At 69.7% G+C, this 56,012-nt stretch carries 49 protein-coding genes and 1 riboswitch (1 of these 50 running past the window's edge); of the genes, 32 read left to right on the forward strand and 17 right to left on the reverse strand.

Translation table 11 applies throughout. The features are described from left to right. The first annotated feature begins 177 nt into the window (after positions 1-177). Both JOY88_RS18715 and JOY88_RS18720 read left to right on the forward strand, forming a co-directional pair. Positions 178-2,193 (forward strand): M13 family metallopeptidase, encoded by a 2,016-nt coding sequence (locus tag JOY88_RS18715; protein ID WP_293504149.1) that lies wholly within the window; start codon positions 178-180, stop codon positions 2,191-2,193. A 178-nt stretch (positions 2,194-2,371) separates the two neighbouring features. Next, on the forward strand, positions 2,372-4,225 hold the full coding sequence (locus JOY88_RS18720) for a potassium transporter Kup (protein WP_293504206.1): 1,854 nt from the start codon (positions 2,372-2,374) through the stop codon (positions 4,223-4,225). On the opposite strand, the gene JOY88_RS18725 is transcribed toward JOY88_RS18720, so the two are convergent. After that, positions 4,226-4,993: a class II glutamine amidotransferase gene (locus tag JOY88_RS18725; protein ID WP_293504150.1), complete on the reverse strand. Its 768-nt coding sequence runs from the start codon at positions 4,991-4,993 to the stop codon at positions 4,226-4,228. 44 nt (positions 4,994-5,037) lie between these two features. On the opposite strand from JOY88_RS18725, the gene JOY88_RS18730 reads away from it, so the two are divergent. Genes JOY88_RS18730 through JOY88_RS18755 form a run of 6 tightly spaced genes read left to right on the forward strand, consistent with a single transcriptional unit; the run spans position 5,038 to position 14,621 of the window. Then, complete coding sequence (locus JOY88_RS18730) at positions 5,038-6,216, forward strand: benzoate/H(+) symporter BenE family transporter (protein WP_293504151.1); 1,179 nt, start codon at positions 5,038-5,040, stop codon at positions 6,214-6,216. 59 nt (positions 6,217-6,275) lie between these two features. Next, positions 6,276-7,223: a glutathione synthase gene (gene gshB, locus JOY88_RS18735; RefSeq protein WP_293504152.1), complete on the forward strand. Its 948-nt coding sequence runs from the start codon at positions 6,276-6,278 to the stop codon at positions 7,221-7,223. Continuing rightward, positions 7,220-8,908, forward strand: a complete 1,689-nt coding sequence (locus JOY88_RS18740; RefSeq protein WP_293504153.1) for a DUF885 domain-containing protein — start codon at positions 7,220-7,222, stop codon at positions 8,906-8,908. The genes gshB and JOY88_RS18740 overlap by 4 nt, the downstream gene beginning before the upstream one ends. A gap of 60 nt (positions 8,909-8,968) precedes the next feature. After that, entirely contained in the window at positions 8,969-11,377 is a 2,409-nt protein-coding gene (locus JOY88_RS18745; RefSeq protein ID WP_293504154.1) for a tetratricopeptide repeat protein, read from the forward strand. Then, positions 11,374-13,518 (forward strand): FUSC family protein, encoded by a 2,145-nt coding sequence (locus JOY88_RS18750; protein ID WP_293504155.1) that lies wholly within the window; start codon positions 11,374-11,376, stop codon positions 13,516-13,518. Before JOY88_RS18745 ends, JOY88_RS18750 begins: the two co-directional genes overlap by 4 nt. Before the next feature lie 2 nt (positions 13,519-13,520). Next, positions 13,521-14,621, forward strand: a complete 1,101-nt coding sequence (locus JOY88_RS18755; protein ID WP_293504207.1) for an S-(hydroxymethyl)glutathione dehydrogenase/class III alcohol dehydrogenase — start codon at positions 13,521-13,523, stop codon at positions 14,619-14,621. A 114-nt stretch (positions 14,622-14,735) separates the two neighbouring features. Here the strand turns inward: JOY88_RS18755 and JOY88_RS18760 are convergent, their stop codons facing one another. From JOY88_RS18760 to JOY88_RS18770, 3 genes are read right to left on the reverse strand one after another with little or no spacing between them, the layout of a single operon-like run. Next, positions 14,736-15,416, reverse strand: a complete 681-nt coding sequence (locus JOY88_RS18760) for a glutathione S-transferase family protein (protein ID WP_293504156.1) — start codon at positions 15,414-15,416, stop codon at positions 14,736-14,738. Positions 15,417-15,455: 39 nt separating this feature from the next. Next, positions 15,456-16,424 (reverse strand): complex I NDUFA9 subunit family protein, encoded by a 969-nt coding sequence (locus tag JOY88_RS18765; protein ID WP_293504157.1) that lies wholly within the window; start codon positions 16,422-16,424, stop codon positions 15,456-15,458. Beyond that, positions 16,421-18,451: a lytic transglycosylase domain-containing protein gene (locus JOY88_RS18770; RefSeq protein ID WP_293504158.1), complete on the reverse strand. Its 2,031-nt coding sequence runs from the start codon at positions 18,449-18,451 to the stop codon at positions 16,421-16,423. Before JOY88_RS18770 ends, JOY88_RS18765 begins: the two co-directional genes overlap by 4 nt. 104 nt (positions 18,452-18,555) lie before the next feature. On the opposite strand from JOY88_RS18770, the gene JOY88_RS18775 reads away from it, so the two are divergent. Both JOY88_RS18775 and JOY88_RS18780 read left to right on the forward strand, forming a co-directional pair. Continuing rightward, complete coding sequence (locus JOY88_RS18775) at positions 18,556-19,101, forward strand: 5-formyltetrahydrofolate cyclo-ligase (RefSeq protein ID WP_293504159.1); 546 nt, start codon at positions 18,556-18,558, stop codon at positions 19,099-19,101. A gap of 17 nt (positions 19,102-19,118) precedes the next feature. Continuing rightward, positions 19,119-20,780 carry a cation:proton antiporter gene (locus tag JOY88_RS18780; protein WP_293504160.1) on the forward strand — a complete coding sequence of 554 codons (1,662 nt, stop codon included), beginning with the start codon at positions 19,119-19,121 and terminating at the stop codon, positions 20,778-20,780. Positions 20,781-20,810: 30 nt separating this feature from the next. Here JOY88_RS18780 and JOY88_RS18785 read toward each other — a convergent pair whose 3' ends face one another. Then, on the reverse strand, positions 20,811-21,758 hold the full coding sequence (locus tag JOY88_RS18785) for a LysR substrate-binding domain-containing protein (protein WP_293504161.1): 948 nt from the start codon (positions 21,756-21,758) through the stop codon (positions 20,811-20,813). 90 nt (positions 21,759-21,848) lie between these two features. On the opposite strand from JOY88_RS18785, the gene JOY88_RS18790 reads away from it, so the two are divergent. Then, positions 21,849-22,145 carry a DUF2917 domain-containing protein gene (locus tag JOY88_RS18790; protein WP_293504162.1) on the forward strand — a complete coding sequence of 99 codons (297 nt, stop codon included), beginning with the start codon at positions 21,849-21,851 and terminating at the stop codon, positions 22,143-22,145. Here JOY88_RS18790 and JOY88_RS18795 read toward each other — a convergent pair. Continuing rightward, complete coding sequence (locus JOY88_RS18795; protein ID WP_293504163.1) at positions 22,095-22,517, reverse strand: TfoX/Sxy family protein; 423 nt, start codon at positions 22,515-22,517, stop codon at positions 22,095-22,097. The genes JOY88_RS18790 and JOY88_RS18795 overlap by 51 nt on opposite strands. Positions 22,518-22,542: 25 nt before the next feature. Between JOY88_RS18795 and JOY88_RS18800 the strand changes: the two genes are divergently transcribed. Genes JOY88_RS18800 through pepQ form a run of 3 tightly spaced genes read left to right on the forward strand, consistent with a single transcriptional unit; the run spans position 22,543 to position 24,739 of the window. Then, complete coding sequence (locus JOY88_RS18800) at positions 22,543-23,121, forward strand: 5-formyltetrahydrofolate cyclo-ligase (protein WP_293504164.1); 579 nt, start codon at positions 22,543-22,545, stop codon at positions 23,119-23,121. 51 nt (positions 23,122-23,172) lie between these two features. Next, entirely contained in the window at positions 23,173-23,409 is a 237-nt protein-coding gene (locus tag JOY88_RS18805) for a DUF1161 domain-containing protein (RefSeq protein ID WP_293504165.1), read from the forward strand. A gap of 10 nt (positions 23,410-23,419) precedes the next feature. Continuing rightward, positions 23,420-24,739 carry a Xaa-Pro dipeptidase gene (pepQ, locus tag JOY88_RS18810; RefSeq protein ID WP_293504166.1) on the forward strand — a complete coding sequence of 440 codons (1,320 nt, stop codon included), beginning with the start codon at positions 23,420-23,422 and terminating at the stop codon, positions 24,737-24,739. A gap of 354 nt (positions 24,740-25,093) precedes the next feature. Here pepQ and JOY88_RS18815 read toward each other — a convergent pair whose 3' ends face one another. From JOY88_RS18815 to JOY88_RS18845, 7 genes are all read right to left on the reverse strand, one after another. Continuing rightward, complete coding sequence (locus tag JOY88_RS18815; protein ID WP_293504167.1) at positions 25,094-25,558, reverse strand: low molecular weight protein-tyrosine-phosphatase; 465 nt, start codon at positions 25,556-25,558, stop codon at positions 25,094-25,096. A gap of 19 nt (positions 25,559-25,577) precedes the next feature. Next, on the reverse strand, positions 25,578-27,875 hold the full coding sequence (locus JOY88_RS18820) for a TonB-dependent receptor plug domain-containing protein (RefSeq protein ID WP_293504168.1): 2,298 nt from the start codon (positions 27,873-27,875) through the stop codon (positions 25,578-25,580). A 143-nt stretch (positions 27,876-28,018) separates the two neighbouring features. After that, entirely contained in the window at positions 28,019-28,627 is a 609-nt protein-coding gene (locus tag JOY88_RS18825; protein ID WP_293504169.1) for an OmpW/AlkL family protein, read from the reverse strand. A gap of 188 nt (positions 28,628-28,815) precedes the next feature. After that, the gene (gene metF / locus JOY88_RS18830) at positions 28,816-29,649 is read right to left on the reverse strand and encodes a methylenetetrahydrofolate reductase [NAD(P)H] (RefSeq protein WP_293504170.1); all 834 of its coding nucleotides are present in this window, start codon (positions 29,647-29,649) and stop codon (positions 28,816-28,818) included. After that, complete coding sequence (locus tag JOY88_RS18835) at positions 29,646-30,392, reverse strand: TlyA family RNA methyltransferase (protein WP_293504171.1); 747 nt, start codon at positions 30,390-30,392, stop codon at positions 29,646-29,648. Before JOY88_RS18835 ends, metF begins: the two co-directional genes overlap by 4 nt. Then, positions 30,392-31,804, reverse strand: a complete 1,413-nt coding sequence (gene ahcY, locus JOY88_RS18840; RefSeq protein ID WP_293504172.1) for an adenosylhomocysteinase — start codon at positions 31,802-31,804, stop codon at positions 30,392-30,394. The genes JOY88_RS18835 and ahcY overlap by 1 nt, the downstream gene beginning before the upstream one ends. Before the next feature lie 73 nt (positions 31,805-31,877). Continuing rightward, a riboswitch (S-adenosyl-L-homocysteine riboswitch) is annotated at positions 31,878-31,957 on the reverse strand. Between the two features lie 32 nt (positions 31,958-31,989). Beyond that, positions 31,990-33,081, reverse strand: a complete 1,092-nt coding sequence (locus JOY88_RS18845) for a DNA glycosylase AlkZ-like family protein (protein ID WP_293504173.1) — start codon at positions 33,079-33,081, stop codon at positions 31,990-31,992. A gap of 224 nt (positions 33,082-33,305) precedes the next feature. On the opposite strand from JOY88_RS18845, the gene yajC reads away from it, so the two are divergent. Genes yajC through JOY88_RS18865 form a run of 4 tightly spaced genes read left to right on the forward strand, consistent with a single transcriptional unit; the run spans position 33,306 to position 39,056 of the window. Beyond that, a complete protein-coding gene (gene yajC / locus JOY88_RS18850; protein WP_293504208.1) occupies positions 33,306-33,629 on the forward strand; it encodes a preprotein translocase subunit YajC in 324 nt (107 codons plus the stop codon). A 58-nt stretch (positions 33,630-33,687) separates the two neighbouring features. Beyond that, entirely contained in the window at positions 33,688-35,565 is a 1,878-nt protein-coding gene (gene secD / locus JOY88_RS18855) for a protein translocase subunit SecD (protein WP_293504174.1), read from the forward strand. 12 nt (positions 35,566-35,577) lie between these two features. Further along, positions 35,578-36,612 carry a protein translocase subunit SecF gene (gene secF, locus JOY88_RS18860; protein ID WP_293504175.1) on the forward strand — a complete coding sequence of 345 codons (1,035 nt, stop codon included), beginning with the start codon at positions 35,578-35,580 and terminating at the stop codon, positions 36,610-36,612. A 44-nt stretch (positions 36,613-36,656) separates the two neighbouring features. Continuing rightward, a complete protein-coding gene (locus JOY88_RS18865) occupies positions 36,657-39,056 on the forward strand; it encodes a DUF1631 family protein (protein WP_293504176.1) in 2,400 nt (799 codons plus the stop codon). Positions 39,057-39,083: 27 nt separating this feature from the next. Here the strand turns inward: JOY88_RS18865 and JOY88_RS18870 are convergent, their stop codons facing one another. The 3 genes from JOY88_RS18870 to JOY88_RS18880 all read right to left on the reverse strand — a co-directional run bounded on the left by JOY88_RS18870 (position 39,084) and on the right by JOY88_RS18880 (position 41,880). Beyond that, positions 39,084-39,536 carry a Smg family protein gene (locus JOY88_RS18870; protein WP_293504177.1) on the reverse strand — a complete coding sequence of 151 codons (453 nt, stop codon included), beginning with the start codon at positions 39,534-39,536 and terminating at the stop codon, positions 39,084-39,086. Between the two features lie 86 nt (positions 39,537-39,622). Continuing rightward, positions 39,623-40,717: a DNA-processing protein DprA gene (dprA, locus tag JOY88_RS18875; protein WP_293504178.1), complete on the reverse strand. Its 1,095-nt coding sequence runs from the start codon at positions 40,715-40,717 to the stop codon at positions 39,623-39,625. After that, positions 40,717-41,880 carry a LysM peptidoglycan-binding domain-containing protein gene (locus JOY88_RS18880; RefSeq protein ID WP_293504179.1) on the reverse strand — a complete coding sequence of 388 codons (1,164 nt, stop codon included), beginning with the start codon at positions 41,878-41,880 and terminating at the stop codon, positions 40,717-40,719. The genes dprA and JOY88_RS18880 overlap by 1 nt, the downstream gene beginning before the upstream one ends. A gap of 128 nt (positions 41,881-42,008) precedes the next feature. Here JOY88_RS18880 and def point away from each other — a divergent pair, with 128 nt between their 5' ends. The 10 genes from def (at position 42,009) to JOY88_RS18930 (ending at position 51,667) form a co-directional block, all read left to right on the forward strand. Next, entirely contained in the window at positions 42,009-42,545 is a 537-nt protein-coding gene (def, locus tag JOY88_RS18885) for a peptide deformylase (protein WP_293504180.1), read from the forward strand. Then, positions 42,545-43,477, forward strand: coding sequence for a methionyl-tRNA formyltransferase (gene fmt, locus JOY88_RS18890; RefSeq protein ID WP_293504181.1), 933 nt, complete (start codon positions 42,545-42,547; stop codon positions 43,475-43,477). The genes def and fmt overlap by 1 nt, the downstream gene beginning before the upstream one ends. Before the next feature lie 58 nt (positions 43,478-43,535). Continuing rightward, complete coding sequence (gene htpX, locus JOY88_RS18895; protein WP_293504182.1) at positions 43,536-44,381, forward strand: zinc metalloprotease HtpX; 846 nt, start codon at positions 43,536-43,538, stop codon at positions 44,379-44,381. A gap of 36 nt (positions 44,382-44,417) precedes the next feature. Next, positions 44,418-44,777 (forward strand): hypothetical protein, encoded by a 360-nt coding sequence (locus JOY88_RS18900; protein WP_293504183.1) that lies wholly within the window; start codon positions 44,418-44,420, stop codon positions 44,775-44,777. Positions 44,778-44,894: 117 nt separating this feature from the next. Further along, positions 44,895-45,653, forward strand: coding sequence for a head GIN domain-containing protein (locus JOY88_RS18905; RefSeq protein WP_293504184.1), 759 nt, complete (start codon positions 44,895-44,897; stop codon positions 45,651-45,653). A 25-nt stretch (positions 45,654-45,678) separates the two neighbouring features. Beyond that, positions 45,679-46,395 (forward strand): AzlC family ABC transporter permease, encoded by a 717-nt coding sequence (locus JOY88_RS18910; RefSeq protein WP_293504185.1) that lies wholly within the window; start codon positions 45,679-45,681, stop codon positions 46,393-46,395. Then, positions 46,392-46,721, forward strand: a complete 330-nt coding sequence (locus tag JOY88_RS18915) for a branched-chain amino acid transport AzlD family protein (RefSeq protein ID WP_293504186.1) — start codon at positions 46,392-46,394, stop codon at positions 46,719-46,721. The genes JOY88_RS18910 and JOY88_RS18915 overlap by 4 nt, the downstream gene beginning before the upstream one ends. A gap of 118 nt (positions 46,722-46,839) precedes the next feature. Then, complete coding sequence (locus JOY88_RS18920; protein ID WP_293504187.1) at positions 46,840-48,033, forward strand: phosphoglycerate kinase; 1,194 nt, start codon at positions 46,840-46,842, stop codon at positions 48,031-48,033. 4 nt (positions 48,034-48,037) lie between these two features. Next, positions 48,038-49,237: a hypothetical protein gene (locus JOY88_RS18925; RefSeq protein ID WP_293504188.1), complete on the forward strand. Its 1,200-nt coding sequence runs from the start codon at positions 48,038-48,040 to the stop codon at positions 49,235-49,237. Between the two features lie 90 nt (positions 49,238-49,327). Further along, positions 49,328-51,667, forward strand: a complete 2,340-nt coding sequence (locus JOY88_RS18930) for an NADP-dependent malic enzyme (RefSeq protein WP_293504189.1) — start codon at positions 49,328-49,330, stop codon at positions 51,665-51,667. On the opposite strand, the gene JOY88_RS18935 is transcribed toward JOY88_RS18930, so the two are convergent. Then, positions 51,609-52,541 carry a DMT family transporter gene (locus JOY88_RS18935; RefSeq protein ID WP_293504190.1) on the reverse strand — a complete coding sequence of 311 codons (933 nt, stop codon included), beginning with the start codon at positions 52,539-52,541 and terminating at the stop codon, positions 51,609-51,611. The two genes, JOY88_RS18930 and JOY88_RS18935, sit on opposite strands and share 59 nt — an antisense overlap. A gap of 18 nt (positions 52,542-52,559) precedes the next feature. Here JOY88_RS18935 and JOY88_RS18940 point away from each other — a divergent pair, with 18 nt between their 5' ends. The 4 genes from JOY88_RS18940 to JOY88_RS18955 all read left to right on the forward strand — a co-directional run. After that, positions 52,560-53,153 carry a helix-turn-helix domain-containing protein gene (locus tag JOY88_RS18940; RefSeq protein WP_293504191.1) on the forward strand — a complete coding sequence of 198 codons (594 nt, stop codon included), beginning with the start codon at positions 52,560-52,562 and terminating at the stop codon, positions 53,151-53,153. A 312-nt stretch (positions 53,154-53,465) separates the two neighbouring features. Further along, a complete protein-coding gene (gene pyk, locus JOY88_RS18945; protein WP_293504192.1) occupies positions 53,466-54,896 on the forward strand; it encodes a pyruvate kinase in 1,431 nt (476 codons plus the stop codon). Between the two features lie 81 nt (positions 54,897-54,977). Then, positions 54,978-55,934, forward strand: a complete 957-nt coding sequence (locus JOY88_RS18950) for a glycosyltransferase family 2 protein (RefSeq protein WP_293504193.1) — start codon at positions 54,978-54,980, stop codon at positions 55,932-55,934. Further along, positions 55,931-56,012: the 5' portion of a ChbG/HpnK family deacetylase gene (locus JOY88_RS18955; RefSeq protein WP_293504194.1), read on the forward strand. Its footprint extends 710 nt past the window's final position; the window shows 82 of its 792 coding nt (coding positions 1-82); it begins with the start codon at positions 55,931-55,933; the stop codon falls past the right edge of the window. The genes JOY88_RS18950 and JOY88_RS18955 overlap by 4 nt, the downstream gene beginning before the upstream one ends.

Genomic DNA, 56,012 nt, shown 5'->3' on the forward strand with positions numbered 1-56,012 from the left:
CGCAAGGAGCGCATCCAGAGGACCGAAACAGACAGCGCAACGATCAAATCGCGACGGCAATCAAACCAGCTCGCCGAAATGACCTCCGGCGACGATTGCCGGGGGCCTGTCGTTAGCGCAAAACTTCTGCCGCGCGGGCACCTAGGCTGTGGACCTTCTTCACGCCCTCATGCCGCGATGAACGTCTTCCGCCTTTCCACCCTGTCCTTGATGCTGCTGGGCGGCGCCGCGCTGGCTGCCGCGCCTCGTTCCGGCCTGGACCTGACCGGCTTCGACCGCGCAGTGCGTCCGCAGGACGACCTGTTCCGCGCCGCCAACGGCCACTGGCTGGCGACGACGGGGATCCCGGCCGACAAGCCCAACTACGGCAGCTTCATTGAGCTGGCCGACCTGTCCGACAAGCGGGTGCGCGAGGTCGTCGAGTCGCTGGCCGCGACCCCGCAGAAGGCCGGTTCGGCGGCGCAGAAGATCGTCGACTTCTACGCCGCCCACCTGGACATGGCGGCCATCGACCAGGCCGGCATGGCGCCGCTGAAGCCGCTGCTGGAGGGCGTTGACGCGATCGCCAGCCGCGAACAGTTCGCGGCCTGGCTGGGCGCCCGTGCCGGCCAGGTGGCCGGCCTGGTCGACCTCGATGTCGACGCCGACTTCAAGCAGCCGGGCATCAATCGCCTGCTGGTGCATCAGGCCGGCCTGGGCCTGCCCAACCGCGACTACTACCTGAAGACCGACGACGCGCGCATGGCCAAGGCCCGCGCCGCCTACCTGGCCTACCTCGAGACGCTGGCCCGCGAGGCCGGCCTGGCCGATCCGGCCGCCGCCGCCGGCCGCGTGATGGCGCTGGAGCGGCGCATCGCCGAACTGCACTGGGACCAGGTCGCCAACCGCGACCCCGTCAAGCTCTACAACCCCATGACGCCCGCCGAACTGGCCGCGAAGGCGCCAGGCCTGGACTGGCAGGGCTTGCTGAAGGCCGCTGGCATGCCCGCGCTGCAGCGGTTGTCGGTGTCACAGCCCAGCTTCTGCATCGGCCTGGCCCGGCTGGTGGGCGAGACCCCGCTGGACGAGCTGCGTCTGTACGCCAAGCTGCGCATGCTGGACAGCCTGGCCGGCGTGCTGCCCGGGCCCGTACGCGACGCCAGCTTCGCCTTCCACGGTACGGCGCTGAGCGGCGCCACCACCGAGCGGCCGCGCTGGCAGAAGGCCGTCGCCGGCGTCAACGGTGCGCTCGGCGAGGCGGTGGGCCAGGTCTATGTGCAGCGCTACTTCCCGGCCGCCGACAAGGCCCGCATGCTGACGCTGGTGGGCAACCTGATGTCGGCCTACAAGGACTCCATCGGCACGCTGACCTGGATGACGCCGGCAACCCAGGCCGCCGCCCAGGAGAAGCTGTCCAAGTACATGGTCAAGATCGGCTACCCCGAGACCTGGCGCAACTATTCGGGGCTCGAGGTGCGCGCCGGCGACGCACTGGGCAACACGCTGCGGGCCGGCCGCTTCGGCTGGCTGTACCAGGCCGCCAAGGCCGACCAGCCGGTGGACCGGCGCGAGTGGCTGATGACGCCGCAGACCGTCAATGCCTATTACAACCCGATGATGAACGAGATCGTTTTCCCGGCCGCCATCCTGCAGCCGCCGTTCTACAGCAGCCAGGCCGACGACGCCGTCAACTACGGTGCCATCGGCGCCATCATCGGCCACGAAATCAGCCACGGCTTCGACGACGAGGGCAGCCAGTTCGACGGGGACGGCGCTCTGCGCAACTGGTGGACCGAGGCCGACCGCAAGGCCTTCGACGCCATAGGCGCCAGGCTGGTTGCGCAGTACGACGCGTACGAGCCCATCCCCGGCAAGCATGTCAACGGCCAGCTGACGCTGGGGGAGAACATTGCCGACCTGTCCGGCCTGCAGATCGCCTATAAGGCCTATCTGCGCTCACTGGGCGGCAAGCCGGCGCCGGTCATCGACGGCTACAGCGGCGAGCAGCGCTTCTTCCTCGGCTGGTCGCAGGCCTGGCGCGAGAAGTCGCGCGAGCAGCGCCTGCTGCGGCTCCTGACGGCCGACCCGCATGCGCCGTCCGAGTTCCGCGCCAACGGCGCCGCCGTCAACCACGACGGTTTCCACGACACCTTCAAGACCCAGCCGGGCGACAAGATGTTCAAGCCGGCCGCGGAGCGCATCCGCATCTGGTGAGCCGATCCGCCGCCCGGGCCTACGCTCGCCGGCCGGCGGGCGTCAAGTCCGGGCGTTGTGGTTTTGCTGCGTCGCACAAGACGCGGAGGCCCGACGGAGAATCGCCGCTTTCGAACAAATGCCACCCGCAGCTGGTGGTGCTCGTGAAGTGAGTTCTTCCCAAGCGGCACGCAGCCCCATGGCGCTGGCGGGCCTGACCCTCGGCGCCCTCGGGGTGGTCTACGGCGACATCGGCACCAGCCCGCTGTATGCCCTCAAAGAAGTCTTCCATGGCGGCCATGTCGCCACGACGCCGGACAACATCCTCGGCGTGCTCTCCCTGCTGTTCTGGACGTTGACCATCGTCGTCTCGGTCAAGTACGTGCTGCTGATCCTGCGCGCGGACAACAACGGCGAGGGCGGCCTCATCGCCATGCTGGCGCTGGCCGCCAACGCGGTGAACGGCCGGCCGCGGTTGCGGCGCGGCCTGATGATGGTCGGGCTGTTCGGCACGGCTATCTTCTTCGGCGATGCGGTGATCACGCCGGCCATGACCGTACTCAGTGCAATTGAAGGCATCGAGGTCTACGCGCCGGACTACCACGATGCCGTGCTGCCGGTCTCGCTGCTGGTGCTGGCCGGCCTATTCTCGGTGCAGCGTTTCGGCACGGGCGGCATTGGCAAGGCCTTCGGTCCGGTCATGCTGGTCTGGTTCCTGAGCCTCGCGGCGCTGGGCCTGCCCCATGTATTCGACAACCCGCGCGTGCTGGCGGCCGTCAACCCGCTGTACGCGCTGCGCTTCTGCCTGGAGTACCGCTGGGTGGCCTTCGTCGCGCTGGGCGCGATCGTGCTGGTCGTGACCGGGGGCGAGGCGCTCTATGCCGACCTGGGCCATTTCGGCAAGAAGCCCATCCGCATCGCCTGGTACGGCGTCGTCATGCCGGCCCTCGTCATCAACTACTTTGGCCAGGGCGCCATGCTGCTGGACAACCCCGAGGGTGTGAAGAACCCCTTTTTCCTGCTCGCGCCGGCCTGGGCCGAGATCCCGCTCTTCCTGCTCGCCACGGCGGCAGCCGTCGTGGCGTCGCAGGCGCTGATCACGGCGGCCTTCTCGGTCACCAAGCAGGCCATCCAACTGGGTATCCTGCCGCGGCTGCGCATCCTGCACACCAGCGTGCGCGACACCGGCCAGATCTACGTGCCCTTCGTCAACTGGGGCCTGTTCGCGCTGGTGGTCGTCGCGGTGGTCTTCTTCGGCTCGTCGAGCAAGCTGGCCGGCGCCTACGGCGTGGCTGTCACCATAGACATGACGATCACGACGGTGATGACGTTCTTCGTCGTCCGTTTCGGCTGGCGCTATCCGCTGCTGCTGTGCCTCGCCGCCACCGGCCTGTTCTTCGTCATCGACGTGACCTTCCTGGCGTCCAACCTGCTGAAGCTGCTGCACGGCGGCTGGTTCCCTCTGCTGATCGGCATCGCGATGTTCACGCTGATGCTGACCTGGAAGCAGGGCCGAAAGCAGCTCTCCGACAAGCTGCGCGAGGACGCCATCGAGCTGGGTGCCTTCCTCGAGGCCGTCTTCATCAACCCGCCGCTGCGCGTGGCCGGCACGGCCGTCTTCTTGTCGGCGGAGAAGGGCAGCACGCCCAATGCGCTGTTGCACAACCTCAAGCACAACAAGGTGCTGCACGAGCAGAACATCTTCGTCACCGTCAAGCACCATGAGGTGCCGTGGATCGACCTGGAACAGCGCTGCGAGGCAGAGGCGCTGGGCCACAGCTGCTGGCAGGTGGCGCTGCACTTCGGCTTCAAGGACGAGCCCGATGTGCCCGAGGCGCTGGCGCTGCTGAAGAAGCAGGGTGTCCTGCTCGACGACATGGAGACCAGCTACTTCCTGAGCCGCGACATCGTCATCCCGACCATAGGCTCGGGCATGGCGCTGTGGCGCGAGAAGCTGTTCGCCAGCATGCACCGCAACGCCGCGGCGGCGGCGGACTTCCTGCACCTGCCGACCAACCGCATCGTCGAGCTGGGCAGCAAGGTCGAGATCTAACTAGCCCAGAGGGCGCCGCTCCAGGCGCCCGTCGTGCACATGCGCCACCTCGTTCCTGGCTAGCGGCTGCCAGGACTCGGCGTCATCGCCCAGCGGTTCCGACGCGATCGCCCAGCCGCCCGGCTGGGGCTTGAGGTAGAGGCTGGGCGGCCTGTCGTCGCTGGCCCAGCGCACCGCCCAGAGCCGCTCGCCGTCGGCCAGCGCGGCCGAGAATCGCAGCGGCGTATCGACGCCGCGCGCCGCCATCTCGGCGACCGTGTCGCATAGCACCTGGCGGATGGCGGCCTCGACCGCCTCGCCGTCCTGCACGCGCGCCATCATCAGCAGGAACAGCAGCTCCGAGTCGGTCGCGCCGCGGCGCATGTCGTAGAGCGCGTCCGGCAGCAAGGCCTCCAGGCGGCGGCGCAGGCGCGGGAAGTCTCCGACCTGGCCATTGTGGATGAAGAGATAGCGGCCGAGGTGGAAGGGGTGGCAGTTCTGCCTGGAGACTCCACCGCCGGTGGCCGCCCGCACGTGGGCCATGAAAAGACGCGAGCGCACGTTGGCGCACAGGGCCAGCAGGTTCTCGTCGCTCCACGCCGGCATGACCTCGCGGTAGATGCCCGGCGTGTCGCGCTCGCCATACCAGCCGATACCGAAGCCGTCGCCGTTCGTTGCCGTCTTCGCCTCAGAGGCCTGCAGGCTCTGGCGCACCAGCGAATGGCGTGGCTTGCAGACCAGCTCCTCCAGAAAAATCGCGTCGCCCGAATAGGCCAGGAAACGGCACATCCCTCATCCTCTTTGGTTGTCATTCGCGCGGCTATGCTGGCTGCATGCGCCGCTTGCTGCAAGACTTTTCGCCCTCCACCGTCGTTGCCGGCTTCGTCGCGGTGCTGGTGGGCTACACCAGCTCGGTGGCCATCATCTTCCAGGCCACGGTGGCGCTGGGTGCCACGCCGGCCCAGACTGCCTCCTGGCTGTGGGCGCTGGGCCTGGGCATGGGCCTCACCAGCCTGGTCCTGAGCCTGTGGACCCGCCAGCCCATACTGACGGCCTGGTCGACGCCCGGCGCGGCGCTGCTGGCCTCGACCTCGGGAGTGGAGATGCCTGAGGCCATAGGCGCATTCGTCGTCTGCGGCCTGCTCATCGCCTGGGCCGGCGCCAGCGGCTGGTTCGAGAAGCTGATGGACCGCATCCCGGTAGCCATCGCGTCGGCTCTGCTGGCTGGCGTGCTGACGCGTTTCGGCCTCGATGCGGTCAGCAGCGTGAGGACGGCGCCGGTCCTGGTGCTGGCGATGGCCGCGGCATTCCTGCTGGGGCGGCGCCTGTGGCCGCGCTATGCCGTGCCCGGCGTGCTCGTCGCCGGCATTGCCGTCGCGCTGGCGCAGGGGCGGCTCAGCCTGCTGGGCCTGGACACCTCGCAGGTCTTCGCGCTGCCGGTATGGACGGCGCCGCACTTCACCTGGCATGCCGCCGTCGGTGTGGCGCTGCCTCTCTTCATCGTCACGATGGCCTCGCAGAACCTGCCCGGCGTGGCGGCCCAGCGCGCCAGCGGCTATCAGACGCCAGTGTCCGCCAGCATCGCCGTGACGGGCGCCGCGACGACGCTGCTGGCGCCCTTCGGCGGCTATGCGCTCAACCTTGCCGCCATCACGGCGGCCATCTGCATGGGCCGCGAGGCGCATGAGGACCCGGCGCGGCGCTACACGGCCAGCGTGGCCGCAGGCCTGTTCTACGTGCTGCTGGGCCTGGGCGGCGGCGCCGTCGCGATGCTGCTGGCGGCCTTCCCGCGCGAGCTCGTCGCGGCCATCGCGGGCCTGGCGCTGCTGGGCACCATCGCCGGTGCGCTTGCCGCGGCACTGAAGGACGAGGCCCACCGCGACGCGGCCATCCTGACCTTCCTCGTCTGCCTGTCGGGCATCAGCGTCTTCGGCATCGGCGCGGCCTTCTGGGGCGTGGTGGCGGGTGGCGTCGCGACGCTGGTGGCTACGTTCAGGCGCTCTCAGCCCTAGGCCTGCGGGGCGCGCTGCCCTGTGCAACACTGGCCGGCGATGAATCCACAGGCCCGCCCATGAAGCTGCTATTCGTTGCCGATCCCCTCGACACCTTCAAGACCTACAAGGACTCCACCTTCGCAATGATGCGCGAGGCGGCCCGGCGCGGCCACGACATCCTCGCCTGCGAGGTCGGCCAGCTGGTCTGGCAGCGCGGCGGCCGGGTGACGGCGCGTGCTGCCCGCCACATCATGCTGACGGGCAACGCGCAGGACTGGTTCAAGGTCCAGTCGACCGGCGACGTCGCGCTGGCCGATGTCGGCGCGGTGCTGATGCGCAAGGATCCGCCGTTCGACAGCGAGTTCTTCTACGCCACCCATCTGCTCGGCCAGGCCGAGCGCGAGGGCGCCCGTGTCTTCAACAAGCCCAGCAGCCTGCGCGAGCATCCGGAGAAGCTCGCCATCATGGAGTTCCCCGAGTTCATCTCGCCCACGCTGGTCACGCGCGACCCGGCCGAGATCCGGGCCTTCCACGCCGAGCAGCGCGACATCATCCTCAAGCCGCTGGACGGCATGGGCGGCATGGGCATCTTCCGCGTCAAGGACGACGGCCTCAACCTCGGCAGCATCATCGAGACGCTGAACAAGGAAGGCACCCAGACGGTCATGGTGCAGCGCTTCATCCCGGCCATCGCCGAGGGCGACAAGCGCATCCTCATCATCGGCGGCAAGCCGGTGCCGCATTGCCTGGCGCGCATCCCGCAGGGCGGCGAGGTACGCGGCAACCTTGCGGCCGGGGGCAAGGGCGTGGCGCGGCCGCTGACCGCGCGCGACCGCGAGATCGCCGAGCAGCTGGGCCCCATCCTCGTGCGGCGCGGCCTGCTGCTGGTGGGCCTGGACGTCATCGGCGAGAACGTCACCGAGATCAACGTGACCAGCCCGACCTGCTTCCAGGAGATCACGGACCAGAGCGGCTTCGATGTCGCCAGGATGTTCATCGACGCCCTCGAGGAGGTCCTGGCATGAAGCGCCGCGACTTCACGTTCATGAGCCTCGCCGCCCTGGGCCTGCCGGTGCTGGCCGGGGGCGACTCCCTTGGCACGATGAGCGAGAGCTTTCTCGAAGCGTTCTGGAAGCTCGATCCCGACGCCGCCGTGATGTCCGGCCGCTTCGAGTTTGCCGGCCACGTGACGCTGCCCAGCGCCGCGCAGCGCCAGCGCACGCGTACCTTCGCAAAGGACTGGCTGGCGCGCTTCCAGCGCCTGTCCGACGCACAGCTCTCCACCACCGACCGCATGGACCGCGAATTGCTGGTCGGCAAGCTGCAGGGCGACCTGTGGCGCCTGGACAAGCTGCGCGAATGGTCCTGGAACCCCGCCGAGTACAACCCGGCCGGGCCGCTGGACCTGTTGCTCAACACCGACTACGCACCGCTGCCGGTGCGGCTCAAGGCGCTCAGGCCGCGTGTCGCGGCGATGCCGGCCTATTACCGTGCGGCACGGGCCAGCCTGGCCGGCGTCGCGCGCGAGCACACCGAGCTGGCCATCCAGCAGGCACCCGGCGTGCTGGGCGTGCTGGACGACATCGCTGCGCGTGCTGCCGAGGCCGGCCAGGCGGGCGCCTTCAAGGCGCCGCTGGCCCAGGCGCGGGCGGCGGTGAACGGCTATGTCGCGCATCTGCAAGCCCTCAAGCCGGTGCGCAGCTTCCGCCTCGGTGCCGAGCTGTACGAGCCCAAGTTCGTGCACGATATCCAGTCCGCCCGCACGGCACGCGAGACCTACGACCTGGCTCAGCAGCGCCGCGAGGAGGTGCTGGCCAGCATGCAGGTTCAGGCCGCTGCGCTGTGGCCTGCGGTCATCGGCAGCGAGCCGCCGCCCGCCGACCGTTTTGCGCTGATCGGCCGCGTCATCGACAAGCTCAGCGAGAGGCATGTCAGACGCGAGAATTTTGTCGACGAGATCCGCGCGCAGATCCCGCAGCTGGAGGCCTGGGTGCGCGACCATGACCTGCTGAGCCAGGACGCCAGCAAGCCGCTGGCCGTGCGCGAGACGCCCGTCTACCTGCGCGGCGTGGCCGGCGCCAGCATCGAGGCGCCGGGCCCCTACCGGCCCCAGGACAAGACCTATTACAACGTCACGCCGCTTGACGACCTGACGCCCGAGCAGGCCGAGAGTTCGCTGCGCGAGTACAACCACTGGATCCTGCAGATCCTCAACATCCACGAGGCCATTCCGGGCCATTACACCCAGCTGGTGCATGCCAACCGCGCGCCCAGCAAGGTCAAGGCCTTGTTCGGCAACGGCGCCATGGTGGAGGGCTGGGCCGTCTACGGCGAGCGCATGATGATGGAGAGCGGCTACGGCGCCTCGCCCGAGATGACGCTGATGTACGGCAAATGGCATCTGCGCTCGGTCACCAACACCGTGCTCGACTACGGCGTTCATGTGCTGGGCATGGGCGAAGCCGAGGCGCTGGACCTGCTGGTGCGCCAGGCCTTCCAGACCGAGCGTGAGGCCAGGGAAAAGTGGCGTCGCGTGCAGCTGACATCGGTGCAGCTGACCAGCTACTTCAGCGGCTATAGCGAGATCTTCGCGTTGCGTGAGCAGTTGAAGGCCAGGCCTGGCTTCAACCTCAAGGCCTTCCACGAGCAGTTCCTCGGCTATGGCAACGCACCGGTGCGACTGATCGCCGCCGAGATGCTCAAGGGCTGAGCGCGGCTTCGGGTGGTGTCGGGGCCGATTAGCATCGGCGCTCCACGGAGGAGCTACCGAATGCCCTGGCGCCCACTGGCCGTTTCGCTGGCCGTCTGTCTCAGCTTGAACACCGCCCATGCGGCCACCGATCCCGCGCAGCTGCGGGCACTGCTGACCGAGCAGCGTTACGCCGCCGCTCGCACTGACGTCGAGGCGCTGCTGCGCAAGCCCCGGCCCGACACGGCCGAGCGGGCCGTCGTCTACCAATGGCTGTTCGCCCGCGACGATGGCGCCGCCATAGACCGCCGCACGCTGGGCGTGCTGGCCGACGGCCGGGCCGAGGCCGTCGACCTGCTGGCCGCCGGCCGCCTGGCGCTGGACCGGCGCGATTTCGAGCGCGCCAAGACCTGCTTCGAACGCGCGCTGGAGCGCGCCAACCTGCCGCTGGAGCGCGCCGAGGCCTTGCGCGGCCTGGGCCAGCGCCACTACCAGCTGCGCGAGTTCGATGCGTCGCTGGCCCAGCTGGAGCAGGGCGTGGCGCAGGTGCGCACGGCGGACGGGCTGGCGGCGCTGGCCGACACGCTGATCCGCCTGGGCCGCACCGAGGATGCCATCGTCGCGGCCGAGGCCGCCGTCGCGCTGAATCGCCACCACGAGGCCGCCCATTACCTGCTCGGCAACGGCTATACGCGCGAGAACTACAGCCAGCTCGAGGCCCGCCTGGGCGAGGCCTTCGTGCCGCTGATGGCCGACGTGAAGCGCGCCTCCGAGGCCTTCGAGCAGGGTGACTTCGACGCTGCCCTGGGGCTGAGCCTGGACCTGCTGCGGCGTTGCCCCCAACTCGGCCGCGCCCACGCCATTGCGGCCAAGGCGCTGGAGTCGCAGCGCTTTCGCATCGACGTGCACCGCGCCGCCTACGAGCGCCGCTTTGCCGCCACACCCATGCCGAGCGTGCCTGGTATCGAGCGCTACGTGCTGAACTGGAAGGACTTGTCGCCGCGTCACCGGAAACGTGTCGCGCTGTCCGTTGCGCCGTGGAAGGCCTTCATCCCCGTGCTCGTCGAGGGCGGCGCCACCCATTTCATCAAGCCCATGTGGATGCGCCTGTCCGAGACGCCACAGGCCCACGCGCTGAAGGACGCCCGCATCGACTACGACTCGCGGCTGTGGGACGACGTGCGCGGCATGGGCGGCCACTTCACCGTCACCGGCATCGAGGACGTCGAGCGCAGCATCTTCGACAAGTACAACACCGTGCTGCACGAGCTGACCCACCAGGTCCATGGCGTGCTGACGGCCGACCAGTCGCGCGACATCGAGGCGCTCTACCAGCAGGCCAAGGCACGCGACGCGGCGACGCGCAACGGCTTCCTGTCGCGCTATGCCGGTGGCTCGGTGTGGGAGTACTTCGCCGAGGGCGCCAATGCCGAGGCCTCTCCACGCCGCGATGCCTACGACGGCCGCGAGATCGTGCGCGAGCGGCTGGTCCGGCTGGACCCGGCCCTGCGTACCGCCGTGAGAGGCTTCTTCGCCCAGCGCGATACGCGGGCCAGCCTGCCGGTGGCGCTGGTCAACGCGGGCAACCAGAAGCTGGAGGACGGCAAGCTGGTCGACGCCCAAGCGCTGTTCGCGCGCGCCCTCAGGCTGGCGCCCACCGACGAGCTCGCACTGGCGGCGCAGCTCAAGGTGCTGGCCATCGCGGGCGACGGCGACGCCGTCGGCGCGCTGGCCGCACGCGCACTGGCCGCCCATCCGAACAGCGGCGCGCTGCGCGTGGGTGCGGCCGACGCCCTCTGGCATGGTGGCCGCCCGCTGGCCACCGAGGTGCTGCCCGGCCTGGCGCGCGACGTGCAGGCGCTGAGCGGCGAGGACGCTTTCCGCGTCCAGCTGGCGCTGGCTGACCACCACCGCCGCCTCGGCGACACCGCCGCCGCGCTGGCCGCCTACCAGGCCGTGCTGGCCTACCAGGGCGACCAGCCCGAGGCACTGTGGGGCCGGGCCGCCGCGTTGGCGCTGGACGGTCGTTGGGATGACGCATTCGCCCAGTACCAGGCCGCGCTGCGACTGCGCACCGGACTCGTGCCGCTACGCCGCGACTATGCGCTGGATCTGCTGCGCGCCGGTCGCACCGAGGCGGCGCGCGCCCAGGTCAAGGAGGCGCTGATCCTGGACCCCGCCGACCCCGACACGCTGGCCCTGAAGGGCTGGCTGGCGCTGAGCGGCGGCGACGCCGCGGCAGCGCGCCGCGACGCCAGCGAGGCGCTGGCCCTCGGGCCGTGGAGCGACCTGGCCGTCATCGTGCAGGCCGCGGCGTTGCAGTCCCTGGGCCAAGCTGAGGCGGCGCAGACCGCCATCGCGCCGCTGCGGCAGCGCATCGCCAGCGGCGCATCGCCGCAGTACGTCTACCGGCCCGAGAAGTCGGGCTGGTTCTCGGTGCATGAGCTGCCGGCCGGTGAGCGCCGCGTGATGGAGCTGCTCGTCAAGTGAAGCCGCTGAAGCACCTGGACGCCGCCCACCTCAACGGCCTCAGCGTCGCCCTCGGGGTGGCGGCCACGCATGTCTTCGTCGGCGCGCTGTTCGGCGACACGGCCGGCCTCGCGGCGGTCGGCGGCGCCGTCTGCGCGAGCCTGCCCGACGTGCCCAACCCGCCGCAGCGCGTGCTGCCGCGGCTGCTGCCGGCCGCGGCCGTCGCGGCCATCGTGACGCTGCTGGTGGGCCTCACTGACGGCTCGCTGGCGCTGACCGTGGCGCTGGTCGCCGTCGTCACTTTCCTGTCGCTGATGGCCCTGGCCTGGGGCCTGCGCGCCGGGCCGCTGTCGTTCTCGCCGGTGTTGGCGATGGTCTTCGCGATGGCCTGGGACCGCACGGCCGGCAGCACCGCGCCCTGGGAGCATGCGCTGTGGGTGGGCGCGGGTGGCTGCGTCTACACCGGCTGGGCGCGGGCCAGCGCGGCGTTGCTGCGCCACCGGCTGCGCGAGCTGGCGTTGGCTCAGGCGCTGCGCGCGACCGAGCAGCGGCTGCGCTCGCGCGCGCAGCGCATCGCCGGCGCGGTGGGCGCCGCCGAGGCCAGCATCCGCGCTTCCATCGCCGACGACGTGCTACTGGCCGAGGCGCTGCAGGCTGCGCGCGACCAGGTCTTTGCCGCTCGCCGCTCGCCGCGCAGCCGCCGTCAGACCGACCTCGTGCTGGGCCTCATCGAGCTGCGCGACCTGCTGCTGGCCAGCCGGTTGGATACCGAGCTGCTGGGCCATGACTTCCCCGGCCGCCAATGGCGGGCCGCGCTGGCCGAGACGCTGCGCCACCTCGCCGACACGCTCGCCGCGCTGGCCGACACCGTGGCCTATGGCGCACCGCTGCCCGAGGTGTCGGCCGAGGCCTGGCGGGCGCAGCTGGCTGCGCGACTGGCCGACGTCAGCGCGCCGGCCGGCGATTCGCGCGCCCATCTGGTGTCGGCGCTGCAGTCGCGCGTGGGGCATATGCTGGACGACGTCGGCGCCATGGTTGCGCGTCAGGCTCAGGGCGACGAGGCCGACGATGCAGCCAGCCCCTGGACGCCCGAGCGCCTGGCGCCCTTCGTGTCGCCCGAGGGCTGGCCGCTGGCGGCGCTCAAGCCGCACCTGAACCTGCAATCCAGCGTCATGCGCCATGCGCTGCGCTCGGCGCTGGCGCTGGCGCTTGCCTATGCGCTGGGCGCGTTCCTGCCTTGGGCGGCGCATCCGTTCTGGCTGATGCTGAGCGTGGCCGTCGTGCTGCGCGGCAACCTGGAGCAGACGCTGTCGCGCCGCAATGAGCGCATCATCGGCACCGTGCAGGGCTGCCTGCTCGTGCTGCTGCTGGCCCATGTGGCCTGGGAGCCATTGCTGGCCCTGTGTTTCATAGCCGCCGTTGGCACGGCCCACGCCTATGTGAACCGCCGCTACCGCGTCGCCGCGACGGCCGCGACGCTGATGGCCTTGCTGCAGCCGTTGATGCTGGCGCCGGGCAGCGACCCTGCCGTCGTCGAGCGCCTTGCCGACACCGTCATCGGCGCGGGCCTGGCATGGCTGTTCAGTTTCGTGCTGCCGTCCTGGGAGCGCAACGCTGTGCCGCGCCTGGGTGCGCAGCTGCGCGGCGCGCTGGCCCGGCATGCGTCCAACATGCTTCGCTGGATTCCAAGCGCCGAGGAGCAACTGGCCCAGCGGCTGTCGCGCCAGCAGGCCTACGCGGCGCTGTCCGCGCTGGCCGCGGTGGCCCAGCGTACCCGCGTCGAGCCGCAGAGCGTGCGCCTGCCCGAGACCGACATCGAGTCGGCGCTGAGCCATGGCTATCGCCTGATGGCCCTGCTGGGCGCCGTGCAGCACCAGGTGCAGCGCCGCAGTGCCCGGCTGGACGCCGCCCGCGCAGAGACCGCGTTGCCGCTGGCCCGCCAGGCCTGCGTAGCCGTGCTGCAGGGCGAGCCGGGCGCCAGCGACAGTGGCACTGATCCCGCCGGCCTGCCCGACGCCGATGCCGGCGCCTGGCCCGAGCACCTGGGCCAGCAGGACCTGACACCATGGCTGCTGCGGCGCCTGCGGCTGTGCCGCCATGAAGCGCGCGAGTTCGCCTCGGCGCTGGACCGACTTCAACCCACTTCAGGAGGATCGCCATGAGCATCCAGACCCGAGCCGCCGTTGCCTGGAAGGCCGGCGCACCGCTGACCATCGAAACCCTGGACCTTGAGGGCCCGCGCGACGGCGAGGTGCTCGTCGAGATCAAGGCCACCGGCATCTGCCACACGGATGAGTACACGTTGTCGGGTGCCGATCCCGAGGGCTTGTTCCCGGCCGTGCTGGGTCACGAGGGCGCTGGCGTCGTGCTGGAGAGCAAGGTGCCCTGGCTGAAGGCCGGCGACCATGTCATCCCGCTCTACACGCCGGAATGTCGCGAGTGCAAGTTCTGCCTGAGCCGCAAGACCAACCTGTGCCAGGCCATACGCGCCACGCAGGGCAAGGGCTTGATGCCCAACGGCACGTCGCGTTTTTCGCTGAACGGCGAGCCCGTCTTCCACTACATGGGCACCAGTACCTTCGCAAACCACATCGTCGTGCCCGGCATCGCGCTGGCCAAGATCCGGCCCGACGCGCCGTTCGACAAGGTCTGCTACATCGGCTGTGGCGTGACGACGGGCGTGGGTGCCGTGCTGTTCACGGCCAAAGTCGAGGCGGGTGCGACGGTGGTCGTGTTCGGCCTGGGCGGCATCGGCCTGAACGTCATCCAGGGCGCCAGGATGGTGGGCGCCGGCCGCATCATCGGCGTGGACATCAACCCGGCGCGTGAGGCCATGGCGCGGCGCTTCGGCATGACGGACTTCGTGAACCCCAAGGACGTGGGCAACGTGGTGGACCACCTCGTGCAGATGACCGACGGTGGCGCTGATTACTCGTTCGAGTGTGTTGGCAATGTGCAGCTGATGCGCCAGGCGCTGGAGTGCACGCACAAGGGCTGGGGGCGCAGCATCATCATCGGCGTGGCGCCGGCCGGGGCGGAGATCGCGACGCGGCCGTTCCAGCTGGTGACGGGGCGCAAGTGGGAAGGGTCGGCGTTTGGCGGCGCGCGCGGCCGCACCGATGTGCCAAAGATCGTCGACTGGTACATGGAGGGCAAGGTTGCGATCGACGAGCTGATCACGCACAAGCTGAAGCTGGAGCAGATCAACGAGGGTTTCGAGTTGATGCGACGGGGGGAGTCGATCCGATCGGTGGTCGAGTTCTGATCTTGTTGGTTGCTCTTGCGGAGAGAGCCTTGGCGCCTGTCTGCACAGCCGCGGGAGTCCGCTCCGCCCGCCGGGCTCGGTGCACCGAGTCGAAAGGCTCCCCGCAGGAGCGGCCTACCGAGCCGTCCGATACGGCTCGTCCTCGGGCACGAAGTCCTGCTCCCGCATCGCGTCCGCGATCCAGTCCTCTACGGCCGGGTGGGCCAGCAGCGCGTCGCGGTAGGCCGCGGCGGCCTCGGACACCGGCAGGCCAAAGCGACTAAGCCGCACCGCCACTGGCGCGAAGTAGGCGTCCGCCGCGCCGAACGCGCCGAACAGGAAGGGCCCGCCGCTGGCCTTCAGCGCCTCGCTCCAGGCCGCGTCAAGGCGGGCCACGTCGGCGCGCAGCGCCTCGTCCCCGGCCCACAGTTTGGCGCCCACGTCGGGGAAGAACACCTCGATGTTCATCGGGCAGGCGGTGCGCAGCCGCGTGAAGCCGCCGTGCATCTCGGCGCACAGGCTGCGCGCCCGGGCCCGCGCCCGGGCGTCGCGCGGCCATATGGCCAGCTCGGGGTGGCGGTCGGCGATGTACTCGGCGATGGCTAGCGTCTCCCAGACGGTGAAGCCGTCGGCCTCGACGAGGACCGGCACGCGCCGCGTGGGGCTGACGCCGGCGATGACGCGATTCCAATCCGAGCCCGGTCTGAAGTCGAAGCGCAGCCTGACCTCCTCGAAGGGAATACCGAAGGCGGCCAGCAGCACGCCGCTGCGCATGGACCAGGACGAGTAGTTCTTGTTGCCGATGTAGAGCTTCATGACGGCGAGCTTAAGGATTGCGGCCCGGGCCCGGGTTGATCAATCCGCAACGGATTGATGCCTGGCGCGCCAGGCGTCCAGCCGCGCGACGCCCATGCCGGGTGCCAGGTAGTCGGGCAGCACGGTCTCCAGCGAGGCCGGGGCGATGCCGAGCTCGGCCAGGCCGGGCTGGTGGCCACCCGGCACGTTGGGCACGCGCAGCGAGGCGAGGTTGTCGCGCGACAACAGCGGTTCGCCGGGCAGGCATTCCATGCACAGGGCCTGCAGCGCGGCCAGCGGCGCGGGCAGGGGCAGCACGGGGCGCTCGTGGCCGGCGGCGCGGCCGGCCAGCCGCGCCAGCTCGGCCAGCGTCAGCTCGCGCGGGCCGGCGATCTCGTAGATCTGGCCAACGGCCTCGCGGCGCAGCAGCGCCTGCACCAGCGCGCGGGCCAGGTCTTGCACCCAGACGGGCTGCAGCCGTGCCTGCGCACCGCCCAGCGGCAGCAGCGGGAAGCGTCGTTGCAGCCGCGCGAACAGGTTGGTGCTGCGGTCGCCCGCGCCGAATACGAGGGAGGGGCGCAGCAGCGTCAGCTCCAACCCATGCGTCTGCGCCGCGACCTGCAGAACGGCCTCGCCGGCGGCCTTGCTGCGCAGGTAGCGCGACGGTGCATGCTCGGTCACGCCCAGCGTGCCGACATGCACGAGGCGCCGCACGCCGGCCGCACCCATCGCCGACGCGAGGCGCCGGGGCAGCTCCACGTGCGCGTGCTCGAAGGCGGCTGCGCTGCCCTGCAGGATGCCGACGAGGTTGAAGACGGCGTCATGGCCAGGCAGCAGCGCGCCCAGGTCGCGGAACACGTCGGCCTGCAGGACGGTGACGCCTGGCAGGCTCTGCAACTCGCGCGCATGCGGAAGGCGCCGCGTCGGCACGGTGATGCGCGCGTCGGCGCCGAGGCGGCGAGTCAATTGCTCGCAGAGCGCGCGGCCGACGAAGCCGCTGCCGCCGAGGACGAGAACGGACAGGCTCATGACTTGGACTCCCCTGCCGCCGCCGGTGGCGGCACGTCGCTGACGTCTGCGGCGCGCGCGCCGGCCGGGCCGACGCTGGCGCCGAGGCGCTCGCGCAGCGAGGTGGCCGGCAGGCCCAGCACCTGGGCGTAGATGGCGCCGCCCAGCAGCACCTTGCGGACATAGTCGCGAGTCTCGTTGAAGGGGATGTTCTCTGCCCAGATGGCCGCGTCGAGCACGGGCCCGTCGCGCCAGCGCGCCGGGCGGTTGGGGCCGGCGTTGTAGGCGGCCGCGGCCAGGGCCTGGGCGCCATCGAAGCGGTCCAGCACCAGCTTCAGGTATTGCGTGCCGATGCGCAGGTTGAAGTCTCGGTCATGCATGCGCTCGGCGCTGTAGTCCAGGCCTACCTTCTTGGCCGTCCACTTGGCCGTGGCCGGCATGACCTGCATCAGCCCGGACGCGCCGACGTGGGAGCGCGCGTCCAGCACGAAGCGCGACTCCTGGCGGATCAGGCCGTAGACATAGGCTGCGTCCACGCCGGCGGCCTGGGCCTCGCGCTGCAACTCGGCGAGGTGGGGCAGGGGGTAGCGCTGGGCGATGTCGATCTCGGTGCGGGTGCGTTCGCTGGTGTTTATGCAACGGTCCCAGACCTCGCGGTCGCAGGCCTCCTGCGCGGCGGCCAGCAGCGCGCGGTCTCCGCGCAGCGAGATCTCGCGCAGCGAGAAGTTCCACTCGCGTACGCCCTCGCTGCGCAGACCCAGGGCTATGAGCGACAGCGCCCGCATCAGGCCAGGGTGGTTGCGCGCGGCGCGGCGCTCCTCGGCCGTCAGCGGCGCCGGGGCAGGAGGGAGCGGCGTGGGCAGGCCCAGCTCCTCGGCGGCGAGGCGCCCGAAGTAGTTCAGCGGCCCGGTCAGCGGCGAGGTGGCCAGCGCCGCGAGCTGGGCACGGGCGGCGGGCTGGTCGCCCTGCAGGCGGGTGGCGCGGGCCTTCCAGTAGGCCCAGGCCGGCTCGCGCTGCTCGCCGGAGCTCATGCGCTCGATGGCGCGCAGCGCCGCAGCCGGCGCCTTGGCACGCAGCGCCGCGCGGGCGTTCCAGGCCAGCGCGTCGTCGCTCCAGGCCAGCTCGGGCGCGAGCTTGTCGGCGCGCTCGAAGGCGGCCAGCGCGCCGTCCTGCAGGCGCAGCGCCTGCTGGCGGCCGATCTGCACCCACAACCAAGCCTGCAGGTCGGTGGGCAGCCGGCTCCACTTGTCGCGCAGCAGGTCGCCGGCCTGGTCGGGGTCGTTGGCGGCGACGCGCGCCAGCGCCAGCGCCGTCAGCTCGGCATCGAAGCGCGGCGCGCTGCGGGCCTGGCGCGTAAGGTATCGGCCGGCGTTGTCCTGCAGCTCGGCGAGCTTCTGGTCCAGTGGCTTGGCGGCCAGCAAGGCGACGGCCTGACGCGCCGCGCGCGGGCGGCCCTGCTCGGTGGCCTGGCGCGCCTTGGCCCACAAGGTGTCGGGTTTGAAGAGACCGGCGTCGACCATGGCGCTGGCCAGCTGCTGGCAACCATCGTCGCCATCGCGCTGCGCCATCCAGGCCGTGCGGGCGGTGTCGGCTGAGGGCTTGCCGCCCGCCGCCTGCTCGGCCAGCAGCGCGTAGCAGGCGACCTCGCGGTCGTCGCGCATCACATAGCTGGCATGGTCGCGGCGGAAATTGGCCCAGTCGCGGCGGCGGCCGAGCTCCAGCAGCCAGTCGTTGCGCAGCCGGTCCTCGACATAGCTGCCGGCATAGCGCGCGTAGAAGGCGTCCATGTCGGGCTGGCGGAGCTCGGCCATGCGCCCGTTCAGGTCGAAATACTCGACCCAGCCGGCCAGAGGGTGGTTCTGGCCGCGCGCTGCGTCCACCAAGCCTGTCAGGCGCTTGCGGTCGCGCTTGACCCAAGCCTCGCGGGCCTGCACGGCGAGGTCGTTGTCGGCCGCCGCCGCCGGGGCGCCAAGCGCCGTTGCCAGCAGCGCGGCTCCCAGCGCCGCTATCGCGCTGCGGCCCCTGCATTCCTTAACTCGCCTGTCCATTTGACTCATGCCTGCCGCGACTGCTACGCCGGCCAATTTAACCCAGGGCCGCCGGGTGCGGGCGATGAGTTCCAATGGCGCCACTCCGCTGATCCGAGCGCCCGATGACAGACGCCACCCCAACCGACCGTTCCCTGCTGCGCCGCCATCTGCTGGCCCAGCGCCGAGCCTTTGCCGGCACGCCCGCCTTCCAGGCTGCCGAGCATGCGCTGGGCGACGCCCTGCAGGCGCTGCTGGGCCAACTGGAGCCTGAGCTGCTGGGCGTCTACTGGCCTCTGGGCGGCGAGTTCGACCCGGGCGCCCTGGCGTACCCGCGCGCGTTGCCGTTCGCGCGCCGCGAGCCGGCCGCCATGCAGTACCGCCGCTGGGACGGTGCTGCGCCCATGGCCCGGGACGAATGCGGCATTGCCTCGTCCACGGGCGCCGTGGTCGTGCCCGACGTCGTGCTGGTGCCTTGCGTGGGCTTCACGCGTGACGGCTTCCGCCTCGGCTATGGCGGCGGCTTCTTCGACCGCTGGCTGGCCGAGCACCCCGGTGTGACGACCATTGGCCTGGCCTGGTCTGGCGCCGAGACCGGATTCCCCGTCGAGGCGCATGACCGCGCCCTGACCTTGATCCTGACCGAGCGCGAGCTCATCGCCCCTGACTGATTTCCGAGAGGACCTTGATGCATGACGGCATGACGCTGATCTCGACGCTGGCCGCCGCCTTTGGCCTGGCGCTGGTGCTGGGCCTGCTGGCGCAATGGGCCAGGCTGCCGGCGCTGGTGGGCTATCTGCTGGCCGGCGTGCTGATCGGGCCGCACACACCGGGTTTCGTCGGCGACGTGCATCTGGCCCAGCAGCTGTCGGAGGTCGGGGTCATGCTGCTGATGTTCGGCGTCGGCCTGCATTTCTCGGTGCACGATCTGGTGTCGGTGAAAGGCATCGCGCTGCCGGGCGCGCTGGTGCAGATGGCCGCGGCCACGGCCATGGGCGCGGGGCTGGCGTACTGGTGGTGGGGCTGGGAGCTCGGTGCTGCACTGGTCTTCGGCCTGGCGCTGTCGGTGGCCAGCACGGTGGTGCTGCTGCGCGCGCTGGAGGCGCGCGAGCTGCTGCACACGGGCAACGGCCGCATCGCCGTGGGCTGGCTGGTCGTCGAGGATCTGGCCATGGTGCTGGCCCTGGTGCTGCTGCCGTTGCTCGGCGGCCGCGGCGAGGGCGCCTCCGGCGGCAGCCTGGCCCTCACCATCGTCACGACGCTGCTGGCCGTCGCGGCCTTTGTCGCCGTCATGCTGGTGGCGGGGCGGCGCCTGCTGCCCTGGCTGCTGTGGCAGGTCAACCGCACCGGCTCGCGCGAGCTGTTCACGCTGGCCACGGTGGCCGCGGCTGTCGGGCTGGCGGTGGGCGCGGCGGCGCTGTTCGGCGTCAGTGTCGCGCTGGGCGCCTTCTTCGCCGGCCTGGTCCTGCGCGAGTCGGCCTTCAGCGAGCGCGCGGCGCATGAGAGCCTGCCGCTGCGCGACGCCTTCGCGGTGCTGTTCTTCGTCGCCGTAGGCATGCTGTTCGACCCACGAGTGCTCGTCGAGCAGCCGGGGGCCGTACTGGCGACGCTGGCGGTCATCCTGATCGGCAAGACATTTGCCGCCGGCGCCCTCGTGCTGCTGCTGCGCTATCCGCTGTCGACCGCGCTGACGGTGGCCGTCAGCCTGGCGCAGATCGGCGAGTTCAGCTTCATCCTGCTGGGCCTGGGCCAGAGCCTGAACCTGGTGCCGCCGCAGGCGGCCAGCCTGGTCGTCGCCGGGGCCATCGTGTCCATTGCGCTGAACCCCTTGCTGTTCTCGGGCGTGGAGCCGCTGCGGCGCTGGGTGCTGTCGCGTTCCGGCTGGGCGCGCAAGCTGGAGGCTCGCGACGATCCGCTGGCCGAGCTGCCCGCCGACACGCCGCAGAGTGCGCTGGCCGGCCAGGTCGTGCTGGTGGGCCATGGCACGCTGGGCACGGCGCTGCGCGCGGAGCTTGGCGGCCGGCCCATGGTGGTCATCGATCGCGACCGCGACGTCGTCGAGAAGCTGCGGGCCTCGGGCCAGGCGGCCGTGCTGGGCGAGGCGGGCGAGGCCATGACGCTGGTGCAGGCTCATATCGCGCAGGCTGCCTGGCTGCTCATCGCAGTGGCCGACGTGCGCGGCGTGCCGGCCATGCTGGCGCTGGCGCGCCAGCTCAACCCGGCCCTGCGCTGCGCCGTTGTCGCGCATACGCGGGAAGAGGCGCAATGGTTGCGCGACGCGGGTGTCAACGAGGTGCTGCGCGCGCAGCAGGCGCTGGCGCAGGCGCTGGCACGCGTGGTGGCGGCCTAGGGCCGGCCGCCGAAGCCTGACAGGCCCTGGTCAAACCCCGGCCAGCTGCGCACGCGTGACGGCAGCCTGTTCGCGCACCCAGTCGGCGAACTGCCGCACCTCGGGACGGCGCGCCGTGTTGGGGCCCAGCATCATCCAGTAGCTGAAGGGACTGCCCAGCCGCCCGGCCTTGCCGAAGGGCTCGACCAGCTCGCCGCGCTGCAGGTGCTCGTGCACCAGCGGCAGGCGGGCCAGGGCGACGCCCTGGCCGGTCAGCGCGGCCTGAACCTGCTGGTAGGTGAAGTTCAGGTACAGCCAGCGGCGCGGCTGCAGGTCATGCTCGCCCATCTGCGTCAGCCAGCGCCGCCAGCTCAGGTATTCGGCGCTGGGGCGGGGGTCGTCCTCTTCGGCCAGCGCATGGCCGGCGAGGTCGGCCGCCTGCTTCAGCGGCGCCGGCGGGTTCTGCAGATACCAGGGGCTGACCGTGGGCGACAGCAGCTCCTCGAAGAGCTGCTCGGCGTCAGGTGGCACGGAGGGGCGGTCGTCGTAGCGCAGCGCCAGGTCGCTCTCGCCGTCCTCCAGGTCCACCTTGCGGTCATAGGCCGACACGCGGATGTCGATGTCCTCGTGCTGGCGCTGGAAGGCCTCCATCCGCGGGATCAGCCACAGCGACGCGAACGACGCGAAAGTGCTGACGTTGACGACGCGCCGGCCGCGCGCGCGGCGGATCTGGCGCACGGTCTGGTCCAGCCGCGACAGCACCGCCACGGCGGTGGGAAGCAGCACCGCGCCATCGCCGGACAGCTCCACTTTGCGCGTGCCGCGCAGGAACAGCGTGCAGCCGATCTCCTCCTCCAGAGACTGGATCTGCCTGCTGATGGCCGACTGAGTCAGGCTCAGCTCGTCGGCCGCCGCGCGAAAGGACAGCAGCCGCGCCACGGCCTCGAAGGCGCGCAGCGGACCGATGGACAGCGGCCTCTGCCGCACGGGCTGATTCATGCGTGGATGGTATCAATCTGCGCCGCAGAGTCATTGGACCGCCTTGGGTGATCCCAGCAGAATTCTGGGCATCAACCCTGGAGCAACATCATGAGCGATGCGCAATCTACATGGCATCTGGACGGTGGCCGGGCCTTGACGCTGGCCGGTGCGGCCGAGGCGCGCCGGCTGGCGGTGGCGTGCGGCCGGGTCTGGCTGACGCTGTCCGGCACGGCAGACGAGCCGGCTCAGGACCAGTGGCTGGAGGCCGGCGAGGCCGTGGCGCTGGCACCGGGCCAGACGGCGGTGCTGGAAGGCTGGCCGGCGGCCGACTTCCAGCTGCTGGTGCCGCCTGCGTCAGCGGGTGCGCGGCGCGGCTTTCTTGGTCGCCGGCTTTTGGGCCGCTGAAGTCTTCTTGGTCGCCGGTCGCCGGGTCGATGCATTCTTGGCTTTGGCATTGGCGGCCCGCAGCGCGGCTTCCAAGGCAAGCCGTGCCCATGGCAGCATCAGCGGCGGCGATTCCAGCGCCTCCTCGGGCGGGCGGTAGTAGCTCATCACCATGCGCTCGCCGTCCTTCATGGGGTAGGTGAAGGGCGGGCAGCCGGCGGCGACGAAGCGCTCGCGGCTGAGGTCGTCGGCCTTCAGGAAGAGCTGCCCCTCGTCGATGATGGCCATGAACAGGCCGTCCAGGTAGATGCCCTGGCCGCCGAACATGCGGCGCACGCGCACGGGCCCCAGGGGCGACAGCAGCTCGACGCAGAGTTCGGTGAACGCATCCATGCCGAGGAATGTAAGCTCGCGCGCCATGGATGCGAACGACCGCGCCGCCGTCCGGCACAAGCTGATCGAGCAACGCCTGGCCCTGCCGGACCGTCTGGCCCTGGCGGCCGACCTGCAGGAGGTGCTGCGCGTCTGGCTGCTGCGACGGCGCGAGACCACCATTGGCGCCTATTGGCCCATCAAGGGCGAGTTCGACCCGCTGCCGGCGCTGTACCGCTGGAGCGAGGACGCCCCGGAGCGCCAGCAGCGTCGAATAGGGCTGCCGGTGGTCGACAAGGTGCACGGCACGCTGCGCTTCCATGTCTGGTACCCGGGCTGCCCGATGGAGGAAGACGCCTTCCACATCCCCAAGCCCAAGGGCACCGAGGAGTTCCGGCCGCAGTTGATGCTGGTGCCCTGCCTGGGCTATGGCCCCTGCGGCCTGCGTCTGGGCTATGGCGGCGGCTTCATGGACAAGACGCTGGCCGAGATGCAGCCGCGGCCTGCCGCCGTGGGCATTGGCTATGCGCATGGCTTTCTGCCACTGCTCAAGCCCAGCCCGCTGGACGTGGCGCTGGACGCGATGCTGACGGAAGAGGGCGTGGTCTGGGACCGCGAGGGCTGACGACTGGCTGCCGGACAATGCCGGCACGTCCTTTGCCACAAGCCAACCGCCATGACCAAGCCCACCCTGCTGTTGACCGCGGCCGCCGCTGCCTTGCTGATGACCCAGCCAGTGCTGGCTGCCCCCAAGCCCTGCGACGAGCTGAAGGCGGAGATCGCCGCCAAGCTCGATGAGAAGGGCGTTCAGGGCTACGAGATCACGGCGGTAGAGAACGACAAGGTGGGCGATGCCAAGGTCATCGGCAGCTGCGACGGCGGTACCAGGAAACTGACCTATGTCCGCAAGTGAGGGGGCAGCCATGAGCCTTTACCTTGACCACCTCGCCACGCTGCAGCGCCAGGCCGAAACCGCGCTGGAGCGCACCGGCTTCGACGCGCTGCTGATCGCCTCCGGCATCGAGAAGTACGCCTTCCTCGACGACCGGCCCTATCTGTTCCAGCCCAACCCGCACTTCAAGCAGTGGCTGCCGCTGACCCAGCACCCGCATTCCTGGCTGGCCGTGCGACCGGGCCGCAAGCCGCGCGTCGTCTACTACCAGCCCGACGACTACTGGCACGTGCCACCCAGCGCGCCCAGCGGTGAATGGGTGGATGCGGTGGAACTTGTCGTCATCCGCGAGCCTGAGGAAGCCGCCAGGGCGCTGGGCGACTGCGTCACGCCGCGCACAGCGATCGTCGGCGAGGCCGATGCCGCGCTGGCGGGGCTCATCCCCAACAACCCCGAACCGCTGCTGAACCTGCTGCACTGGGCGCGCGGCGTGAAGACCCCCTACGAGCTGGCGCAGATGCGCGCTGCCCAGCGTCTCGCAGTGCCGGGTCACAACGCTGCCCGCGCTGCCTTTCTGCGCGGCGAGAGCGAGGCCGGCATCCACCGCGCCTATCTGGTCGCGACCGGCCACACCGATCGCGACCTTCCCTACGGCAACATCGTCGGCCTCAACGAGCATGCCGCGGTGCTGCACTACCAGTACCAGGACGAGCGCGCGCCGGCCGAGCCGCGCAGCTTCCTCATCGACGCCGGTGCGCAGGTGAACGGTTATGCCAGCGACATCACGCGCACCTGGGTGGCGCCCGGCCATGACGAGTTCGCGGCGCTGGTCGCGGCGCTGGACGTCGAGCAGCTGGGCCTCGTCGACGAGGTGCGCGAGGGCGTGGACTACCGCGACATCCACCTCAGCGCCCACCGCCGCATCGCACGTGTGCTGCGCGGCGCCGGCCTCGTGGCCATGAGCGAGGAGGCCATGGTGGCCGAAGGCGTGACCAGGCCCTTCTTCCCGCATGGCATCGGCCATCTGCTAGGCCTGCAGGTGCATGACGTCGGCGGCTTCATGGCCGGCGAGACCGGCGGCGTGGCCGACAAGCCCGAGGGCCATCGCTATCTGCGTCTGACGCGAACGCTGCAGGCCGGCATGGCGGTCACCATCGAGCCGGGCCTGTATTTCATCCCGACGCTGCTGCGTGAGCTGCGCGCGTCCAGGCATGCGGCCCAGGTGGATTGGACGAAGGTGGACCGGTTGTCGTGCTACGGCGGCATCCGCATCGAGGACGACGTGGTCTGCCGTGCCGTCGGTGAGGCCCCCGAGAACCTGACGCGCGACGCCTTCGCCGCTATCGGTTGACCGGGCGCCGGAGGGCATGCCGCGCACGTGCGTGCCGACGTAGACGCAGCCGTAGGCCTCGGGGTCGCCGTTGACCAGCAGGATCGCCCCCACTGGTGGGCATCGTCGCTGATGCGTGCCCGGCTGGCGGCGCCGTCCGCGGAGCGGCAAAGGCCGTAGCGGCCGGAGATGGTGACCCTCAGCGAAGTCAGGACGCTGCAGCTCCTACCTGTTCTGGAGCTTTGCCGTCGGCGGCCTGACGCGTCCTGAGTTGCACGAGCTGAAAGATGAAGGTTCTACTCGCTGCAAGGCGGTCGGTGAGGTATGCCGCGCTGGGGTGATGGTGCTTGATCTGGCCCTTTCCTGCCCACGGCTTCAGCGAGCACGCAGCGCCGCGACGAGCCCGTCACAGGCCGCCTCTACGAGATCCAGCACTTCTTCGAATCCCGCCGTACCGCCGTAGTAGGGGTCAGGCACATGCGGGCGGCCGGCCCGGGGCGCGTAGTCCATCAGCAGCTTCAGGCGATGACGCTGCGCGGGCGGGCACAGCACTTGAGCGTTCGCGAGGTTGTCCTCGTCCATGGCCAGCACGAGATCGAAGCGGGAAAAGTCCGCGGCGATCAGCTTGCGGGCGCGCAGCGCGCCGAGGGCGTAGCCGCGCCTGGCTGCATGCGCCTGGCTGCGCTCGTCCGGCGGCTCGCCCACGTGGTAGCCATGCGTGCCGGCGGAGTCCACCTCGACGTCGAGTCCGGCGGCTGCCAGTTTTGCGCGCATGACGCCCTCAGCCGTGGGGCTGCGGCAGATGTTGCCCATGCAGAAGAAGAGGATGCGGCGCGTCATGGCCACATTCTCGATGCGGTCAGAACCGCATGTCGGCGCGCAGCGAGACCACGCGGAAGGTGCGGTTGCTGGTCCAGCTCTCGGTCAGGCGATGGTTGGCGAGGTCCACGCCTTCGGTGGACGCGGTGGCGTCGCGTGGCAGCAGGTTGGCCAGCGACAGCCTCCAGTTGATGCCGTCGCGAACGGAGCCGCTGCTCCAGGACAGGTAGGCGTCGAAGACACGGCGGTCGCTTTCCTCGCGGGTCAGCGTGGTGGTCTGCTGCACGCGGGTGCCGGGCACGTAGTTGACGTTGAAGCCGCTTCCGAAGTTCTGGCCCAGCGCCCTCCAGCGGTGGTCCAGGCCCAAGTTCAGGCTGCCGCGAGGCTGCTGGTCGAGGCGGGCATTGGCGCCCGGGATACCTCGGACCTTGCTGTCGAAGACCGCGAAGTTGAAGCGGAGCAGCAACTGCTGCCATTCGGGCGGCGCGTCTTCCCAGACCTCGTCCAGCCGCGACTTGACCTCGAACTCGAAGCCCATGGTGCGCGCGCCTTCCATGTTGCGAGGCCGGCTGACCCAGCGCTGCTCGCTGTCCCAGGACACGCTCTCCAGCTGCACCTCGCTGCGGATCAGACTCTTGATGTCGCGGATGAATGCGCTGCCGGAGACGATGCCGCCGGTGGGCAGCCAATGCTCCAGACTGAGGTCGATGCCGGTGGCCAGCTCAGGCTTGAGGTTGGGATTGCCCGAGCGGTCAGCGTGGGTCTGCAGGTTGGGGCCGGTGGGGTAGGTGGCGTTGATGGAGGGGCGGGCGATCAGGTCGTTGAGGTTGGGCGAGCGGTAGCTGCGCGTCAGGCTCAGGCGGACCTGGTCCTTGGGAAGGGACTCGGGCTTCCACAGCAGGTGAAGCAGCGGCGACGCGACCTGCGAGACGTTGTGCGTCTCGGGCAACAGGCCACTGGCGTCGGCGCGGGTCTCGATGCGCTCGTAGCGCAGGCCCGCGTAGACCGACCAGATCTTGCTGGGGCTCCACTCGTCCTGCGTGTAGGCGGCGAAGCGCAGGTTGCTGGATCCCAGCGTGTTGCCGAACTTCTGCAGGCTGACGGGCTCCTCACCGTTGACCAGCGTGCGGCGCAGTTGCGTGCGCTGGCTGCTCTCGGATTCCACGCCGGTCACCCACTGGTGCTCCTGGGCCGTTTTCAGGCTCCACTTGCCGCCCAGGCTGGTCTGGTCTTCCTCGGTGGCGTTGCGGTCTTCCTGGGCGCGCACCCGCTCGCCGTTCAGGCTTTCCAGGCGCAGGCTGTTGCCGGTGTTCCTGAACCCGCCGCGGCCCAGGCGCAGGTCCCAGCTCTCGCCGGGCTGGGGGCGGTAGTTGGCCGACAGGTTGAGCCGCAGGTTGTGCATGCGCCCGTCGTTCTCGCCGTTGACCTCGCGGAAGCGCGTGAAGCCCTCGGCTGTGTTGTGACTCCTGCCGTCGCTCTGGGATAGCGCGAAGAACGGCGTGACGTTGAAGCTCAGCGTGTCGCTGTACTTCCAACGCAGCCGGGCGTTGCCGTTCAGGGTGGCGCTCTTGCCGGTGCTGGTGCCGACCTGCGAGGTGTGCTCCAGCACCTCGCCAGTCTCGGCGTCGGTGACGCGGATCTGCGAGTTGATGTTGTTGAAGCGCCGGTGCAGGCCGCCGTTGGTGGAAACGGCACCGACGAACTCGTCGCCGTTGGGGCCACCCCATTTCAGGTTGCGTGTCCAGCTGAAGTCGGCCTGCGGTTCCCCGCGGTCCTGGCCCAGCGTGAAGCGCAGCTCGTGGTTGGACTTCTGCAGCGGCTCGCGAAGGATGATGTTGATGGTGCCGGCAATGGCCCGCGCGCCGGTCTCGGCGGTGGGGGCGCGGTAGACCTCGATGCGCTCGATCTGGTCGGGTGGCAGGTCTTCGACGGCGAAGCCGGCCGGGGCGCGCTCGCCGTCGACAAGGATCTGTGTGAAGCCGCTTCCCATGCCGCGCATGCGGATGTCGCCGCTGCGGCCCGGCCGGCCGCCGATGGTGACGCCCGGCAGGCGGCGCAGCACGTCGCCGAGCACGGTGTCGCCGTAGCGATCGAGGTCCTCGCGCTCGATGACGATCTTGCTGGCAGTGCTGTTGCGGCGGCGACTGTTGGCGGTAGGCCCGCTGCTGATCTCGACGCGGTCCAGGCGGTTGCCTGCACCACTGGCCGCGGCGGCGGGTGCGCTGGCGGCGGCGGGTGCGCTGGCGGCGGCAGCGGGGGGCTGGGGCGGCGCGGGCGTCTGAGCCGCGCTGATCGCACAGGCACACAACGTGGCCAGCGCAAGGAGTGGTCGGCTCATGGGCGCGCATTCTTGCGGATGCGCGGCGAGGGCCGCTCACGTAAATCGCTCATTTACATGAGCGGAAGTTATGGGGGCTCGTGTCACGCCGCCTGCCTGCGGCGTGTCGGCAGCGTCCGCAGTGGCCGCTGCCAGGCCCGGGCTCAGAAGCGCCAGCCCAGACCCACGCTTGCCAGCGTCGGGTTGACCTTGAACTTGCCGGCCGACGCGCCGGCGGAGTAGACGGTGGTGCCCAGGTTGACCTGCTTCAGGTCGAAGTTCAGATAGGTGCCCTGGGTGATCTCGACGTCGGCACCGATCTGCCAGGCCAGGCCCCAACTGCTGCGCTTGATGCTGGGCTTGAGGGCCGCCTGCACCTCGGGTGCGAACTCCACCGAGGAGAAGTTGGTGTAGTTCAGGCCGGCGCCGATGTAGGGGCGCACGACGCCGGTCGGGTTGAGGTGGTATTGCAGCGTCAGCGTCGGTGGCAGGTGCTTGAGCGAACCGATCTCGCTGCCGTTGGCGTACAGCTTGTGCTTCTGCGGGTAGGTCAGGATCAGCTCGGCCGCGATGTTGGGCGCGAAGAAGTAGCTGAAGTCGACCTCGGGAAAAGTCTTGTTGTTGATGGACAGGCCCAGGCCCGTGCTGTCCTTGTTGGCCGAGTCAAGGTGCAGTGCGCGCACGCGCACCAGCAGCGGGCCTTCCTCGGCCTGGGCCAGCGGCGCGGCCAGGGCGGCGAGGATGGCGGCGAGGGCGGGAATCTTCTTGAACATGGATGGCTCCTGTGAATGGGGCAGGCCCCGATGGAGTCATTCCACGTCCGGTGTCGGCCGGCCAGTTTGATGCAGCGCAACATGCCCGTGCGGCCCTGCCTTTGGAGGCGGCGTGGCTTTGCGCTGGGTCAATCCCGGGCCGGATGGCAGGGCATCCGCGCAACAGCGCGGCCTGCCCCGCGGGCGTGTCAGCGGCCCAGGCCCAGGCGCCTGCAGAGCTCCAGCGTCAGCCCGCTCTGGTTCAGCGTGTAGAAGTGGATGCCGGGCGCGCCGCCGGCGATGAGGCGCTCGCACAGCCGCGTAATGACGTCCAGGCCGAAGGCCCGGATGCTCGCCGTGTCGTCCATGAAGCCTTCCATCCTCATCTGCACCCAGCGCGGCATGTCGATGCCGTCGCGTTGCGCGAACTGGGCGATGCGGCCGTAGTTGTGGAAGGGCATGATGCCCGGCACGATGGGCTGGGTGACGCCCAGCTTGCGGGCCTCGTCGACGAAATGGAAGTAGGCGTCGGCGTTGAAGAAGAACTGCGTGATGGCGCCGTCGGCGCCGGCGCGCATCTTGTCGGCGAAATGCTGCAGGTCCTTGGCCGCGTAGCGCTGCTGCGGATGGACCTCGGGGTAGGCGGCGACCTCGATGTGCCAGTCCGGCCCCTGCGTCTCGCGGATGAAGCTGACCAGCTCGGACGCATAGCGGAACTCGCCGGCCGTGGCCGTGCCGCTGGGGAGGTCGCCGCGCAGCGCGACGACTCGGTGGATGTCCTGGGCACGGTAGGTGGCCAGGATCTCGGCGATGCTCTCGCGCGTGGAGCCCACGCAGGAGAGGTGCGGTGCGGCCTCGAAGCCGGCGGCGGCGATGTCCGTCACGGCGGACAAGGTCTTGTCGCGCGTGGAACCGCCGGCGCCGTAGGTGACGCTGAAGTACTGGGGCTTGAGCGCGCCCAGCTCCTGCACGACGGTCTTGAGCTTGTCGACGCCGATCGGCGTGTTGGGGGGGAAGAACTCGAAGGAAACAGGGGTGCTCATCGTGACGCCCACAAGAAGAATTCGCGATTGCCATCACCGCCGGTGATGGGGCTGTCGAAGTAGTCCAGCACCTTGAGGCCGAGGGCCGTGCAGGCCAGGCGCACGCGGGCTTCCAGTACGGGGTAGTCGGACTCGTCCTTGACGAGGCCGCCCTTGCCCAGGGCTTGTGGCCCCAGCTCGAACTGCGGCTTGATGAGCACGAGCAGGTGGCCGTGCACCTCCAGCCAGGGCAGCAACTCCGGGAGGCTGCCCACCATGGAAATGAAACTCAGGTCGCCGACGATGAGCGTGAAGCCGCCCGTCGGCGTATGCGGGCGCAGCGCGCCCAGCTCGCGCACGTGAGTGCCCTCCAGCGCTGTCACGCGCGGGTCGGCCTGCAGCCGCGCATGCAACTGCCCATGGCCCACGTCCACGCCGACGACATGGCGCGCGCCATGGGCCAGCAGACAGTCCGTGAAGCCACCGGTGCTCTGACCCACGTCCAGCACCGTGTGGCCGGCCACGTCGAAGCCGGTGCGCGCCAGCGCCCCCTCCAGCTTGAGCCCGCCGCGCGACACATAGCGCAGTTCGGCGTCGTCGGTGACGCGCAGCCGGGCCGTCTGGGGCAGGTCCTCGCCGGCCTTCTTCAGCACGGCCCAGCCGGCGGGCGAGGCCCATTCGGCGACGCCATTGCCGATCAGGCGCTGGGCCACCGAGCGCGTCGGTGCCAGGCCCAGGGCGACGAGAAGCTGGTCCGCACGCATCAATAGCGGTAGGTATCGGGCTTGTAGGGACCGGCCTTGCTGACGCCGATGTAGGCGGCCTGCTCCTCGGTCAGCTCGGTCAGCTGCGCGTTCAGCGTCGTCAGCTGCAGGCGTGCGACCTTCTCGTCCAGGTGCTTGGGCAGCACATAGACCTGGCCAGCCTCGTATCGGTCCTTGTGCGCGAACAGCTCGATCTGGGCAATGGTCTGGTTGGCGAAGGACGAGCTCATCACATAGCTCGGGTGGCCCGTGCCGCAGCCCAGGTTCACGAGGCGGCCCTTGGCCAACAGGATGATGCGCTTGCCATCCGGGAAGATGACGTGATCGACCTGCGGCTTGATCTCCTCCCACTCGTACTTCTCGAGCGAAGCGACGTCGATCTCGTTGTCGAAGTGGCCGATGTTGCAGACGATGGCGTTGTTCTTCATCGCGGCCATGTGCTCGTGGCGGATGACGTTCTTGTTGCCGGTTGTCGTGACGAAGATGTCGGCCTTGTCCTGAGCGAATTCCATCGTCACGACGCGGTAGCCTTCCATCGCGGCCTGCAGCGCGCAGATGGGGTCGATCTCGGTGACCCAGACCTGGGCCGACAGGGCGCGCAGTGCTTGTGCCGAGCCCTTGCCCACGTCGCCGTAGCCGGCCACGACGGCGATCTTGCCGGCCACCATCACGTCGGTGGCACGCTTGATGCCGTCCACCAGCGATTCGCGGCAGCCGTACAGGTTGTCGAACTTGCTCTTGGTGACGGAGTCGTTGACGTTGATGGCGCGGAACAGCAGCGTACCCTTGGCTGACATTTCCTTCAGGCGGTGCACGCCCGTGGTCGTCTCTTCGGTCACGCCGATGATCTCGGCACTCTTGCGCGTGTACCAGGTGGCGTCCTCGGCGACCTTCTTCCTGATCGCGGCGAACAGGATGCGCTCTTCCTCGCTGCCGGGGTTGGCCAGCACGGACAAGTCCTTCTCGGCCTTCTGGCCCAGGTGCATCAGCAGCGTCGCGTCGCCGCCGTCGTCCAGGATCATGTTGGGGCCTTCGCCGGCCGCGCCCTTGGGCCCGAACTCGAATATGCGGTGGGTGTAGTCCCAGTAGTCCTCGAGCGTCTCACCCTTGTAGGCGAACACCGGTGTGCCCCTGGCGGCAAGTGCGGCGGCGGCGTGGTCCTGCGTGGAGAAAATGTTGCACGAGGCCCAGCGCACTTCTGCGCCAAGAGCCTGCAGCGTCTCGACCAGCACGGCCGTCTGGATGGTCATGTGCAGGGAGCCGGTGACGCGCGCGCCCTTCAGCGGCTGGCTGGCGGCGTATTCGGTGCGGATGGCCATCAGCGCCGGCATCTCGTGCTCGGCGATCTTGATTTCCTTGCGGCCCCAGTCGGCCAGCGACAGGTCCTTGACGATGTGGGCGGGTGCGGTCATGCGGGCTCCTTCAAGCGAATGAAGCCGCTGGCGACGCTGCGGGGGAATGGTCCTCACCCAGGCACGATCGGCCAGCGGGTGAGCGCAGTTGCAGGGGGTCTGGATTTCCGAGCCTGGCCTCAAGGTGCTGAGGTTGCAACGCTCCTCGGAAGACCTGCATTCTAGCGACGCCGCCGAGCTCCCCGTCAGAAGGTGGCACCCAGAAAGGCCGCCATGCGTTCGATCTCCTCTGCCAGCGCCGCCTTGAAGCCCGCGTCGCGCGGCGCGCGGCCCGCCACATAGCCGCAATCCACCCGCAGCCGCCCGGCCTTGACGCCTGCGTTGGCCCAGCCTACGACCTGGTCGCGCCACAGCAGCGGAAGTGCGTAATGGCCGCGCACGCGCTTTGGCGCCGGCGTGTAGGCCTCGAAGCGGTAGGCCCAGCCCCACAGCAGTTCGAAGCGGCGGCGGTCCCAGACGACGGGGTCGAAGGGCGCCAGCAGCCGCACCTGGCCGGGGATGCGCCAGCCGCGCGTCGGATCCTCGCCGGCCGGCCAGTACCAGTCGACGCCATCGACCCGGGCGTGCGCAAGCCTGGCCTTGGCGCGCAGCAGGGTGGGCTTGCGCAAGTCCTGCCACTGGTGGGCGGCGCTGGAGAGCATGCTGACGAGCTGGGACAGGCTGCCGGCAGGCAGCGGCGCGTACTTCCGGACCAGCACGTCGGCCATCGCGTCCATGGCTGCCTGCGGGTCGTCATGGGCCTGCCATGCCGGCCCCAGCCGGTACACGCGCGTGCCGTTGTCGCGCCGCGCGACGTCGAGCTGGCCGCGGTAGTGCAGGCCGTCCAGCAGCTCGGTCGACAGCCGGCTGTTGCCGCCGAACCAGTTCTTCACCGGCCCATGGTTCAGCGCCGCGTCGACCTCGGCCGGATGGGCCTCGCCCAGGCGCTCCACCTCGGCCAGCACGGCGTTGGCGAGCTGCCAGCGCGCCGCGTCCCAGACGCGGCGTGTCGTGCGCGGGTGCATCAGCGCGCGCAGCGCGGGTGCGACGAAGCCGTAGTTGATGAAGAAGTCCTCCTGCAGCGGCAGGCGCGGGTAGCGGCGCTCGAGATCGCCGGCCTGGTAGCCCTTGACTCGGTGGCGCAGCGTCAAGTCCTGCGCTCGTGCGGGCGCGCGAAGCGGATCGGCCTGCACGAAGCCTCCGAGCCGCTCGACGGCCTTGAGCAAGGTGGTGGGCGGGAACAGGCTGCGCGCCACGGCGTGGCGGCGCAGCGCGTCGATGTCAAGGCGAGTGGGCATCGGGTGGGCTGTCTGCGGTCGTGCAGGTCGACGAAGGGTCGATGATCGCCGCGGTTGGGCATGTCGGTCGGCGCGGCGGCGAGCGTCCTGATCTGCAAGTGGCCTGCGCGGTGGTGGGTTGGGGCGGATCAGGTTGGCGGCCCGCGCGGCAGGGCCGGGCGGCGGCACTAGAATTCAAGGTTGCCCTGCGGTTCCCGCGGCCACCTCTCACCAAGGAAATCAACGTGTTCATCTCCAACGCCTACGCCCAGGCCGCCCCGGCCGCCGCCGGTCCCGAGTCCGGCCTCCTCGGCATGCTGCCGCTGGTGCTGATGTTCGTCGTGCTGTACTTCGTCATGATCCGGCCGCAGATGAAGCGCCAGAAGGAGGCGAAGGCCATGATCGCAGCGCTGGCCAAGGGCGACGAGGTCGTCACGGCCGGCGGTGTGATCGGCAAGATCAGCAAGCTGGGCGACAACTTCATCCACCTCGAGGTGGCCAACGGAGTCGAGATCCAGATCCAGCGCGGCGCCATCACCCAGGTTCTCCCCAAGGGCAGCTTGAAGTAAATCGCGACATGCCCATCTCCCGGGCCACGCCGTCCGGGCGCTGACAAGGAAGTCCCTCATGAACCGCTATCCGCTCTGGAAGTACGCGCTCCTGCTCGTCGCGCTGCTGATCGGCACGCTCTATACGCTGCCCAACCTGTTCGGCGAGGCCCCTGCTGTGCAGGTGTCCAGCGCCAAGGTCACCGTCAAGGTCGACCCGGCGCTGCAGGCCCGCGTCGAGTCCTTGCTGAAGGAGGCCGGCGTCCAGGCGGACTACGTGCAGTTCGACGGCAACTCGATCAAGGCGCGCTTCGCCGACACCGACACGCAGCTCAAGGCCAAGGACGCCATCAACAAGGCGCTCAATGCTGACCCGGCCGAGCCGACCTACATCGTTGCGCTGAACCTGCTGTCGCGCTCGCCGCAGTGGCTGACCGCACTGCACGCCAACCCCATGTACCTGGGCCTGGACCTGCGCGGCGGCGTGCATTTCCTGATGCAGGTCGACATGAAGGCGGCGCTGACGAAGAAGGCAGAGGCGCTGACCGGCGACGTGCGCAGCATGCTGCGCGAGAAGAATGTCCGTCACGCCGGCATCAGCCGCGACGGCAACACGGTGCTGATCGCCTTCCGCGACGCAGAGCAGCGCACCGCCGCGCTGAACCTGCTTCAGGCCCAGATCCCGGAAGTGACCTGGGCGCCTCAGGGCGAGGGCAGCAGTCTGCAACTGGTCGGCAACCTGTCGCCCAAGGCCCAGGTGGCAGTGCAGGACGCGGCGCTGAAGCAGAACATCACGACGCTGCACAACCGCGTCAACGAGTTGGGCGTGGCCGAACCCGTCATCCAGCAGCAGGGCCTGGACCGCGTCGTCGTGCAGTTGCCCGGCGTGCAGGACACGGCCAAGGCCAAGGACATCATCGGCCGCACCGCGACGCTGGAGCTGCGCATGGTGGACGACAGCGCCGAGGCCCAGGCCGCGCTGGCCGGCACGGGCCCCGTGCCCTTCGGCACCGAGCGTTTCATCGACCGCGGTTTCGGTCCCATCATCGTCAAGCGCCAGGTCATCCTGACCGGCGACAACCTGAACGACGCCCAGCCCGGTTTCGACGAGAACCACAACCCGGCCGTGCACCTGACCGTGGACGCCAAGGGCACCCGCGTGATGAAGGAGGTCTCGCGCGAGAACGTCGGCAAGCGCATGGCCATCCTGCTGTTCGAGAAGGGCAAGGGCGAGGTCGTCACGGCGCCGCGCATCAACTCCGAACTGGGCAGCCGCTTCCAGATCACCGGCTCGATGACGACGCAGGAAGCCGCCGACACGGCACTGCTGCTGCGCGCCGGCTCGCTGGCCGCGCCGATGGACATCATCGAGGAGCGCACCATCGGTCCCAGCCTGGGCAAGGACAACATCGAGAAGGGCATTGCCAGCGTCACCTGGGGCTTCGTCGCCGTGGCCGGCTTCATGTGCATCTACTACATGCTGTTCGGCCTGTTCTCGTCGCTGGCGCTGGGTTTCAACCTGTTGCTGCTGATGGCCATCCTGTCGATGATGCAGGCCACGCTGAGCCTGCCCGGCATCGCGGCCATGGCGCTGGCGCTGGGCATGGCCATCGACGCCAACGTGCTGATCAACGAGCGCATCCGCGAGGAGCTGCGTGGAGGGGCGACGCCGCAGGCGGCCATCCACGCCGGCTACGAGCGCGCCTTCGCGACCATCCTGGACTCCAACGTGACGACGCTGATCGCCGGTTTGGCGCTGCTGGTGTTCGGCTCCGGCCCCATCAAGGGCTTCGCCGTCGTGCACTGCCTGGGCATTCTGACCTCGATGTTCTCGTCCGTCGTGTTCTCGCGCGGCCTCGTGAACCTCTGGTACGGCCGCCAGAAGAAGCTCAAGTCCCTGTCCATCGGCCAGGTGTGGAAGCCCACGCCCGACGCCGCCGAGTCGACCGCGGCCTAAGGAACGCCCGTCATGGAACTCTTCCGCATCCAACGGGACATCCCGTTCATGAAGCACGCGTTGATCTTCAACGTGGTGTCCTTCATCACCTTCGCCGTGGCCGTGTTCTTCCTGGTCACGCGCGGCCTGCACTTCTCCATCGAATTCACCGGCGGCACGGTCATCGAGGTGGCCTACCCGCAGGCGGCCGACATCGGCAAGACGCGCCACACCATCGAGCAGATGGGCTATGGCGAGGTGCAGGTGCAGAACTTCGGCTCGTCGCGCGACGTGATGATCCGCCTGCCCGTGCGCCCCGGCGAGAAGCAGACCGAGGTCGTCGACAAGGTGTTCGCCGAGCTGTGCAAGGCCGAGGCCGGCACGGTCAGCCACAACCAGCAGGTCACGGCCCTGGGTGAGCAGGTCGACAAGCAGGTCTGCGCCAAGGCCGATGGCGTCGAGTCGCTCAAGCTGTCGCGCTCCGAGGTCGTCGGCCCGGCCGTCGGGGCGGAACTGGCCTGGGACGCGGCCAAGGCGCTGATCTTCACCGTCGTCGGCATCGTCATCTACCTGGCCATCCGCTTCGAATGGAAGTTCGGCGTGGCCGGCGTCATCGCCAATCTGCACGACGTGGTCATCATCCTGGGCTTCTTCGCCTTCTTCCAGTGGGAGTTCTCGCTGGCGGTGCTGGCGGCGGTGCTGGCGGTGCTGGGCTACTCGGTGAACGAGTCGGTCGTCATCTTCGACCGCGTGCGCGAGGCCTTCCGCAAGTACCGCAAGCTCAACACCCACGAGGTCATCGACCACGCGATCACGTCGACGATGAGCCGCACCATCATCACGCACGGCTCCACGCAGCTGGTGGTGCTGTCCATGCTGCTGTTCGGCGGCCAGACGCTGCACTACTTCGCCGTGGCGCTGACCATCGGCATCCTGTTCGGCATCTACTCCTCGGTCTTCGTGGCCGCGGCCCTCGCGATGTGGCTGGGCGTGAAGCGCGAGGACCTGGTCAAGGTCGCTGTCAACCGCGAGGATCCGAGCGATCCGAACTCCGGGGCCGTCGTGTAGAGTGAAGTGGACTCCGCAACGACGCTGATCCCTTTTCACGCTCCATGACCGCCGCCCGCAACCAGGCTCTGGCCACCCAGGCGCGGCGCGTCTATCTCGAAGCCCTGGTGCGCGGCATGACGCCCCTGGTCGCCGCGGTGGGGCAGGGCGCCGGCCATCTGCTTGCCCAGGCGGCGCCGCATGCCGTCACGATGGCGCGGCGGGATGCGGTACAGGCCTGGCAGAAGTCCGGCCCCAGCTGGCAGATGGCCGTCGTCGCCGCGCTGCGCCACGCGGCCCTCCATGGCGTTTCGGACAATGCCCGCGAGCATGAGCCGACGGCGCCGGTCCAGTCGGCCAAGATGAGCCTGGTCGACGACTCGACCATCGAGCGCGAGATCACCAGCTCCCGCCTGGCCCTGGTCATGATGGACCGGGCCAGCTGGGAGTTCACCGACCTGCGTACCCGCATGCAGGCCCTGGAGACGCAGAGCGACCTGGACCCGCTGGACCTGCTGCGTGCCCATGTCGTTGCCCGCATTGCGCTGGACGCCTGGAACCGCGTCGGCCTGGACAGCAACATCTGGCAGCTGCTGCACCACGAACTGCACGAGGAATTCGCCCAGCTCATCGGCGAGGCCTATCACGAGACCAACCGCTGGCTGATCGCGCAGAAGGTGCTGCCCGAGGTGGACCTGCGGCCCTTCATCCGCCGCACCGCCCAGGCCGCCACGCCGGCCGCGGCCGGTGCTGCCGCGCCGGCCATGGCGCCGGGCACGGCGGCGATCCCTCCCATGGAGGCCGCGCGCAGCCGGGCCAGCAGCCAGGCCGACGAGGTGATGGCCCAGCTGCAGCGCGTGCTGGCCCGCCATGTGCCAGGCTTTCCGGTCACGCGCAGTCAGGTGCCGGCCCGGCCCGGCGCCGGCAAGCCCAGCCTGGCCGACGCGATGCACAGCCCGGCCGGCGGCGTGGCGCCCGCCGAGCCGTTGTCAGCTTCCGGCGCCCGGCCCTCGCAGGTCGATGTACCGCCCGCGACCGCGTCGCCGCGCCTGATGGGTGCAATCAGGCATGCGCAGGAGTCGCTCCAGCGCCGCCCCGCGGCCGCAACGGACGGCGCTGCCGCCGCCTCCAGCGTGCCGCGTGCGCTGGAGGAGATAGGCGCACGCAACCAGGCCTTCAAGCAAGTCCTCAAGCAGGCCGCTAGCAACCCGGCCGAGCGCGCGACCATCGAGATCGTCGCGATGATGTTCCAGAGCATCCTGACCGAGGAGCGCATCCCGGCCACGGTGCGGGTCTGGTTCGCGCGCCTGCAGATGCCCGTGTTGCGCGTGGCCGTCGGCGAGCCCGACTTCTTCGCCGCCGCCGACCATCCGGCACGCCGCCTCATCGACCGCATGGGCGCCTGCGTGATGGGCTTCAACACCGCGCAGGCCAGCAGCCCCGGCGCCGAGCGTGCCAGCAACGACGCGCTGGAGCGCGAGATCAAGCGCATCGTGCAGGTCGTCGAGGCCTACCCGGATACCGGCCGGCGCGTCTTCGCGACCGTGCTGACCGAGTTCGAGAAGTTCCTCGACCATTATTTCGAGAACGAGAACCAGGCCTCCAAGCGCGGCGTGTCACTGGCCCAGCAGGTCGAGCAGCGCGAGACGCTGGCCATCCAGTACACCATCGAGCTGCGCAAGATGCTGTCCGAGGTGCCGGTGCAGGACGGCGTGCGCGACTTCCTGTTCCACGTCTGGGCCGATGTGCTGGCCGTCACAGCGGTGCGGGTGGGGCCCCAGTCCGACATCACCAAGGCCATGAAGCGCGCCGCGGCGGACTTGATCTGGAGCGCCAGCGCCAAGGCCTCGCGCGAGGAGCGGGCCGAGGTCATACGCCGCCTGCCGCCGCTGCTCAAGACCTTGCGCGACGGCATGGGCCATGCCGGCGTGCCGACCGAGAAGCAGGACGGGCATGTGCGCCAGCTCAACAACGCGCTGGCCGCGGCCTTCACGGCCAAGACGGCCGCCATCCCGCGCGAGCGCCTGGACGAGCTGATGGACCAGCTGGAAACTCTGGAGGCCATGCTGCCCGAGGACGTCGAGGGCGAGAGCCATGTTGACGAGATGCTGGTGCGCGACCTCTCGGGCCATGAATCCGAGGGCATGGAAGTGGTCGCCGAAGGTGGCTCGGCGCCTACGCCAGCCATGGTCGCCTGGGCGCGCGAGCTGCAAGTGGGTGGCTGGTTCATGCTGGACTACCGCGGGCGCAATGAGCAGGTGCAGCTGGCCTGGCGCGGACTGCGCAAGCAGCTGGCGTTGTTCGTCACGCCGCAGGGCCGTGGCGTGCTGTTCTCGCTGAACCGCATGGCGGCCTTCCTGCAGGCCGGCCTGCTGCTGCCGGCCCAGGACGAGGCGCTGACCGTGCAGGCCACGCGCAAGGCACTGGCCAAGCTGGATGTCGACCCGAGCGGGCTGCTGAATTGACAGCAAGGGCGCCGGTGGCGCCCTTGCTCAGTGGATCAGCCGCTCTTCCGGCGCGACGAAGAGCTCGTCCAGGATCAACGCGTCGGGCTCCTCGCCCAGGCTCCAGAACACCATCAGCACGATGATCTTCAGGTCTTCCAGGTCCATCGGGCTGCCGCCGACGGCCATGGCACGGTCGATGACCATCTCGCGCATCGCGCCGGGCAGCACGCCGGCCGATTCCAGGAAGCTGATGAAGCCGATGGACGCTTCTCCAAGGTGCTCGACCTCGGCAGCCGAGTAGACGCGCAGCGCATGTTCGCTCTGCTCGCCGTGATAGGCCTCGCCGGCGGCAGCCAGACCCTCCAGCCAGCTCAGCGCCTCCTGGATCTCGTCGGTCTCGAAGCCCACCGCCGTCAGCTTGCGTGCGAGCTGGGCATGGTCGGGGCAGGCGTCCGGGCGCCAGTAGGTTTCGTACAGATAAACCAGGACATCGAGCATCGTGAGCTGATGATAGCCCAGGGCCCGACGGACCCCGGACGCGAATAACCCCTCGGATTCGGCTCTGATATCCGGGGTTAAGCTCGTCATCCCCGCTGGCGGCGCTGATACAGCTGGCGGGCCAGGCGGGCAATCTGGCCGTCGAGTTCCAGCTCCAGCAGCGCGGCGCTGAGTTCGACCGCCGGCCAGCCGCAGCGGGCCATCAGGGCGTCGAGGCTGATGGGATCGAAGCCCATCGCTTCCAGCAGCGCCTGCTGCTCGTGGGGCAGCTCCGCGGCCTGCTCGGCCCGCTCCGGCGCTGCGCCCGGCGGCGGCAGTTCCTCAAGCACGTCCGCCGCCGACTCGACCAGCCTTGCGCCCTGGCGGATCAGCGCATGGCAGCCGCGCGCCTGGGGCGAGTGGATGGAGCCGGGGATGGCGAAGACCGCACGCCCCGCCTCGGCCGCGTGGCGGGCCGTGATGAGCGAGCCCGATCGCACGGCCGCTTCGACGACCAGGCAGCCCTGGGCCAGGCCGGCAATGATGCGGTTGCGTCGGGGGAAGTTGGCCGGCTGAATCGGCTTGCCCAGCGCGTACTCGCTGGCGATGAGGCCGCCGGCGGCCAGCAGGCGCGCAGCGAGGGGTTCGTTGAGCGGCGGATAGACCTGGTCCAGCCCGGTGCCGATGACGGCGATGGTGGCGCCGCCGACGTCCAGCGCGCCCTCATGGGCCGCGGCGTCCACGCCCAGCGCCAGGCCCGAGACGATGGTGTAGCCGGCCTGGGCCAGCGCACGGGAGAAAGCGCGCGCGTTGTCGCCGCCCTGGGGCGTTGGGTTGCGGCTGCCGACGATGGCGATGGACGGCGCCGCCAGCAGCTCGCGCCGGCCCTGCAGCCACAGGAGCAGTGGCGGGTCGGCCGTGGCAAGCAGGCGCGGCGGGTAGTCGGGGTCGCCGAGCGCGAGCAGTTCGTTGCCCGGCTGGGTCTGCCAGGCCTCGGCCCGGGCGATCAGCGCGTCCAGATGCTCGGGCGGCCGGCCCAGGGCTTCGCGCTGCTTGGGCGTCAGCGCCTGGTCGAGGGCGGCAGCGGGTAGCCCGAAGACGGCTTCGGGGCTGCCGGCCATCGCCACCAGCCGCCGCACGGCGGCCGGGTCCAGGCTCTCCGTCAGCCGCAGCCAAGCGGCCAGCTCGGCCGACGGGAGCATCAGGGTTGAGTGAAGCGGTCGCCGGGCTTGACGGGCTCCTTGACCGAGATGATGAGCGCATAGGCCACGCGCTCGTAGACCTCGAAGACGAACAGCACGCCATGACGCTCGTCGGGCAGCTTGATGGCCTGGGCCCGCCCCTGCGTCTTGTCCATGGTGGCGGCGCCGTCACGCCACAGCGCCAGCACATGGCCGCGCTCGACGCCGTCGCGCTTGCCGCGGTTGAGCGCGACGATCTGGTTCTGGCCCGCGTTCAGCGCGTCGCCATAGATGGCCGCGATCTGGCCTGCCATGGCCTTGTCGGGCGAATGCGGCACGTAGTGCTCGAGGTTGCGCTGCGGTGCAGGCGCCAGGCGATCGCCGACGCCGACCTCCTGCTTGGCCTGCCTGATGCGCACCGTCGCCGGCACGATCTCGGCCTTGCCATCGGCAGCCGTACGGTCCTCGCCCATGCGGATCAGCTCGGCCGTGCCGACATAGGGTGCCTCGTAGCCCAGGATCTCCTGCGTGGTCGGGTCGCGCAGCGTGCGCGCGCTGCGGAAGACGCGGAAGTCCGTCGCACCGCCGAATTCGCCGCGGACATAGGCCAGGTCGCCCTTGCCCATCAGCACATGGCCTTCCTGTGTGGCGACGACGCGCGGCGCCGTCGCGAGCTGGTCGGTCTCGAAGACGACGGCGTCCGTCAGGAAGGGCTGGATCAGGTGCAGCGGTATGGCCGTGATGGCGTTGCCATCCAGCGCCGCGATGCGCATCTGGGGGCGCAGCTTGACCGTGTCGCCCGCCGTGTCGCCGCCGACGCCCTGGGCCAGCTGCAGCCGCGCGCGGCCATCGATCTTGACCAGCAGCAGAACCTGGCCGGGATAAATCAGGTGGGGATTGCGGATCTGCTCGCGATTCATGCCCCACAGCTCGGGCCACCGCCAGGGACTCTTCAGGAAGAGCTTGGAGATGTCCCACAGCGTGTCGCCGGCCCGCACCGTGTGGCTGTCTGGCGCATCGGGCGCCAGCTCGGTGAGCGGTACCCCGGCGCTGGCCACCTGATCGGCCACGTGGCGCTGCTCGGGCGTGACGGGGTAGGGGCTGGTCTGCGCCCAGGCCGAGGCCGTTGCGAGGGCAAGGCAGGCCGCAAGGACTGTGAAAGGGGCGGTGCGGGCATCGGGCATCGGGCGCGGTCTCCGAGGGGGGTGCCGGATCGGCGAAAATCCGGGTGATTCTGCCCGCATTCAACCTTGCCGGCCCCTGCTTGCGAGTGCTTACAAAGCGCCCGTCGTGGCCGGCGGCCCACACCCCCATGGCTCTACTGCACATCCTTCGCTATCCCGATCCACGCCTGCACACCGTCGCCAAGCCCGTGGAGGCGGTCGACGAGCGCATCCGCCGGCTCGTCGACGACATGCTGGAGACCATGTACGCCGCCGACGGCGTGGGTCTGGCGGCCACGCAGGTCGACGTGCACGAGCGCGTCATCGTCATCGACACCTCGCAGGAGCGCGACACGCCGCGCGTGCTGATCAACCCCGAGCTGGTCAAGGTCGGCGAGCGCATGGTGGACGGCGAGGAGGGCTGCCTCTCGGTGCCGCAGGTCTACGACAAGGTGCCCCGCCATGCCGAGGTCACCGTGCGCGCGACCAACCGCGACGGCGAGGTCTACGAGTTCGATGCCGAGGGCCTGCTGGCCGTCTGTGTGCAGCACGAGATGGACCACCTGATGGGCAAGGTCTTCGTCGAGTACCTGAGCCCGCTCAAGCGCGACCGCATCAAGACCAAGATGATCAAGAAGACGCGCGAAGAGGAGGCCGAGGCCAAGAAGCGCAACCAGAGGCTCTGATGCGCGTTGTCTTCGCCGGCACGCCGGAATTCGCCGCCGTCGCGCTTGAGGCCCTGCTGAAGGCTGGCTTCACGGTGCCGCTGGTGCTGACCCAGCCCGACCGCCCGGCCGGCCGCGGCATGAAGCTGCAGGCCTCTGCCGTCAAACAGCGCGCCGTCGCCGCCGGCATTCCGGTCGCCCAGCCCCAGGGCCTGAAGCTGGACGGCAAGTACGCCGTCGATGCAGCGGCCGCCCGTGAGGCGCTGCTGGCCGCAGACGCCGACGTCATGGTCGTCGCCGCCTATGGCCTGATCCTGCCGCAATGGGTGCTGGACCTGCCTCGCCGGGGCTGCCTGAACATCCATGCCTCGCTGCTGCCGCGCTGGCGTGGCGCGGCGCCCATCCACCGCGCCATCGAGGCGGGCGACGCCGAGACCGGCATCACCATCATGCAGATGGACGCCGGACTGGACACAGGCGACATGCTGCTCATCGGCCGAGAGGCCATTCGCCCCGACGACACGACGACCGCCCTGCACGACCGGCTGGCCACGCTCGGCGGCCGCCTTATCGTCGAGGCGCTGCAGGCCGAGCGACTCGCGCGAACGCCGCAGCCGGCCGAGGGCATCAGCTACGCGCACAAGATCGAGAAGGCCGAAAGCGCCATCGCCTGGCGGCAGCCGGCGGCCGAGATCGAGCGCCGGCTGCGTGCCTTTGACCCCTTCCCCGGCGGCGTCGCCACGCTGGGGGGCGAGGTGCTCAAGGTCTGGCGCGCCGAGTTGGCAGAGGGTTGCGGTGCGCCGGGCGAGGTCATCGCCGCGGGCCCGGTCGTCGCCTGCGGCGAGGGCGCGTTGCGGCTTACCGAGTTGCAGCGCGCGGGCGGCAAGCGCGGCCCTGCCGCCGTCTTCCTGCAGGCCCGGCCCATCGTGCCAGGCGAACGCTTCGACGCTTGAGAAACCCGAGCGTGGCACCATCTGCCACGTCAACCGCCATTCACCGGAGCTCGCCCCGATGTTCAATCTCGTGAAGACCGCCGTCCTGATGGCCGCCATCACGGCCCTGTTCATGGTCGTCGGCCAGATGATCGGCGGCCAGACCGGCATGCTGGTCGCGCTGCTGGTCGCTGTCGGCATGAACTTCTTCAGCTACTGGTTCTCCGCGGACATGGTGCTGAAGATGTACAACGCCCGCGAGGTGGACGCCAGCTCGGCGCCGCAGTTTTACGGCATGGTGGCCGAACTGGCGCAGCGCGCCGGCCTGCCCATGCCGCGCGTCTACCTGATCGACGAGGATGCGCCCAACGCCTTCGCCACCGGCCGTGACCCGGAGCATGCCGCCGTGGCGGCGACGACCGGCATCCTGCGTGTGTTGTCCGAGCGCGAGCTGCGCGGCGTGATGGCCCATGAGCTGGCCCATGTGGCTCACCGCGACATCCTCATCAGCACCATCAGTGCGACCATGGCCGGCGCCATCTCCATGCTGGCCAACTTCGCGGCCTTCTTCGGCGGCCGCGACGAGCATGGCCGGCCCACCAACCCGCTGGCCGGCATCGCCGTCGCCATCCTGGCGCCGCTGGCGGCCAGCCTGATCCAGATGGCCATCAGCCGCGCCCGCGAGTTCGAGGCTGACCGCGGCGGCGCCGAGATCTCCGGCGACCCTGCCGCGCTGGCCTCGGCGTTGGACAAGATCCACCGCGTGGCGCAGGGCATCCCGCTGGCCCCGGCCGAGGCCCATCCGGAGACGGCGCAGATGATGATCATGAACCCGCTGTCGGGCGGCGGCCTGCGCGGCCTGTTCTCCACCCACCCGTCGACCGAGGAGCGCATCGCGCGCCTGCTGGCGATGGCAAAGCGCTGACTCAAGTTCCCGGCCGTGCCGCCGATACCTGAGCAGATGAAGCGCCTACTCCTCGCCCTGCCTCTGCTCGCGGCCCTGTCGGCCTGCGAGCAACTGGGCATCGACGACCCGGCCAAGGTGGCTGCGGCCAAGGAGGCCGACGGCAAGGCCATAGGCAGCGCCTGCAGGCACGCGATGCGAGCCATCGAGGATTGCTATGTGCTGAATCCCAAGGCCCAGAAGGCGGCCGTCTACGCCGGTTGGCGAGAGATGGACGAGTACATGCGCGAGAACAAGCTCGAAGGCATCGCGCCCGTCGTGCCGCGCCCAGGCGCCGTCAGGCCGGCCGCCGACGAGGCAGAGGCCAAGCCCGCCGAGAAGGCGTCCGACAAGGCGCCGGAGAAGGCCAAGGGCTAGCCGCGGCGCGCCCAGCTGCATTTCAGGGCTCCGATCCCGCGCATCGTCGCCCGCCGCGGGCCGACGCGGGAGTGAGCCGGCACCATGGCAGGCATCACAACCCCGATGGAGTCCGCCATGAACACCTCCCGTCGCTTCCTTGCCCTCGGTCTCGTCGCCGCCACCGTCCTCGGCGGCACCGCCCAGGCCTGGAGCTGGAGCAGCAAGAGCGAGCGCATCAACGGCAACGGCGACATTACCACGGAGGCGCGCGACACGGGCGCATTCGACGGCGTCGCGCTGAGCGGCGGCTTCAACGTCGTCATCCGCCAGGGTTCGGGCAACAAGGTCGAGCTCAAGGCCGACCGCAACCTGCTGCCCTACATCGAGACCCGCGTCGTCGAGGGCAGCAAGGGCCGCACGCTGGAGATCTCGCCCCGCAAGGGTGTCGACGTGCACAGCGCGACCAATCCCAGCCTCAGCATCGAGATGCCGGCCCTGCGCGCGGTCTCGGTGGCCGGCTCGGGTACCGTCAAGGTCGAGGCAATGAAGACCGGCAGCGTCGAGGCGGCCGTCGCCGGCTCGGGCGACATCCGCTTCGCCGGTCTCGACGCCGAGCGGCTGGGCATGAGGATCAGCGGCAGCGGCGACATTGTCGCGGCCGGCCGCAGCGCCAGCGCCCACGCCTCCATTGCCGGCAGCGGCAACGTGAAGGCCGCCGAGCTGGCGGCCGAGGAAGTCAAGGTCAGCATCGCCGGCAGCGGCGACGCCCAGGTCCAGGCGACGAAGCGGCTCAACGTCTCCATCGCCGGCTCGGGCGACGTGAGGTACGTCGGCTCGCCGGAGATCCGCTCGTCCATCGCCGGCAGCGGCAAGATCCGACGCATCGGCCAGTGAAGCGGCTCCCGCCGACAATGGCGGGATGCAGCTTTTTGAACGACTGCGCGCGCTGGCGGCGGATCCCGATTTCCGCCGCGGCGCGCGCGACATGGCCTCGCCCTCGCTGGGCCTGGCCGCCTGGGGCCTGGTGACGGGCGTCACCATGGTGAAGAGCGGGCTCAGCCTGCCGCTGGCCTGCGGGATGTCCCTGCTGGTCTTCGCGGGCAGCGCCCAGCTGACGGCCTTGCCGCTGATCGCGTCCGGCGCGCCGCTGTGGGTGCTGCTGGCCACGGCCTTCTGCGTCAACCTGCGCTTCGTCATCTTCAGCGCGCAATGGCGCCATTACTTCGGTCACCTGCCGCGTTGGCAACGCCTTCTGAACGGCTACGTCGCGGCCGACCTGAACTTCGTCTACTTCGTCAAGCGCTACCCAGACCCGGTGCCGGCATCGGGCCAGCAGCGCTATTTCTGGGGCGGCGTGGCCGTGAACTGGCCGGCCTGGCAGCTGTGCTCCTTCACCGGCATCCTGCTCGCCGACCGCATACCGACCCACTGGGGCATAGGCTTTGCCGGCGTGCTGGCGCTGCTGGGCCTGTCCTACTCGCTGCTGACCGAGAAGCTGCTGTGGTGGGTGGCCATGACGGCCGGCGCCGTGTCCATCGCGACGTACTCGCTGCCGCTCAAGCTCAACATCCTGTGCGCCATCGTCGCGGCGGGGGCGGTGGGCTGGTGGCTGGATGCACGGAAGGGGCGGGCATGAGCGAAGCGATGACCTGGGTGGCCCTGTTCGGCCTGGCCGGCATCACGGTGCTGACGCGCGGCTTCTTCATGCTCGGCGAGCAGCCCCTACCCATCCCGGACTGGCTGCGCGAACTGCTCAAGGTCGCGCCGCTGGCCGCGCTGGTGGCCGTCGTCGCGCCGGAGGTCTTCATGACCCAGGGCCATGTCATCACGACCTGGCAGGACGCGCGCTGGCCCGCCACGCTGGCGGCGACGGCCTACTACTTCTGGCGCAAGGGCATCCTGGGCACCATCCTCGTCGGCATGGCCGTCATGCTGCCGTTGAAGCTCGGGCTCGGCTGGTAGTTGTCGGCCTCTCGGGCCGGCTGGGGGGCGGCTCGGCGCCGGTCCGTGGTTTCAGCGAGGTACCGCGCCGGGCAGAGGCGAGAATTGCCCAAGCTCTCTCAACTGCTCCCGCCCGACCATGAACGTCATCCGCTTCTCCGACCTGATCGCCGCCGGCAAGGTGGCGGGCCAGCGCGTCTTCATCCGCGCCGACCTCAACGTGCCTCAGGACGACAACGGCAACATCACCGAGGACACGCGCATCCGTGCCTCGCTGCCCGCCATCAAGATGGCCCTGGAGGCCGGCGCCGCCGTCATGGTCACGTCCCATCTGGGCCGCCCGACGGAGGGTGAGTTCAAGCCCGAGGACTCGCTGGCCCCCGTCGCCGAGCGCATGGCCGAACTGCTGGGCCGCCCGGTGCCGCTGCAGCGCGACTGGGTCGACGCCGTCTCCGTCGCTCCGGGCGAGCTGGTGCTGCTGGAGAACTGCCGCATCAACAAGGGCGAGAAGAAGTGCGACGAAGGCCTGTCGAGGAAGCTCGCCGCGCTGTGCGACATCTTCGTGCACGACGCCTTCGGCACCGCCCACCGCGCCGAGGCCACGACCTACGGCATCGCCAAGTACGCTAGAACGGCCTGTGCAGGCCCGCTGCTGGCGGCCGAGATCGACGCCATCACCAAAGCCCTGGCCAACCCTCGCCGGCCGCTGGTGGCCATCGTCGCCGGCTCCAAGGTCTCGACCAAGCTGACCATATTGCAGAGCCTGGCGAGCAAGGTGGACGGCCTCGTTGTCGGTGGCGGCATCGCCAACACTTTCATGCTGGCCGCGGGCCTCAAGATCGGCAAGTCGCTGGCCGAGCCCGACCTGGTGGAGCAGGCCAAGGCCGTCATGGCGGCCATGGCTGCACGTGGCGCCGAGGTGCCGATCCCCGAGGACGTGGTCACGGCCAAGACCTTCGCGGCCGGCGCGACCGCCTCCGTGAAGGCCGCCACCGACGTGGACGACGACGATCTCATCCTGGACATCGGCCCCAAGACGGCCGCCAGGCTGGCCGCCAAGCTCAAGGCCGCCGGCACCATCGTCTGGAATGGCCCGGTTGGCGTGTTCGAGTTCCCGGCCTTCGCGCAGGGCACCGAGGCCATCGCCCGCGCCATCGCCGAAAGCGTGGCCTTCAGCATCGCCGGCGGCGGTGACACGCTGGCGGCCATCGCCAAGTACGGTATCGAGAAGGACGTGGGCTACATCTCCACCGGCGGCGGCGCCTTCCTGGAGGTGCTGGAAGGCAAGACGCTGCCAGCCTTCGAGATCCTCAGCCAGCGCGCGGCGGGCTGACGCGATGAGGCGCGGCGCGCTGGCCGGGTCGGTGCTTGCGGCCCTGCTGGCCGGCTGTGCGACGGCGCCGGTGCTGCAGCCGCGTGCCGAGCCGTACAGCTATGCCAGCGAGCTGCGCCGCGCAGCCGAGATGAAGGGACCGCGAGGCGAAACGGGCGCGCCGCAGCTGGTCGCGTCGCTACAGGCAATGCTGGGCGACGTGGACGGGGCCATCGTGGCCTTCGACGTCACCCAGCCGAGCCCACGGCTGCCGACGCCAGATCTATCCCAGGACAGTGCCGAGGACGCGCTGGCCGCCATCCTGCGCGAGGCGGCAACGCGCCAGATCGTCATCCTCAACGAGGCCCATCACCTGCCCATGCACCGCGCGTTCGCGATGCGGCTGGCGCGCGAGCTGCGCCGGCTGGGCTTCGAGTACCTGGCCTGCGAGACCTTCACGCGCGACCGCGATCCCAATGTGGGCGTGGTCGACCAGACGAGCGGTGCCTATCTGCAGGACCCGGTGTATGCCGAGTTCATCCGGGAGGCCAAGCGCGACGGCTGGACGCTGGTGGCCTACGAGAGCGAGCCGCCGGACATGTCCGTGTCGGCGGTGGAACGCATCCGTCAGCGCGAGCGCGGCCAGGCCCGCAACCTCGTCGAGCAGGTGCTCGCGAAGCGACCGGGGGCCAAGCTCTTCGTCTACGTGGGCTTCGGTCATGCGCTGAAGACGCCCCAGCGCGTCTCGCCAACCGAGACCGTGCTGTGGATGGCCGGCGAGCTCAAGCAGCTGAGCGGCATAGACCCGCTGAGCATCGACCAGAGCCGGACCTTCGCCCACCCTGACCCGGCGCGCGAGGTGGCCGGCTACCGCGCCGCGCTGGCCCGGCATGACGGACCGGCACCGTTCGTGCTGCGCAAGACTGATGGCAGCGCGCGGCTGCTGATGTACGCGCCGGGTTCCGTGGACCTGCAAGTCATCCACCCGCCGCAGACTCTCGTAAGCGGCCGCCCTGCCTGGCTGGCGTCGTGGGCCCAGCGACGGCCCTTCACCATCCCCGACGGCTGGTTGCCCGCCCAGGGGCGCCGCCTCATCTACGCCATGCACAAGGCTCACCCGGCCAACGCCATCCCGGCGGACCTCGTCATCGTCGAGGCCGGCAAGCCGGCCCCCGCGCTGATGCTGCCGCCTGGCGAATTCCGCTTCGAGTTCGAGCCGCTTTGATCCGCTTCGGCATGGATTGCCAGGCATCCGGCATCGGCGCCGGCTGAAACGCGGCGTAATCTACAGGGTTCCCCCTGGAGATACGTACTCATGGAAAAGAACGACGCCCCCTACACGGCCCAGCTCGCGCCCGCCGAGGCCGCGCTGCGCGACGCTGCCCTCGACTACCACCGCGCGCCGACGCGCGGCAAGATTTCCGTCACGCCCACCAAGGCGCTGTCCAACCAGCGCGATCTGTCGCTGGCCTACTCGCCGGGCGTGGCCTATCCCTGCCTGGACATCGAGCGCGACCCGGCGCTGGCGGCCGACTACACGTCGCGCGCCAACCTGGTCGGCGTCATCACCAACGGCACGGCCGTGCTGGGCCTGGGCGACATCGGCCCGCTGGCCGCCAAGCCGGTCATGGAGGGCAAGGGCTGTCTGTTCAAGAAGTTCGCCGGCATCGACGTGTTCGACATCGAGCTGGCCGAGCGCGACCCCGACAAGCTCATCGAGATCATCGCGGCGATGGAGCCCACGCTGGGCGGCATCAACCTCGAGGACATCAAGGCTCCCGAGTGCTTCTACATCGAGCGCGAGCTGTCCAAGCGCATGAACATCCCGGTCTTCCACGACGACCAGCATGGCACGGCCATCATCTCGTCGGCCGCGCTGCTGAACGGCCTGGAGCTGGTCGGCAAGGACATCGCCAAGGTCAAGGTGGCCGTTTCCGGCGCCGGCGCTGCGGCCATCGCCTGCCTGGACGTCATGGTGGGCCTGGGCGTGAAGCGCGAGAACGTGTTCGTCTGCGACTCGCGCGGCGTCATCCAAAGCGAGCGCGAGGACGCCAGGGCCGGCCGGCTGGACGAGTCCAAGCAGCGCTACTGCCAGGTCACCGCCGCGCGTACGCTGGCCGACGTGGTGGCCGGCTCGGACGTGTTCCTGGGCTGCTCGGCCGCCGGCGTGCTGACGGCCGACATGGTCAAGACCATGGGCACGCAGCCCATCATCCTGGCGCTGGCCAACCCGGAACCTGAGATCCGCCCCGAGCTGGCCAAGCAAGTGCGGCCGGACTGCATCGTCGCGACGGGGCGCTCGGACTACCCCAACCAGGTCAACAACGTCCTGTGCTTCCCCTACATCTTCCGCGGCGCGCTGGATTGCGGCGCGACCAAGATCACCGAGGGCATGAAGCTGGCCTGCGTGCGCGAGATCGCCGCGCTGGCCAAGGCCGAGACAAGTGACGAGGTGGCCGCCGCCTATGCCGGCCAGGAGCTGGCCTTCGGCCCCGACTACCTGATCCCGAAGCCCTTCGACGCGCGACTGATCCTGCGCATCGCGCCGGCTGTGGCGGCCGCGGCGGCGGCCGACGGCGTGGCGACGCGACCCGTCGTCGACCTGGTCGCCTATCGCCAATCGCTGGAGCGCTTCGTCTACCAGACCGGCATGTTCATGCGTCCGGTGTTCGCCGCGGCCAAGGCCGCGCCGGCACGCGTCATCTATGCCGAGGGCGAGGACGAGCGCGTGCTGCGCGCCGTGCAGGTCGCGCTGGATGAAGGGCTGTGCCGGCCCACGCTGATCGGTCGCCCGGCCGTGCTGGCCGCGCGCATCCAGCGCGCCGGCCTGCGCCTGAAGCTGGGCGGGGACGTGGCCGTCATCGACCCCGAGGACGACCCGCGCTTTCGCAGGTACTGGGAGGCCTACCACGCGCGCATGAAGCGCAACGGCGTGACGCCGGAGATGGCCAAGTCGGCCGTGCGCCGCTCAAACACGGCCATCGGCGCGCTGGCCATCGAGCTGGGCGACGCTGACGCGATGATCTGCGGCATGGTGGGACGCTTCGACCGCCATCTGGAGCAGGTGCGCGACCTCGTCGGCCTGCGCAACGGAGCGCGCCAGTTCGCCGCGATGAACGCTCTGATGATGGAGAAGATGACGCTCTTCATCGCAGACACATTCGTCAACGACGACCCCAGCTCCGAGGAGCTGGCCGACATCGCCGCCATGGCCTGCGAGGAGCTGCGTCGCTTCGGCCTGCCGCCCAAGCTGGCCTTCGTCAGCCACTCGATGTTCGGCAGCAGCACGCGCCCGTCGGCGCTGAAGATGCGCCGGGCCCACGAGCTGTTCGCGGCCCGGCACCCCGAGGTGGAGTGCGACGGCGAGATGCATGGGGACGCGGCGCTGTCGGAGAGCGTGCGCCAGGCCTTCCTGCCCGACAGCAAGCTCAAGGGCGCCGCCAACCTGCTGGTGCTGCCGACGCTGGATGCCGCCAACATCCTCTTCAACGTGCTGAAGATCAGCGTCAGTCAGGGCGTGACAGTGGGCCCCATCCTGCTCGGCGCCGCGGCGCCGGTGCACATCCTGACGCCGTCGGCGACGGTGCGCCGCATCGTCAACATGACGGCTCTGGCGGTCGCGGACGTGCGAGAAGCCCAGGCAGCGAAGGGCTGAACTGCGCCAGCGCCACGCCGGCCAGGATGATGCCGGCGCCCAGCAGCTTGTGCGTGCTGAACTGCTCGCCGCCCCAGGCCCAGGCCGCCAGGCCGGCGATCAGCGGCATCAGGTAGATCAGCGGCGCGGTGCGGGCCACGCCGCGCCGCTCGTTGGCCCAGCCCCAGGCCAGCCAGCCGATGAAGCCGCCGCCGGCTACCTGCCAGACGGTGCCGGTCCAGACCCACGGCGGCTGGGCCTGCCAGTCCAGAGCAGCCAGCGACGGCGCGCACCAGAGCAGCATGGGCAGCGTGCAGACCAGGCTGCCATAGCCCAGCACCGTCACGCCGCCGTGGTGCTGGATCAGCGGCTTGGCCGCAACCGTGTAGTAGCTGAACAGCGCCGCGGCGGCCAGCAGCATCAGGTCGCCGAGGCCGGCCTGCCAGTCGGCGGCCAGCAGCTTGTCCGACGTGAACATCAGCGCGCCCGCCGCGGCCGCCGTCACGCCGGCGATCTGGCCCGGCGACAGCCGCTCCACACCGCTCAGCCGCAGGATCAGCAGCGTGAACACCGGCCCGCAGGCCAGCAGCACACTGGCGCTGAACGCGGTGGACCCCTGCATGCCGTAGGTCGACAGCAACAGGTGCAGGCCCTGGCCGGTCAGCGTCAGCTGCACCAGCGGCCAGACCTCGCTGCGGTCCAGCCGCGGCCAGCGCAGGCGGAAACGCCAGCACAGCAGCGCCGCGGCGCACAGCGGCATCAGCAGGTAGCGCAGGCCCAGGAAGCCGGCCGGACCGACCTGGTTGAACAGAGCCTTGGACAGCGGGAAGTTCAGCCCCCACACCAGCACCACGGCGAGGGCGGCGGCGAGCGGGGCGGCGTGGTGATCCTTCATGCGCTAGCATCTTCTCATATGAGAGATGATTTCTCTGATTCGATCGAGGAAGGCCGGTTCGAACGCCAACTGGCTGAACGCCTGGCCGCGCTGCGCATGGCGGCGGGTTGGTCGCTGGACGAGCTCGCCACGCGCAGCGGCGTCAGCCGTGCGACGCTGAGCCGGCTGGAGCGCGCCGAGACCAGCCCGACGGCCACGCTGCTTTCGCGCCTGGCCCGTGCCCACGGCCTGCCGCTGAGCCGCTTGCTGGCCGACGCCGAGGCCTTGCCCGTGCGCCTGCTGCGCGCAGCGGACCAGCCGGGCTGGCACGACCAGCAGAGCGGCTTCGAGCGCCTGATGCGCTGCCCGCCGCTGGCCGGCTTCGCGACCGAGGTCATAGAGGCCCGTCTCCAACCCGGTGCCGAACTGGCCTACGACGAGCCCACCGTCGCGCGGCTGGAGCACCACCTGTGTCTGCTGGAAGGCCGGCTGCGGCTGACGCTGCAAGGCCAGGTCTTCGAGCTGGCAGCCGGGGACTCCATCAGCTTCCGCTGCCTGGGGCGCAGCGTTTTCGCCAATCCCGGGGCCGGGTCCACGCGCTATCTGCTCGCGATGACGGTGCCCAGCCTGTAACCGGGCGCTAACTGCCCATGAGTTCAGACCTGACCCCGCACCTCGCGCCCCGGGCCCCCTGATGCCCTGATGCCCTGATGCCGGGGCGCTGATGGACCAGTCCCAGGTCCTGCCAGCCGCCTGCGTCCGGCCGTGAGCAACCACTTCGAGAGCCTGCGGGGCCGTGCGCGCCGCTCGGATCCAGCAGGCTCGGCGACGATGTGCTCGACCCGCTGAGCGTTTTCTTCGAGCAGGGGCTGGCTTGAAACGGGACGAAACTCCGGCGGGGTCCGGCGGACCATAATTCCGCGCCCCAGATACGTGAGACAAGCCATGACCCGCGCCACCAAGATCGTCGCCACCCTCGGCCCCGCTTCCAACACGCCCGAGGTGCTGGAGAAGATGATCCGCGCCGGCGTCGACGTCGTGCGCCTGAACTTCTCGCACGGCAAGGCCCAAGACCACATCGACCGCGCGACCATGGTCCGCGCGGCGGCCGAGCGCGTCGGCAAGTCAGTGGCCATCATGGCCGACCTGCAAGGCCCCAAGATCCGTGTCGGCAAGTTCGAGGGCGGCAAGATCGAGCTCATCCCCGGCGCCAGGTTCATCCTCGACGCCGACCGCACCGAGCCGGGCAACCAGGACATCGCCAGCCTGGACTACAAGGAGCTGCCGCGCGACGTGAAGCCCGGCGACACGCTGCTGCTCAACGACGGCCTGCTGGTGTTGACCGTGGAGGCCGTGCGCGGCGCCCAGGTGCACACCATCGTCAAGCTGGGCGGCGAGCTGTCCAACAACAAGGGCATCAACAAGCAGGGCGGCGGTCTGACGGCACCGGCGCTGACGGCCAAGGACATGGACGACATCAAGACCGCGATGTCCTTCCAGTGCGAGTACCTGGCCGTCAGCTTCCCCAAGAACGCGACCGACATGGAGATGGCACGACAGCTGGCCAACGTGGCCGGCGAGCCCTGGCGCCACAAGCCCGCCATGATCGCCAAGATCGAGCGCTACGAGGCCATCCCCCACCTGGAAGCCATCCTGAAGGCCAGCGACGGCATCATGGTGGCGCGCGGCGACCTCGCCGTGGAAGTGGGCAACGCGGCCGTGCCGGCGCTGCAGAAACGCATGATCAAGCTGGCCCGCGAGATGGACAAGGTCTCCATCACGGCCACGCAGATGATGGAGTCCATGATCGTCAACCCGGTGCCCACGCGCGCCGAGGTCAGCGACGTGGCCAACGCGGTGCTGGACGGCACCGACGCGGTCATGCTGTCGGCCGAGACGGCCGCCGGCAAGTTCCCCATCGAGACCGTCGAGCAGATGGCCGCCATCGCGCTGGAGGCCGAGCGCGCCGAATTCGTCACGCTGGACACCGACTTCGCCGGCCGCCAGTTCGGCCGCATCGACCAGTCCATCGCCATGGGTGCGCTGTTCACCGCCCACCACCTGGGCTGCAAGGCCATCCTGGCGCTGACCGAGTCCGGCTCGACGGCGCTGTGGATGAGCCGCCATCGCATCAATGTGCCCATCTTCGGTCTGACGACGCAGCAGGTCAGCCAGCGCAAGATGGCGCTTTACCGCAACGTGTTGCCGCTGCTGATGCCCAAGTTCGACGACCGCGACGTGGCCCTGGCCGCGGCCGAGAAGATCCTCGTCGAGCGCGGCGTGCTGATGCCGGGCGATACCTATGCCATCACCTGCGGCGAGCCCATGGGCTATCCTGGCGGCACCAACATGCTGAAGGTCGGCCGGGTCGGCTGACCCTCGACTTGAGGGGGCCGGGAAAGGCTGCGGTCAGTCTGGAACAAGCCCTCTGTCATTGGCAGCCGGAACAATGCCAACATGTCTGCCGTGACCCGAGATCCCGGTGCCAGTCTGGACGTGATCCTGCCGGCATTCAACGAAGCGGCCAATCTGATGGCCTTGTTTGCCCAGCTGCAACGCGTGCTGGGCGCCCTGACGCCACGTTGGCGCATCCTGCTCATCGACGACGGGAGCAGTGACGACACCGGTGCCGTCGCGCTCGCCGCGCGCGCCTCCGGCCTGCCGCTGCGCTATGTGAGGCTGTCGCGCAATTTCGGCAAGGAGGCCGCTCTGACGGCCGGCCTGGCCGTCGCCGACGCCGACCGCGTGCTGCTGATGGACGCCGACGGCCAGCATGCGCCCGAGCTGATCGCGCAGATGGACGAATCCTGGCAACGCGGCGTCGACATGGTCTGCGCGGTGCGTGCCAACCGCAACGAGGAGGGGCTGCTCAAGCGCCTGGGCACCAACCTCTTCTACAGCATCGTCAACGCGTCATCGCAGCTGCAGATTCCGCCCGACGCGGGCGATTTCCGCATGCTGGACCGGCGCGTCGTCGCGGCGCTGAACGCGCTGCCGGAGCGCAACCGCTTCATGAAGGGCCTCTACGCCTGGGTGGGTTTTCGCACCGAGTTCCTGTCCTATACGCCGCTGGCCCGCACGGCCGGCAGCAGCAGCTTCTCGATGCGCCGCCTGATCCGCCTTGCGCTGACCGGTGTCACGGCCTTCAGCAACCTGCCGCTGCGCATCTGGAGCGGCCTGGGCGCGCTGGCCGCGCTGGGCGGCCTGGCCTATGGCGCGTGGATCGTCGCCGAGCACTTGATCTACGGCGACCAGATCCCCGGCTGGGCGACCGTGGTCGTAGGCCTGATGTTCTTCGGCGGCATCCAGATGTTGTCCATCGGCATCATCGGCGAGTACGTGGGCCGCATCTTCGACGAGGTCAAGCATAGGCCGGTCTATCTCATCGCCCAGGACACGGGCAACCCGCCATGACGCCGCTGCGACAACTGTCCGTCTGTGCGGACGACTACGGACTCGGCGCGGCCGTCGACCGCGGCATCCTCGCGCTTG

It is taken from the genome of Roseateles sp. (assembly GCF_019237615.1).
Lineage (GTDB): Bacteria > Pseudomonadota > Gammaproteobacteria > Burkholderiales > Burkholderiaceae_C > Pelomonas.

Coding starts and splice junctions, on each gene's coding strand:
- fmt (WP_293504181.1), top strand. CDS start 42,545: ATGCGCGTTGTCTTCGCCGGCACGCCGGAATTCGCCGCCGTCGCGCTT.
- JOY88_RS18910 (WP_293504185.1), top strand. CDS start 45,679: ATGCAGCTTTTTGAACGACTGCGCGCGCTGGCGGCGGATCCCGATTTC.
- htpX (WP_293504182.1), top strand. CDS start 43,536: ATGTTCAATCTCGTGAAGACCGCCGTCCTGATGGCCGCCATCACGGCC.
- JOY88_RS18715 (WP_293504149.1), top strand. CDS start 178: ATGAACGTCTTCCGCCTTTCCACCCTGTCCTTGATGCTGCTGGGCGGC.
- secD (WP_293504174.1), top strand. CDS start 33,688: ATGAACCGCTATCCGCTCTGGAAGTACGCGCTCCTGCTCGTCGCGCTG.
- JOY88_RS18745 (WP_293504154.1), top strand. CDS start 8,969: ATGCCCTGGCGCCCACTGGCCGTTTCGCTGGCCGTCTGTCTCAGCTTG.
- JOY88_RS18720 (WP_293504206.1), top strand. CDS start 2,372: ATGGCGCTGGCGGGCCTGACCCTCGGCGCCCTCGGGGTGGTCTACGGC.
- JOY88_RS18950 (WP_293504193.1), top strand. CDS start 54,978: ATGTCTGCCGTGACCCGAGATCCCGGTGCCAGTCTGGACGTGATCCTG.
- JOY88_RS18730 (WP_293504151.1), top strand. CDS start 5,038: ATGCGCCGCTTGCTGCAAGACTTTTCGCCCTCCACCGTCGTTGCCGGC.
- JOY88_RS18790 (WP_293504162.1), top strand. CDS start 21,849: ATGAGCGATGCGCAATCTACATGGCATCTGGACGGTGGCCGGGCCTTG.
- JOY88_RS18820 (WP_293504168.1), bottom strand. CDS start 27,875: ATGAGCCGACCACTCCTTGCGCTGGCCACGTTGTGTGCCTGTGCGATC.
- JOY88_RS18795 (WP_293504163.1), bottom strand. CDS start 22,517: ATGGATGCGTTCACCGAACTCTGCGTCGAGCTGCTGTCGCCCCTGGGG.
- metF (WP_293504170.1), bottom strand. CDS start 29,649: ATGAGCACCCCTGTTTCCTTCGAGTTCTTCCCCCCCAACACGCCGATC.
- JOY88_RS18760 (WP_293504156.1), bottom strand. CDS start 15,416: ATGAAGCTCTACATCGGCAACAAGAACTACTCGTCCTGGTCCATGCGC.
- JOY88_RS18780 (WP_293504160.1), top strand. CDS start 19,119: ATGCATGACGGCATGACGCTGATCTCGACGCTGGCCGCCGCCTTTGGC.
- JOY88_RS18835 (WP_293504171.1), bottom strand. CDS start 30,392: ATGCGTGCGGACCAGCTTCTCGTCGCCCTGGGCCTGGCACCGACGCGC.
- gshB (WP_293504152.1), top strand. CDS start 6,276: ATGAAGCTGCTATTCGTTGCCGATCCCCTCGACACCTTCAAGACCTAC.
- JOY88_RS18785 (WP_293504161.1), bottom strand. CDS start 21,758: ATGAATCAGCCCGTGCGGCAGAGGCCGCTGTCCATCGGTCCGCTGCGC.
- def (WP_293504180.1), top strand. CDS start 42,009: ATGGCTCTACTGCACATCCTTCGCTATCCCGATCCACGCCTGCACACC.
- JOY88_RS18845 (WP_293504173.1), bottom strand. CDS start 33,081: ATGCCCACTCGCCTTGACATCGACGCGCTGCGCCGCCACGCCGTGGCG.
- JOY88_RS18940 (WP_293504191.1), top strand. CDS start 52,560: ATGAGAGATGATTTCTCTGATTCGATCGAGGAAGGCCGGTTCGAACGC.
- JOY88_RS18825 (WP_293504169.1), bottom strand. CDS start 28,627: ATGTTCAAGAAGATTCCCGCCCTCGCCGCCATCCTCGCCGCCCTGGCC.
- JOY88_RS18900 (WP_293504183.1), top strand. CDS start 44,418: ATGAAGCGCCTACTCCTCGCCCTGCCTCTGCTCGCGGCCCTGTCGGCC.
- JOY88_RS18920 (WP_293504187.1), top strand. CDS start 46,840: ATGAACGTCATCCGCTTCTCCGACCTGATCGCCGCCGGCAAGGTGGCG.
- dprA (WP_293504178.1), bottom strand. CDS start 40,717: ATGCTCCCGTCGGCCGAGCTGGCCGCTTGGCTGCGGCTGACGGAGAGC.
- JOY88_RS18865 (WP_293504176.1), top strand. CDS start 36,657: ATGACCGCCGCCCGCAACCAGGCTCTGGCCACCCAGGCGCGGCGCGTC.
- pyk (WP_293504192.1), top strand. CDS start 53,466: ATGACCCGCGCCACCAAGATCGTCGCCACCCTCGGCCCCGCTTCCAAC.
- JOY88_RS18925 (WP_293504188.1), top strand. CDS start 48,038: ATGAGGCGCGGCGCGCTGGCCGGGTCGGTGCTTGCGGCCCTGCTGGCC.
- JOY88_RS18775 (WP_293504159.1), top strand. CDS start 18,556: ATGACAGACGCCACCCCAACCGACCGTTCCCTGCTGCGCCGCCATCTG.
- JOY88_RS18870 (WP_293504177.1), bottom strand. CDS start 39,536: ATGCTCGATGTCCTGGTTTATCTGTACGAAACCTACTGGCGCCCGGAC.
- ahcY (WP_293504172.1), bottom strand. CDS start 31,804: ATGACCGCACCCGCCCACATCGTCAAGGACCTGTCGCTGGCCGACTGG.
- JOY88_RS18905 (WP_293504184.1), top strand. CDS start 44,895: ATGAACACCTCCCGTCGCTTCCTTGCCCTCGGTCTCGTCGCCGCCACC.
- JOY88_RS18800 (WP_293504164.1), top strand. CDS start 22,543: ATGGATGCGAACGACCGCGCCGCCGTCCGGCACAAGCTGATCGAGCAA.
- JOY88_RS18815 (WP_293504167.1), bottom strand. CDS start 25,558: ATGACGCGCCGCATCCTCTTCTTCTGCATGGGCAACATCTGCCGCAGC.
- JOY88_RS18765 (WP_293504157.1), bottom strand. CDS start 16,424: ATGAGCCTGTCCGTTCTCGTCCTCGGCGGCAGCGGCTTCGTCGGCCGC.
- JOY88_RS18930 (WP_293504189.1), top strand. CDS start 49,328: ATGGAAAAGAACGACGCCCCCTACACGGCCCAGCTCGCGCCCGCCGAG.
- pepQ (WP_293504166.1), top strand. CDS start 23,420: ATGAGCCTTTACCTTGACCACCTCGCCACGCTGCAGCGCCAGGCCGAA.
- JOY88_RS18935 (WP_293504190.1), bottom strand. CDS start 52,541: ATGAAGGATCACCACGCCGCCCCGCTCGCCGCCGCCCTCGCCGTGGTG.
- JOY88_RS18805 (WP_293504165.1), top strand. CDS start 23,173: ATGACCAAGCCCACCCTGCTGTTGACCGCGGCCGCCGCTGCCTTGCTG.
- JOY88_RS18740 (WP_293504153.1), top strand. CDS start 7,220: ATGAAGCGCCGCGACTTCACGTTCATGAGCCTCGCCGCCCTGGGCCTG.
- JOY88_RS18880 (WP_293504179.1), bottom strand. CDS start 41,880: ATGCCCGATGCCCGCACCGCCCCTTTCACAGTCCTTGCGGCCTGCCTT.
- JOY88_RS18725 (WP_293504150.1), bottom strand. CDS start 4,993: ATGTGCCGTTTCCTGGCCTATTCGGGCGACGCGATTTTTCTGGAGGAG.
- secF (WP_293504175.1), top strand. CDS start 35,578: ATGGAACTCTTCCGCATCCAACGGGACATCCCGTTCATGAAGCACGCG.
- JOY88_RS18770 (WP_293504158.1), bottom strand. CDS start 18,451: ATGGACAGGCGAGTTAAGGAATGCAGGGGCCGCAGCGCGATAGCGGCG.
- JOY88_RS18915 (WP_293504186.1), top strand. CDS start 46,392: ATGAGCGAAGCGATGACCTGGGTGGCCCTGTTCGGCCTGGCCGGCATC.